The following is a 43,293-nucleotide window of genomic DNA, read 5'->3' on the forward strand; positions in this document are numbered from 1 at the left end:
GCCTTAATCAATCCCTAATAGAACGCAATCAAAAAATTGATAGCCTTAATCAAATAGTTGAAGAGCGTGATCAACAGGTTGCTAGCCTTAATCAAGTAGTTGAAGAGCGTGATCAACAGATTGTCTACAAACATCAAAAACTGCTCGAAATGTCTGATTGGATACAGAAAGTTAATGACCATTCCATTAATTACACCATACGTCGCAATGGCTATTTATTAAAGCAAAAAATACTCACGCAACTTCCGCTAAGCTTAAAGCAAAAAATTTATATAAAAAACAAATTTTCTTTGATTAAGAATCATATAACATCCTTCGCTTTTTCTAATAAAAACAAAAATGCAATCACCACTAAAGATGAATATATAATAACTAATAACTATAGTCATGTATCACCAACTAAATTATTTTTACGTGAAAAACGTGATATATTTATTTTTGCTGTTATTGACTGGCATTTTCGTATACAGCGTCCCCAACACTTAGCTAAAAACTTAGCTAAAGAAGGATATAGAGTTTTCTACTTTTCAAATCACTTTATTGATACTGACTTAGCAGCCTATCAAATTGAGCGACTACATGCTACGGATGAACTCTATCAAGTAAAACTTCATATAAAAACAGCTCCTAGTATTTATTATGAAGCGGCCTCGAAAGAGGCTATACACATGTTACAACAGAGTATGGCTTGTTTTATCGCAGATTTTAGTGCTATCTCTAGTATTTCTATCGCACAACATGCTTTTTGGTATCCTCTCATTGAATCATTGCCTAATAGTTATCACATTTATGATTGTATGGATCATCATGAAGGATTTGGTAATGTTTCACCTTCATTACTAGCTATCGAACATACCATGCTAAAGAGTGTTGATCTAGTGATAACTTCCTCTGCATGGCTTACAAATTTTGCTCACAGATATAATAATAATGTAGTTACTATTCGTAATGCTGGAGACTATGATCACTTTAAATCATGTCCTGATAGCATGTATATAGATGCTAAGAATAGGAAAATTATCGGTTACTATGGTGCTATTGCAGAATGGTTTGATCTTGATCTAATAAAAACGGTTGCTCAGAAATACTCTGATTGTCTTATTTTGCTAATTGGCAATGACACCATAAATGCTCAGAAAAAACTTAAAGATATTACGAATATTGTATTTACTGGTGAAGTAGAATATCAAAAGCTTCCATACTATCTCTATACTTTTGATATATGCCTATTACCATTTAAAATTATTCCTCTAACATTAGCCACAAACCCAGTGAAAATATATGAATATTTATCAGCAGGCAAACCTGTAGTATCTGTAGACCTACCTGAAATAGCACAATTTGATGGTCATGTATTAAGAGCTAGTACATCAAATGAATTTTTACAAATGATAGGTCAGATTCTCTTAAATAAAGACGATACTCTAACTATAAAACGACGAGATTTTGCAGAAAAACAAACTTGGACTCATCGATCTAAAGATTTAATTCAACAGACCGAAAGGATTAAATTCCCACTTATTAGCATTATTGTTTTAACTTTTAACAATCTTGAGCTAACTAAGGCTTGCCTCGATAGTTTAATAGAGCGTACTAACTATCCTAACTTTGAGATTATTGTTGTTGATAACCTATCTACTGATGGTACAGTCAACTATTTGAAAGAATTTGCCTCTAATCATCCTGAAATGAAAGTTATTTTCAATGGTGAGAACTACGGCTTTGCTAAAGGTAATAATATAGGATTAGCACAAGCAAAAGGTGACTATTTAGTTATACTTAATAATGATACTATAGTTACTTATGGTTGGCTTTTAACCTTCTTAAGGCATTTTCAGCGTAATCCAAATCTAGGATTACTAGGACCTATTACTAATAACATTGGTAATGAAGCTAAAATCAATACGGCCTATAGTACTCCAAGTGAGATGCCGAACGAAGTACACTCATTAACTCTCAATAAAATGGGACAACTATACCCCTTAAAAACTGCAGCTTTTTTCTGTGTTATGATGTCCCGTTATACTTATGAGAAATGTGGCTCACTTAGCGAGGACTATGGGTTAGGTTTTTTTGAAGATGATGACTATTGCCGTAGAGTAGAGTTATTAGGGCTATCTATTGCTTGCGCAGAAGATGTTTTTATTCACCATCATTTATCAGCTTCTTTTAGTAAATTAAATGATAAACAGCGCCAAAAGCTTTTTGAAAAAAACAAAGAAATATATGAAAAAAAATGGGGAAAATGGATCGCACACCATTATAGAAAAACATAATTATTTGATAATAAGCAATGAATAATTAATTTCAGTCAATCATAATTCCTTAGGTTATAGTCTGTTAGAATGCTTTATGTTAGTCATTGGTTATATATCTGATATTGAGCAATATAGCTGGTCTTTGGATTCTACAAATTATGGATTCTATATAAAAACCACCAATATTAACTTCAATACTAGACTCATTAAAAAATCAATAAAATGACAATGTCGTTAGGTTTAAAATTGACTTTAATAAAGATATTTGGCTTATTTTGATTTATTTTATTAAGATGAATATGGTATACTTTTAATAAAGAAGAAAATATGAAAATTCTCTGTGTAATTGGTACGCGCCCCGAAGCCATCAAAATGGCTCCAATCATTATGGCGCTAAAAAAAGAACCGTGGGCAAACGTCCGTGTTCTTGCAACAGCCCAACATCGGCACATGCTAGATCAAGTCAATCAATTTTTTGATATTCATCCTGATATAGACTTGAATATTATGCGCCCGAACCAAACACTCACAGCTTTAACAGCTCGCTTGTTGTTTGAACTAGATAATGTTTTGCATACAGAAAAGCCGGATGTTGTCTTGATTCAAGGTGACACAACGACTGTCATGACCGTGGCTTTAGCTTGCTTTTATCATCATATTCCTATTGGGCATGTTGAGGCTGGGTTACGTACTTGGGATATACAAAGCCCCTTTCCTGAAGAGGCTAATCGCGTTATAGCAGGAAAACTAACTCGCTGGCATTTCGCCCCTACTGAAAGCTCTCGGCAAAACCTCCTAAAAGAGGGTATAGCTAACTCTCAAATCTTCGTAACAGGTAATACTGTTATTGATGCACTGCTAATAACAGCCTCTCAGGATTTAGAGCATAATATTAGCGTTGATCCTACTAAAAAATTAGTTTTGGTTACTTCACATCGTAGAGAAAATTTTGGTGAACCCTTCCGCAATATTTGCCGTGCATTACGTACCTTAGCAGAACGTAATCCTCATATTCAATTTCTCTACCCTGTTCACCCTAATCCGAATATTAAAGAAATTGCTTATCAATTTTTAGATAAATTGCCCAATTTTACTCTATGTGAACCATTAGACTATGCACCTTTTATCGCTGCTATGAAGCAAGCTTATCTAATCCTCACAGACTCAGGAGGAGTACAGGAAGAAGCACCTGCATTAGGTAAGCCTGTTCTCGTTCTAAGGGAGGAGACGGAGCGCCCTGAAGCTGTAGAAATGGGTGTTGTCAAATTAGTAGGTTCTAGCTATGAACAGATTGTCAAAGAAACACAACATCTATTAGATGATGAAATAGCTTATCAAGCTATGGCAAAAGGTGTTTCTCCTTATGGTGATGGCAAAAGCGCTGAGCGTATCGTAGCAGTACTTAAACAATCTTTCAGTTAATGCAACTTTTGTATTTTTCACCAGTCCCTTGGAGTAGCTTTGCTCAAAGACCTCACAAGCTTATTGATTGGTTTCAGGCCAAAACTAAAGGCGAGGTTCTTTGGGTTGACCCCTACCCTACAAGACTGCCTAAGCTGACTGACTGGTACCACTATAAGCAAGTAAATGATGCTCCCACTAATATTAATTTTACTAAAATCCAAATATTAAAACCTGCTTCCCTCCCTATTGAACCCATACCCTTTTCTGGAATTATTAATAATTTACTCTGGATTGAACTAAACAAAAAGATAGCTAGCTTCATCAAACAAGACCTATCTATAATAGGCGTAGGAAAACCCTCTTTACTTGCTTTACAAACCCTGAAAAAGTTTAATTACTGTCACTCCTTCTATGATGCAATGGATGACTTTCCAGCTTTTTACAGTGGTATATCTAAATGGTCTATGACAAAGAAAGAGGTAGCGATTGTAAAAAAAACATCTTATGTACTTACCTCCTCAACAGCGTTATATAATAGTTGGTATACAATACGTAATGATATTCAGCTTGTTCCTAATGCATTAGACGCTAACACTTTGCCAGCCACAGATACACGATCTATTAAACCTCATAAATCAACAAAAGTTTTGGGCTATATAGGTACTGTTGCTGATTGGTTCGATTGGGATTGGCTCATACATTTAGCCAATCTACGACCTTTTGATACTATTGAAATAATAGGACCAATCTATACTAGTCCACCCTTTGAGCTTCCTAGTAACGTACACATAAAACCACCCTTAGAGCATAAAGAAGCTGTTCAAACGATGTTAAGATTTGACATAGGTCTAATACCTTTTAAAAAAAATAAACTTACTCACTCAGTAGATCCTATCAAGTATTATGAATATTGCGCATTAGGATTACCGATTTTATCTACTAGCTTTGGCGAAATGTTTAATAGAAGAAACAATGAGGAAGTATTTATAGTTGATGATTTAGCTGATATGTCTTTTCAGATTAATCAAGCACTCTCATATCAAGCCAACCATCCAAAATTAGAGCAATTTATTTACCATAATACTTGGCAACACCGCTTTGATAATTGTAGGCTATTATTTTGAACACTCTCCCTCTATCCATCATCATCGTCAACTACAACGCAGGCCACTATCTACGTGATTGTGTTCAAACACTGCCTTCCGATACCGACATTATCATTGTAGACAATGCCTCACACGATAATAGCCTATCCCTCGTTAAGACACTTCAGCATCCTAATATTCGCATTATCCGTAATCCCACTAATCTAGGCTTTGCCACGGCTTGCAATATTGGTGCTAAAGCTAGTCAAAGTGACCTGCTTCTCTTTCTCAACCCTGACTGCCGCCTAGAGCCTGAAACACTTTCAGAACTTATCAAAGCGCTCAATAGTGCTCCCGATATAGGGATGGTTGGTGGGCTACTTCTCAATCCTGATGGTAGTGAGCAAGCAGGTGGGCGTCGCTCTGTCCCGACTCCGTGGCGCTCCTTCAGCCGTGCATTTGGGCTGTCTAAACTACTGCCACACTACTTCAAAGACTTTAATCTTCATCAGCAGCCACTCCCTACCGAACCCATAGCAGTAGAGGCTATCTCCGGTGCTTGTATGCTGATGAAAAAATCAACCTTTGAGCAAATCGGGGGTTGGGATCAGGCCTATTTTCTGCACTGTGAAGACCTTGATCTTTGCATGCGTTATCGTAAAGCTGACTATCGCATTCTCTTTGTCCCTAGCGCTCGCCTGACCCATCACAAGGGGGTTTGTAGTCAAGATCGTCCCCTCAGTGTTGAATGGCATAAACACCAAGGTATGCTACGTTTTTATCATAAATTCTTTCGCGACCAATATCCTGGCCCGTTGATGTGGTTGGTTAATTTGAGTGTAGCCCTACGCCTAAGTAGCATTGCGTTAGTTTACAGCCTGAAACGATTGAGAACCTTGACTCATGCATACCATACTCATCAGCGGAGCCAGCAGCCTAATCGGGCACTACCTCCTCCCGCTTTGCCCTCAACACTCGCTACTAGCCCTCAGTCGACAACCACCTCGACTATCAAACCTACCCAATCTTGAGTGGATCACTCATGACTTGAGCCAAAATGGTGGTTTAAACCACTCTAAACCGATAGATTACCTCATCCATTTAGCCCCACTTTGGTATTTACCCCCCCTACTTCAACAATTATCCCCTCCCTACCCCAAACAAATTATTGCTATTGGCTCTACTAGCGTTTTAACCAAACAAGCCTCTACCTCCCACTATGAACAACAGGTAGTACAAAAACTATTACAAGCTGAGCAAGCTCTAGCGGATTTTGCCACTCAAAAATCTATTCATTGGACACTGCTGCGCCCTACTTTAATTTACGCCCAACAACGCGATAAAAATATCAGCCAAATTGCCCGCTTTATAAAACGTTTTGGCTTTTTTCCATTAGTAGGCAATGGTCAAGGATTAAGACAGCCCATTCATGCAGAAGATATTGCATTAGCCTGCTTAGCTGTTTTAAATAATGAAGCTAGTTATAATAAAGCTTACAATATCAGTGGAGGCGAGACGTTAAACTATCAGGCGATGGTCACTAAAATATTTAGCACCTTAAATCGTAAACCCCGCTTTGTCACTATTCCTGATAAAGTGTTACAGCTAATGTTAACCAGCTTACGTATAATCCCTCGTTACCATGATTTAACCCCCAATATGGCACAACGTATGAATCAAGATTTAGTATTTGATCATAGTACTGCACAATTAGATTTTGGTTTCTCACCACGCCCCTTTCAACCTTTGACCTAATATAACAATATGTCTGCTACATTAATCATTACATTAATACTATCATGGTGGGTGACTCACCATATTACTCAAAAAGCCCAAAATATTAGTTTACTCCATGCCCCCAATCATCGCTCCATGCATGTACAAAAAACTCCACATGGTGGTGGCCTAGGTATTGTTATTGGCATGTTGCCCTTAGGGTTTTGGACGATTCTCACTCAGCCTTTATCGCAAATACTTTATCTCGCTTCATTAGCTTTAGGTTTAGTAATCGCTATTAAAGGTTTAATCGATGATATGCGCCCATTCTCGGCTAAAATTCGTTTTAGTATTCAAGTGATGGTTTGTATTTTATTATTATGGGCTTTAGAAAACCTGCCAATTCCACCTTATAGTACGATTACTGATTTAACCCCTACCCTACTTTTTCCTCTTTTAGTATTAGCGGGTGTCTGGTGGATTAATTTATTTAACTTTATGGATGGCATTGATGGTTTAGCGGGAAGCCAAGCTATTTTTATGCTTCTAACGGCTGCTGGTTTAATTGTTTGGCATAATGAGAGTTTAAAAGATACCACTACTATTCGCTGGATGGTGGTATTGTCCGTCGCTATTTTTGGGTTTTTACTGCATAACTGGGCACCGGCGCGTATTTTCATGGGTGATGTTGGCAGTACCTTTACAGCTTTTATGATCTTGTTTTTGGCTTTGCTAACCATTCGTTTGGGGTGGCTGAGTTATTATACGTGGCTGATTTTAGGTGCTTACTTCATTACGGATACCACTTATACCTTACTGTATCGCTTAGTTACGGGGCAAAGATGGTGGGAAGCCCATCGCAGCCACGCCTATCAACGTTTAACCTGGCAATTAAACTCTCATGCTAAAACGACCTTAGGCATACTCGCACTGAACCTTATCTGGCTGACTCCTTTAGCGGTTTTGAGTGTTATTTACCCTACTTATGGCTGGGGCTGGGTGTTAATAGCCTATGCACCCCTGCTGCTCTTAGTCCATCGGCTAGGAGCCGGAAAACCAGAGGTCACTTCCCTATAACCGTTTATCCTAAAGCTACATAAATAGTAAATATATCACCGCATTAGGGCGCTAAGTGATTTACGTTTAGCCTATAAACTGTCATGGCACGGATGTCTTAAGGGGAACGTAATCATGTTAAGAATCATTATATTACTTATGAGTTTAATCATAGCGCACACGATATCTGTAGCACAGGCTGATACTTGTAAAAATCTACAGGCTAAAATTAGCAATAAAACCAAAGAAACGGTTGATGTCATTAGCATCGACTATCTAACCACCGATGGTCAATGGCGTAATGGTCTGACACTACAAAAACCACTGCCACCGAGTATTGTGTGGACACAAACCTTAGATTTAGCCGACACAAGTGAGGCTAAAACTCAGCTTAAGGTCTCGTTTCAAACCAGTAAAGGTGCGAGTGACTCTAATAAAAGCGCGGCTTTTGCCTGCAAAAATAATCAGTCAGTCACAGTGGAGCTGAAATAAGCGAACTATCATTTAATCTCACCTTCCTAATACTTGGTTGTGGCTCCGTGCTTAAGGCATAATCGCCCCACAAGCCACAATCAAGGATTCCTCTCAATGGCACAATATATTTATACTATGAACGGTGTGGGCAAGGTTGTCCCGCCGAGTCGTTTTGTTTTAAAGGATATTTATCTCAACTTTTTTCCGGGCGCGAAAATTGGTGTTTTAGGCTATAACGGTGCGGGTAAATCGACTTTACTGCGCATTATGGCAGGGATTGATAAGGATATCGTCGGTGAGGCACGCCCTCAGCCCGGTATTAATATTGGTTACCTCTCTCAAGAGCCTCAGCTCGATGAAAGCAAAGATGTACGCGGTAATGTTGAGGAAGGCTTAAGCGTTATTAAAAACGCCCAGCAACGCCTCGATGAAGTCTATGCCGCCTATGCAGAACCGGATGCTGATTTCGATGCCCTCGCCGCAGAACAAGCGCGTTTAGAAAATATTCTGCAAGCCTCCGATGCGCATAATTTAGAGCATACCTTAGAAGTTGCCGCCGATGCTCTGCGCCTCCCCCCTTGGGATGCGGATGTGAGTAAACTATCGGGGGGTGAAAAACGCCGCGTCGCTTTGTGTCGTTTACTACTCTCAGCACCTGATATGCTGATTCTCGACGAACCGACCAACCATTTAGATGCGGAATCGGTGGCTTGGTTAGAGCGGTTTTTGCAAGAATTCCCCGGTACTGTGGTCGCAGTTACCCATGATCGCTACTTCCTCGACAATGTCGCCGGTTGGATTCTAGAGCTAGATCGTGGACAAGGTATCCCCTGGGAAGGTAATTACTCCTCTTGGTTGGAGCAAAAAGAGAAGCGTCTATCCCAAGAGCAAAAGTCTGAGCAAACCCGTCAAAAAGCGATGAAATTAGAATTAGAATGGGTACGTTCTAATCCTAAAGCCCGTCAAGCTAAAAGCAAAGCGCGTATGCAACGCTTTGAAGAACTCTCTTCTACCGACTACCAAAAACGCGCTGAGACCAATGAAATTTATATTGCCCCCGGCCCTCGCTTAGGTGATTTAGTCATTGAAGCGCAGCATATTGCTAAAGCCTTTGGTGATCGTGTGCTGTATGAAGACTTAAGCTTTAATCTACCTAAAGGTGGAATCGTCGGTATCATCGGCCCGAATGGTGCGGGTAAAACGACCTTATTCCGTATGATTACGGGGCAAGAAAAACCCGATAGTGGTGAGTTTCGTGTAGGCGATACGGTCAAAATTGCGTATGTGGATCAATCGCGTGATGCACTAGACCCTAATAAAACCGTATTCCAAGAAATAGCTGATGGACATGACCTCATGACTGTCAATGGCTATCAACTGCAATCACGGGCTTATATTGGACGCTTCAATTTTAAAGGTGAATCACAACAAAAACGTATTGGCGATTTATCCGGTGGAGAGCGCAATCGGGTACATTTAGCTAAATTATTGAAATCAGGCGGTAATTTATTATTACTCGATGAGCCAACCAATGATTTAGACGTTGAAACCCTACGTGCTTTAGAAGAAGCCCTACTCAACTTCCCCGGCTGTGCGGTCGTTATTTCGCATGATCGCTGGTTCTTAGACCGGATTGCGACGCATATTTTAGCGTTTGAGGGTGACTCTCAAGTGACGTGGTTTGAAGGTAATTATAGTGATTATGAAGAAGACTATAAGCGCCGTCATGGTAATGAACTGCATCCACAACGCATTAAATACAAGCGCTTAAAAGCTTAATTGCTTATGTAGGAGCAGACCTCAGTGCCTGCTCCTCTATTCTATCTCGCCTAAAATTGGCATTGAGCCACTTTTATCCGCATTCCTTCCCGTAAGGGAGCATTGCCTAAGCGATTAAACGCTCTAATCTGGGCGGCATCAGTGCCGGTTTGCCAAGCGACATTATAAATCGTTTCGCCTTGAGCAGCGGTGTAATAAAACGCCCGCAGGTGTTGGCTATTCACCACATCCGTAGTTTGATATAAGCGACGTGAAGCCATACGACAGCTTAAGGTTTGGTTGGCACCATTATAGACTTGTCCTTGAGCGGACTGTGGTGTACGCCATGCGCGTTGTTGGTTGACCGCTTGTTGTTGCTTAGCATAATAGGCTTGAGGATTAGCTAGCTTTTTATAGGCATTTAAGACCTGACGGGTATAGTTTTGAGTTTCACGATAGGGTACATGCACCCCATAACGATCCACCGTACCCTCACCAGAGTTATAAGCGGCGACCGCATGCGGGACACTGCCACGATAACGATTTAATAACCAGCGTAGGTATAAAGTACCACCATGCACGTTTTGCCATGCATCACCGCGCTGAGTCACCCCAAAACGCCGTGCGGTAGCCGGCATTAACTGCATCAGTCCCTTAGCGCCTTTAGGCGATACCGCACGCGGTCTAAAGCAAGTTTCTGCCGTAATCACGGCTTTGACTAAATTAGGATTCACCCCATAGGTTCTTGAGGCGGATTGAATAATAGGATCATAGATACTAGCTTTTTCTTGCAAAATGCTAGGGCTATATTGGTCACATGTATGACGCCGCCGTACTGCGGTAGTAACCGGTGCTGGAAAAACAACCCTAGCGCGAGGTGTCGGTGTGACATAGGTTGTTTGCGGGGTAATATAGTTAGAACGTTTTTCGGCTTTTGCAGCACGGGGCGGGTAATAGGCATTAATAATAAAAGTCCCTAACGGCATGGACTCAGCTAAAGCACGATCACTTTGCTTGGCCTCATATTTTTTAGTGACTTGATTATTCATAAAAAAGCGTACTGTATCAGCACTTGCCGCCTTTTGCGATGCTTGAGTTGTCGTCTCAGCCAACGTCGCCGTGGTCGTTATTAACCCTCCCACCGCTAACACTACTTTTGCCCATCTAGCACTCATCTGTCTCATTCATAGACCTCACAGCTAAAGAAAACGCGCTCCTCAATGGAGTTCATTTTCTTGAAAATTAAACACACCTAGCTTTGCTTGAAAGCACTCGCGGATTTATTGCGCATCAGCCAACATCAACAAATAGCTCCCCTATATATAGGGGTAATGCAAAAAGTTCTAATCAGTTTTAAAATTATAGATATTAATAATACTAATAGAACTGGTGTGTGCTCTAATCATACCGTATTTTACTGAAGCTTCCGCGCAAACCAGCATTAAAACGACGAACTGTCTCGAATTAATTTTAACGTTGGCGGATTTCTGCCAGCCATTGTTGCTCTAACTCCAGCATCATGGCTAATTCTTCTGATGAAAACCCCGCTTCTAAGCGCCCTGCGGTATAAAAGGGGCTACGAGGTGGGGTGGGTAAAGTCCCTAATAACTGCTTAAAGGTAGACTCTGGCTCTAGACCGCGCTGCTCACAGCAATAGTGATACCAGCGCGAGCCTATACGCACATGCCCGACCTCTTCCCGCAAAATCACCTCTAATACTTCAACACTCGCAAAGTCTTTAGCTTCCCGCAAACGCTGCATCATGGGTGGTGTAACATCTAATCCCCGTGCCTCTAATACACGTGGCACTAACGCCATCCGAATCATCACATCCTGATCAGTACGGCAGGCTTGATCCCATAAACCATTATGAGCCGCTAAATCACCATACTGCATGCCTAACGTCGCCATACGCTCCCGAAGCAAGGCAAAATGATGTGCCTCTTCTGCTGCCACTTGTAACCAATCCCCATAATAGGCATCCGGCATCTCACGAAAGCGATAGACTGCATCTAGAGCTAAATTAATCGCATTAAACTCAATATGTGCCACCGCATGCAAGAGGGCTAAACGTCCCTCTAGCGTGCTCAATTTGCGTTGCTGCACAGCGGTAGGGGAAATGAGGTCGGGTTTTAGAGGGCGTCCGGGGATAGGCACACGCTCTACCAATGTACTCGCACCATCACGGGTTAAATGTCCCTGTTGCCAGTTTTGATAGAGCGCTATGGCCTCGGCTACTTTAGCCGCAGCGTCTGTTTGCAGGAGTACCTGATAGGCACCATCATATACATTCATCATACTAACCTAAGCATTACATTAACCTAGGCCTCGTGCTAAATCGTTTTGAATATCACGAATCGACTCCAACCCCACAGATACCCGTATTAACCCCTCCTCAATTCCACTGAGTTCACGCTGCTCTGGGGTGAGACGCCCGTGTGTGGTGGTGGCTGGATGGGTAATAGTGGTCTTGGTATCTCCAAGATTAGCCGTGATCGAACAAAACTCGGTAGCATCAATCACTTTCCATGCCGCCTCGCGCCCACCCTGCACCACAAACGACACTATGCCCCCAAAACCGGACTGTTGACGTTTAGCTAGCTCATGCTGGGGATGCGTACTCAAGCCCGGATAATACACTTTAGCGACCTTATTTTGAGTAGTGAGCCACTCAGCTAACGCTTGTGCATTTTCACCATGTGCCTTCATACGGATAGCGAGCGTTTCTAAGCCTTTGAGGAAAATCCACGCATTAAAGGGACTCATCGCAACACCCCCCGAACGCAATACCCCAAACACATCCTTACCCACCCGCTCTTTATCACCCACAACCGCACCACCTAAAGCGCGACCTTGCCCATCTAAATATTTGGTGGCTGCATGTACCACAATATCGGCACCGAGTTCGAGTGGACGCTGCAAGGCTGGAGTACAAAAGCAATTATCAATCACTAAGAGCGCATTATGACGATGGGCTATATCGGCAAGCGCTCGAATATCAACTATTTCGGTTAAAGGATTCGCCGGTGTTTCGGCAAATAATAAACGCGTATTGGGCTGAATCGCTTGTTCCCATGCCTCTAAATTTGTGAGATTGACAAAGGTCACACTCACATTAAAACGAGTCATATAGTTTTGTAGTAATACCGTGGTCGTACCGAATACCGAACGCGAGCAGACAACATGATCCCCTGCTTTCAATACCCCTAACATGACCGCCAAAATCGCCGCCATGCCTGAACTGGTCGCCACACAACTCTCTCCCCCTTCTAGTGCGGCTAAACGCTCTTGGAAATAGCGCACGGTAGGATTCGTCATGCGTGAATAAATATTACCCGGCACTTCATTAGCAAAGCGGGCAGCCGCTTCAGCGGCGGATTTAAATACAAAACTAGAGGTCGGAAAGATAGCCTCTGAATGCTCTCCTTCTTCAGTACGCTCATGCCCAGCGCGAATGGCTAGGGTGGCAAAATCCCATTCATTTATCATAGTCAGTTAAGCCTCCACATAGGGGTAAAACTCACAGGCATAAAAAAACCTGCATGGGCAGGCTAAAGAAAGCATATTAACCCTTTAGCTGCACTTATTAAGCGCCCGCAAGCAGAATGCAAATCGGCGCGTCTATCAAGGCGCTTATACTACACCTTGATAGTGACTCAGTTAAGTATTATTTCCTTTGTGCGATGACCACCAAGGTATCTTTATCGACTTGATTAAATAGATCGACCACCTCTTGATTCCGCATCCGAATACAACCATGAGAAGCGGGAGCACCTAAGCGTCCTTCTTCATCCGTACCATGGATATAAATAAAGCGCTCTTTAGAGTCAACATTACCACCTTTATTTAATCCCGGCTCTAAACCATCCAACCACAAAATACGGGTTGTCACATTATCCTCGCCACTACGTGCGCCGGGTGCGGTGAGAATACGGGCAATGCGACCACTATTCGCCCGTGCTTTAAAGACAGTACCTAAAGGAGCATTGGCTCCAATTTTAGTTGCAATACGATGCACCCCTAAAGGTGTTTGATTACTACCCTTTTTACTGCCTAATCCGGCCTCAGCCGTTGAAATCGTCCAGCGCCCCGCTTCTTGTCCGTGACGAATCAAAATCAACTCCTGACTGGTCGCATCAATCAATACCACCGTATCACGTGGATATTGAGGAAAACGACGGGCTAGATCCTGTAACACTGAACCAAAGCCCCCCTGTGCTCCGGGTGCCGACTCCGCTAAAGGTGGTATAGTCAAGGGAATACTCTCCGCCATTGCCACGCTCCCTATACTCAGACTAGCGGCTATCCATAATATCGATAGCCGTGGTAGCTTGTTCACGTTTACGTTTTTGTGCATCATTACGATTAGCCTCAGCCTCGGCAAAATACTCGCTCTCATCACCTGTCACATACTCCCCAGTAAACACGGAGCAGTCGAAGTGCTTTAAACGGTTATTGCCCTTTTGAATAGATTGTATGAGATCCTCTAATTTCAGATAAAATAGACGATCCACCCCGATAGCTCTTGCCACCTCTTCTTCCGTGCGTTCATGAGCAATCAATTCCTTTGCAGCAGGCATATCGATGCCATAGATATTAGGATAACGTACCGGAGGCGAAGCTGAAGCAAAGTAAACTCGTTTCGCGCCTGCATCTCTAGCCATTTGAACGATTTCTTCGGACGTGGTTCCCCGCACGATGGAATCATCCACGAGTAGTACGTTTTTACCTTTAAACTCAATATCTAAAGCATTCAATTTCTGACGTACCGAGCGACGACGTAATTGTTGTCCGGGCATAATGAAAGTACGTCCAATATAACGATTCTTCATAAAGCCTTCACGGTAGGGCACATTTAAGGTATAAGCCATTTCTTGCGCGGCGGTACGGCTAGTATCGGGAATGGGTATGACCACATCAATATCATGATCAGGCCACACTTCTAATAAGCGTTGTGCCATGAAAATCCCCATCCGCATGCGGGCTTTATGCACAAACACATTATCAATAATCGAATCGGGGCGGGCAAAATAGACATATTCAAAGATACAGGTGCGGTATTGAGGGTTTTTAGCACATTGACGGGTAAAGACTTTGCCATCAGCCGTAATAAAAATCGCCTCACCCGGCTCAATATCACGAATCAGTCTAAAGCCTAAGACATCCAGCGCCACACTCTCAGAGGCCAGCATATACTCTTTACCGTGCTCGGTATCACGCACCCCATACACTAGCGGGCGAATACCATTCGGATCACGAAAACCCACCAAGCCATCACGGGTGAGCATTGCTACTACCGCATAGGCACCGCGACAACGCTCATGCACCCGTGCAATAGCCGAAAAAATATTATCGGGCATGACGTGCATAGCATTTTCACGCTGTAGCTCTTGAGCAAAGATATTTAATAGAATCTCGGAGTCGGATTCGGTGTTAATTTGCCGCTGATCTTGTAGATAAAGCCCGCGTCTTAGCTCAGCGGCATTGGTTAAATTACCATTATGTCCTAGGGCAATACCATAGGGGCTATTGACATAAAAGGGCTGTGCTTCTGCTGAAGAAGAGGATCCTGCAGTAGGATAACGCACATGCCCAATCCCCATATGCCCTATCATTGCCCGCATGTGTTGCTCTTGGAACACATCCTTGACCATGCCATTATCGCGACGTGAATATAGCCGCCGCCCATCACTAGTTACGATGCCTGCTGCATCTTGTCCTCGGTGTTGTAATACGGTTAAACCATCATAGAGCGCCTGATTGACCAGATCCTGCCCCACTATCCCAATAATTCCGCACATGTGCTTGCCTTTGCCGAGAAACGAAATGAAGCGAGTATTTTAAACCCACCAAAACAAAACAGCCATGCAGAATGCATGGCTGTGATAAGATAACTTGCTACTGGCCTAAATTTACTCTCCTACAGGGTTGTCAGGTGAAATTGAAAGCTTTTCCATATAAGGGGAAATCTTTTCAACCACAAACAGCTTTGCCTGCGCGGCGGTTTCTTGAAATTTAGGTACTAAGGCCGACTCCTTCCACCAAGGTTTATCTGTCACAGCTGCCACATCGGCTAATACCACGAGCAGAATAATGATGATTAAACCTCGAATTAAGCCTACTGCCATTCCTAAAAAGTGATCTATCCAGCCTAAACCAATCGCTGCAAAGCCTACTTTAAAGGTATAGCTTATAATCGCGCCTACCAGTAACACACAGAAAAAAATAATGGCAGCAGCAACGCCAATCCGAGCGACATTACTTAAACCTTTAAACGGCAACAAATCAGCGACTTGTTGAAAATAAAGTGCTGTAAATGCCATCGCTGCCAACCAGCTTATTAGAGAAAAGGCTTCTCTAATAAACCCCCTTGCTAAACCAATGATGGTGGACACTAGAATGAGGGCAATAATGCCCGCATCTAGTAAACCCGCTGTTATTTCCATTAAATAGTATTTTCTAGTTGTTGTTATTCGTTACAAAGCTGTTTTGTACCAGTTGGTTTTGCCCATAACGTGCTTTCATACGTGACTGTACGGTGACAGCATCGGATTTAGCTTTATAGGTACCAATACGCACCCGATACACACGCTTACCATTTGCTACACCTTGAGCAATAAAGGCAGGATAGCCATCGGTCGCAATCGTTTGGCGAATGGTATCCGCCTTAGTGCGATCGGCTGTTGCCAATACTTGAATCACATAACCATTACGTTTAGCCGCATCGACACTGCCTGCTGATGCTTTTTGAGCGCTAGCTGTTGAGGTTGAAGTGCTTGATTTAGCGTTACTTGCCACGCTAACTGTTTGTGTTCTAGAGCTAACCTCAGGTACTGGGCGCTCATTCACCAAACGAGGTTGAGCGGCTTTAGTAGTCGTGGTAGAAGTTAGCACAACCGTTTTTGTGCTAGGACTAGTCGCTGTGCTACTAGGTTTAGCAACGACGACTTCCTTAGTAGAAGTAGACTTGCTGGCTTGCGTTGTTTCTGCACTACCTTTGCTAGCTGTCGCTGTTGCAGCCGCTACACCTGCAGCGACACCACTTGCAACCGCAGCCGTGCTCTCTGTTTGAGCTTCTGGCTGGGTTTCTGTGCTAGCTGTTTGGCTTTGCGCTGCTTCATTGACATTAGTGACTGCATCACTAGGAGCTGCTTGAGTTTCATCACTCCCCATGCTACCCGTTGCTGCCACAACATTACCATTTTGATCAATCGCATTACGAGTTTCTGGGCGAATTTCAAAGGTAGTGACATTATCAGGGGTAGGTGCTTGCGCCGTTTGTAGATCTGCATTAGGTGCTGCCGTAGTCGATTGCTCTGCTGTCGCTGTAGCCGTTGCTTGTTGAGCATCAGCCACTAAAGCCGGAGGTGAGCTAGGACCATCTGGTGCAGGAGGTAATGCATTAGGGTCAGATACACCGGGGAAACCACTAATAGGTTGCACTTGTTGCGTTTGTTGTGCGGTAGCAACTTGGTCTTGTTCCTGTTTAGGGTTTTTACCCTTTAAAAGCCAAGCTAACAATAATGCTGCAATTAACACTAGCACTACTGCGCCAATCATACGTTTGGTTGTAGACTTATTATCCATTTGTCCCAATACTCCTTTACCTACGACATTCTAAATGTGATTAATTTAACACCCAACCCATACTTATAGAGTATTGGGAGAGAAATGTTTTAGTACGCCCGATACTACCAGAAAAGAGCCGAATGCCACTACTCTATCTCGCGTGTTGCACTGATTTATAGCACCTTTTAACGCAGATGCTAAATCAGAATAAGCATAAATCACTGCATTCGGATTCACTTTTTCTAAAGTATCCACTAACTCATTCAGCGGTAAAGCCCGCTTATCTACTAATGCAAATACATGCCACGTATTAATTACCTGAGCTAAGGTATTTGCCACCTCTACTAAATCTTTATCCGCTAGTATAGAAAAAACGGCATGTGTCTGGCCTGCAAATGTTGGTGTTTTAAGCCAACTCGCTAAAGACTGAGCAGCATGACCATTATGCGCTACATCAATCCAGATGGGAGGTTGCACGGATACTGGTTGCAAACGCCCCATTAACTGTACTTGTCGCAATCCCTGACGTATAGGTTCTAAACCCACCTTAACTTCAGTCGTCACGCCTAATCGTTGTAAAGCCATAATGACTAGCGCCGCATTAAGCTGTTGCACCTCGCCTAATAAGGCAGGCAGGGGATAATACTCTATTCCTTGCGGTGTGCTAAGCCTAAAGTCCTGCGCTGTGGTTTGTAAAACCTTAAAATCAGCTCCATATTGTAGTACTAAAGCACCCTTAGCGTTGGCTGTCTTTTGAATAGAGGCAGGAGGATTAGGATCGCCACTGATTAAATACTTACCTTGACGTGCAATAGCAGCCTTTTCTGCACCAATACTCTCGCGGTCAGAGCCTAACCATTCCACATGATCAATGCCTATGCTCGTCACAATAGCGATTTCAGCATCCCAGATATTGACTGCATCTAAGCGCCCCCCTAGCCCCACCTCTAATACCGCAATATCCACCGACTGCTGTACAAAACAATACACCGCCGCAAGGGTTCCAAACTCAAAATAGGTTAAATGGATCTCACCGCGTGCTGCCTCGATGGCCTCAAATGCCTCAACAATCAAGGCATCAGAAGCTGGATGACCATTCAAGGCAATACGCTCATTATAGGCTTGAATATGAGGCGAGGTATAAGTCCCCACTTGATAGCCCGCAGCGACTAAGCAAGCAGTCAACATGGCACAAGTCGAGCCTTTGCCATTCGTACCCGCGACCGTAATCACTGGAAACGGTAAATCACTTAGCCCTAACCGAGTAGCCACCTCTGCCACGCGCTCTAAGCCCAATTGAATCGCTGCCCTAGGTTGCGACTCCTGCCAAGCCAACCAGTCTGCTAATGTTTTCAAGCAGCCGCCTCAGTAGCTAGCAGCGGTTTTTGCTGATGTTGCAGTAAAGTCAGCAAATCAGCAATGGTTTCGCGCATCTGATTGCGCTCTACAATCATATCAATTGCACCCTTCTCCAATAAAAACTCACTGCGCTGAAAACCATCTGGTAATTTCTCACGCACGGTCTGCTCAATCACGCGAGGGCCTGCAAACCCCACCAATGCCTTTGGCTCAGCAATATGAATATCACCTAACATAGCAAAACTAGCCGATACCCCACCTAAGGTAGGATCGGTGAGTACTGAAATAAAAGGTAAGCCTTTTTCGGCTAAACGAGTCAAGGCGGCACTGGTTTTAGCCATTTGCATCAGAGAAAACAAGGCCTCTTGCATCCGTGCGCCCCCACTAGCGGCAAAGCATATAAACGGTACATTAGCCTCTATAGCAGCATTCACCCCGCGCACAAAACGCTCGCCTACCACCGACCCCATAGACCCGCCCATAAAGCGGAAATCAAAAGCAGCGGCGACTAAGGGCACACCTAATACTGCACCTTTCATAACGATTAAAGCGTCTTTTTCGCCTGTTTCCTTTTGTGCTCCGGCTAAGCGGTCTTTATAACGTTTAGTATCCTTAAAGCCTAAAATATCAACAGGTGTAACGGTCGCGCCAATCTCTTCTCGTCCATTAGTGTCTAAAAACACCTCTAACCGATGCCGCGCATTAATACGCATATGGTGACCACACTTAGGGCACACCTCATTATTCCGCTCTAACTCACTCCCGTATAAAATCGAGTGACAGGCTGAACACTGTTGCCATAAGCCTTCGGGAATCGATTTTTTGGTATTCGATTTTTCAGTACGAATACGCGATGGTAATAATTTTTCAAACCAGCTCATGCTTTATTTCCTTGCTCGCATTCAACACGCTTTACCTCATTGAGTAACGCTGTTACTTTGATGGGATCTTTAACGCCTGGTGCTGATTCTACTCCACTACTCACATCGATGGCATAAACCCGCGTGGTTTTAAGCGCTTGATAGACATTATTTGCGGTTAACCCACCGGCTAAAATGAGCGCTTGTGGATAATCATGAGGTAACTGTGTCCAATCAAAGGTTTTACCCGTGCCGCCTGCTGCCCCTGGAGCATGACTATCTACCAGTAAACCCTGTGCATCTGGATAGTCACGCGCTAAATCATAGAAATTCTGCTCCAGCATTCCCAAGGCTTTAATATAAGGCCGCCCAAAAGCACGGCAAAACTCGGCACTTTCCTTGCCATGAAACTGCACCACATCCAGTGTCACTTGATCTAATACCGTAGTAATAAATTCTGGTTCTGCATCCAGAAATAAGCCTACTCGTGTCACAAAAGGAGGTAGCGCGTGGCTAATGGCTCTTGCTTGTTCAAGGCTTAGATTGCGTGGACTTTTAGCATAAAACATTAATCCTATGGCATCTGCACCCGCATGGCTTACCATCAGCGCATCAGCAATCGAGGTAATACCACAGACCTTCACTCGACAACGCACAAACCGCTTCCTTACTTAAAAAGAAAGAGTTATAGGCTATCATAAGAAGAAATAAGAGGCGATGGTGGATTAAAGTAAAAGGCCACCTACTTTGCAGCAGGTGGCCTTTGCCTTTTATATTAGCCGCATATTAGCGAGTGACTGAACGCATCCCTCCTTGAATCACATAGTTAGCGGAGAAGGTGGAATTCACTGGATGCAATAAGACATTGCCCACAATAATATTCACATCATTATTAGGCCCTGCGAATAAGGTCACACCATTCATATCCACATCGCTAGTGAAATAGCCCTGTAGACTAAAGTTGGTATTAAAGAGCTGATTGGCTGTAGCACTTAAGACATTCCCTAAAATATTATTCAGGTCATTACCGGGGCCATTAGCGATCACTTGCTCGTCCTTATTCACATCACCCGCCCACAGTACCGCAACACTGCCCACAGCTAAGCGGCTTTGTGTGCCATATATGGCGGTTGCAGGTAAGGTGAAGTCTATAACAGCGGGCGCTGTGGTCGTTAACGCAATCGGAGCGGCTGTCATTACCCCTAAGTGATTACGATGCCGCACTGAGACAAAGTAATTACCCGCCGTCACCCCACTGAAGCTTAGGCTGGTGGAGCCGGCTGTGTTCATCACATCACCATCACGCTGGATCAAAGCCGCCTGCCGTGCAACCAAGGTTCCCGGCGCTCCGCTTTGGCGTAACTCCACTAAGACCCAATCCACCACAGCATTGCTACCTGTGACCGTCAATACACTCGGCGCTATAGTCTCTGTGCCAGTGTAATTAAACGGTGCAACAGTATAGGGTTGAGCACTCGGTATTAAGCTTAAGGTACGCAGCGTATCATTCATTAGCTGAGTGCTAGTACTGTAAGGCCCCTGTAATAAGGCTTTAAGCTGTAAGCTCAGCGCACCTGCTGTAACAGTGATACTCAGTTGTTGCGTATCCACTCCGCCTCGACCATCACTTACCTGTACAATCACCTCATAGACATTATTAGCATCACTATCAAGAGGATTACTAAAGCTCGGTGCTGCTTTAAAGGTTAATTCTCCGGTGCTGGCATTAATCACTAATTGCGCGGCATCCGCTCCCCCAACGATACTATAGGTCAGGGCATCATTATCCGCATCTACTGCCGTCACTGTCGTTACGGCGGTAGTATTTTCCGTGATACTAATAGCCGCTGTATCGCCCCCGCCATCACTGCTAATCACAGGTGCATCATTATTACGACAATCCACTGGAGCACCGTAATTACCTAAGTAATTATTCTCTAATCCACCCCAACCAAAGTTGGTAAAGAGATTTAAGGAGGAGCTATTCACAGAGTTAGGGTCTTGGGCAAAAAGATCGGTATTCTCCATAATAGTGACATTACCACTACACACCGCTGGATTAGCAAAGCTAAAGATTTCCAACTCTTGCCCGGCTTGCCAATTGAAGTCCATGGAGCAGCAAGACGTGAAGGAGAAGGTCAAATAATCAACGGCGGTATTTTCCACCGGCGCATTGGCACGGTTGAGTGACCAGTTAATATTAGGTATCGCACTTTGGAAATCGCTTATCGCAAACTGCCCACCCGTAGGCACCATTAGCGTAATTTGACCAATGAGATTGATATTCATATCAGGATTACGGGTAGGACGCATATAGACATGGTAACGTCCATCGGCCTCTCTACGCACGGTATACTCCAAGACTTTAATAGCAATAATATGAATGCTTAGGTCTTGAATATCACTACCACCATTACCATCGTCCACTTTCACCTGTAGCTCGTAAATGCTATCGCCATTGCTATCCGTCGGTTGGGCATAGAAGGGCGCGGTATTAAAGCTCAAAACGCCGGTACTAGCATTAATATTAAAGAGCGCACTGTCTGCCCCGCCACTAATACTATAGGTGAGGGTATCATTATCAACATCACTCGCTGCTACAGTCGTGACCGCTAAGGCACCCTCCTCTAGAGTAAGTGCCGCAGTATTCCCACCGCCATCACTCATAATAATAGGTGCTGCATTAGGCATTGCCACCACCTCTGTAGTACGCCAAGCTACTTCAGTCGCTGTATGTGGGTAGGCATTGAGTACATCCGTAATACTCGCATTCACAGGCCCAAACACCGTGTCATCGGTATCCGGTGTACTATCCAAACCATCGCGATCAGGATCAGTATTGGCAAGATAAAAACCATTTTCATTGGCATCCATCCGACCGTCATTATCACTGTCCGTATCTAAATAGTCTGGATTATCGGCTACCTCCGTATTGACGGGTGTCAGACCGATACTAGAAGCTGTGGTGATGTTATTTGTTGCTGCATCATAAACATCCAATAAACCATCACGATCCACATCGGCAGTCGTAGGCGCAATATAACCTGTTGTGGTCTGTGCCTCGATATTGTCAGGTATTCCATCCCCATCACTATCTAAGTCAATATCATTGGTCAGGCCATCTAGATCCACATCCTGCCCCGAACACGCCTCAATAAAGTAGGCCTCTTGTAACCAACTGACTTGCGTACTACCACTCACACCATATAAACGATATTGGATATACGCAATCGTATTGGTTAAGGGGAATTGATACGCCAATTGAGTACTTTGCGTTCCTGTCGTCGGTGTTACCACGGTTTGAGGATCACCTAGATTCACCCAACTAGTACCCGTCCAGCCTTGAGGCTGAATGACTGAACCTACGACTATAGGGGTTTGAGTAGTGAAAGCCGTTAACTCAATGCGAGTCAGCACTTTAGGCGTCGGTAAGGTAAAGGCTAATACCGATTTATTCACAATCGACTCATTCGTCGAATAGATTTGATTATTGGTATCTTTATTATCTACTAATAGTGATAAAGCACCCGTCCAATTCAGATCTGAGCTTACGGTGATCCCGGTTTTACTTGTCGGTTTAGAGGTGCATACTTCATTAATATCGAGAATCCCATCATTGTCATCATCAATATCTAGTAGATTATATACACCATCCTGATCGCTATCAGGGAAGGCTGCCGCACAGGTGTATTGCGGACGAGATAAACCATAATAACCTAATTTACCACTACTAAGCGCTTGTCCCCCTTTAGTAAAGGTCGGAATAGCCGCTTCAGGATTAGCTACGGTTGATACGGTTGCTGTATTGTATTGCGCGGCATACATCACATCATTAGGCCCGCGTAGGATGACACCTCCCTGACCATTCCCAGTAGCACCGGTAATATCCTGTTGGCTCGCGAATACGGCGGCTGCGGTATTATTCCCCGCTAAGGTATAACGGAAAATCCGTGCTACCCCACCTTGTCCACTGACATAGAGATGACTTCCGGTCGGACTGAAATCTGCACTAGCGACATAAGTTCCAATAGAAGGGGTTCCATTGAGACTCATTGCCCAGTTTTCAGATAGTTCACCACTTTGAGCATTAAAGGTGAATAAGCGAATAACATTATTGGCCGTCGTGGTACGGCCATTAGCTACTACCGAGACGATTTGGCTGCGATTGGGTGATAAAGCTAAGGAACTGCCATTGCCACCGGCAGGGTTATTACTACTTGCCAGTGAGGTACGTACCACACCCGTAGGCCCATTGGCTCCAAACTCATAAGCAGTGTATTGATTGGTGCCTAATTTAAAGGTAATGACCCACACTTTACTGCCATCATGATTAGGGACAGCAAGTACCGCCCCCGCTGAGCTAGTGGTGGCTCCTAAGAGGGTATTTTTGCTAGTTACTGCACCATAGCCCCCTTGTTGAGTCATATCCACCTGATGCCAATATAACTGACCGTTGGTAGTCGTCCCACTGCTGGTCACTACAAAATATTGGGTATTACTGCCGGGGGCTGCAAAGGCCGCCACCCCTTGAGGGGAGTTGGTATTGCCTGTCACTGTACCATTAGTCATGGCAACGTTTGTCGCGGTGTAAATAGTCGTGCCACTGACATAGAACATCAGTTGCCCACCGGCATTACTCACACTCACATTCCCCCCCGTCCCCATATTATTACCGTGACTGAGGGCAGTGACTGTGCTACCACTCACACCAAAATCTAAGCCTGCACCCACACCAAAGTGCCAATAACGTTGCTCGGCACGAGTATCAGCCACACTACAGCTTTGCGCGGGTAACATGGTACGCCAGTTCGGACTGATCCCATTATTAGGATAGGCCGCCATGACCCCACCACTCACCACTAAGGCTTTGGTAGGCCCTGGATTGGGAGCACCATAGAGGCTGGTATTATTATCAATCGCATCATTCAGACCGTCTTGATCCACATCACTACTGCCTAAAGTAATCCCAGTCTCTTGAGTATCACTTAGACCATCATTATCCGCATCCGTATCTAAATAATCAGGACTACCATCGCCATCAAAATCATAGGGCGTTAGACCACTACTAGGACTATAAGCGGTATCGAGACCATCCATACCGATGGTGCCACTCGGTGCGATATAATCAAAGCTCGTTTGTGCCTCGATATTGTCGGGAATCCCATCGCCATCACTATCTAGGTCTTGATCATTGCTGAGGCCATCACGATCATAATCACAATCCACAATCGCTATTAAACCATTCCCACCATCAGCGCTGACATTCGCCGTACCAATGCCGGTCATATAGCCGACTTGACCTTGTCCACCGGATAGAGTCCCTGCACCTGCGATCAGAACACCATTCAGACCCGTAGACAAATAACCTGAACCCCCAGCCCCTGAAGTGTCTTGTTCATCCGTAGTATTGAGCTGACTATAACCTGCGCCACCACCAAAATAGCCACCGCCACCACCACCGCCGCCACCTGTATTGGCTGTGAGCGAAGGGACAGCACTTCCGCCTAAAAATTGTGATCCATTTCCACCACCTTGCTGAGGATTGTTAGGGTTCACCGCACCTAAACCACCGGCTAGTTGTGTTCCACCTGTGGCAAAGTAGCTAACTCCGCTATTACTAGCATCCATCCCCAGAATTCCACCGCCAGCACCTGCTATAGCCACCGTAGGTGTTGCACCACCCGCGGCACCACCACCACCGCCTGCTGTTATTAACTCGAACGTTCCTCGTCTAATGGCAGAACGTCCACCACCCGACCCGCCAACATAGGCATCTATTGCCGAGCCGCCCGCACCCCCACCACCATAAGTAGTAGTCAATGAATTAGGTGAACGTCTACCGCCTTGACCTACAATAAAGGTTAAGCTTTCTCCCGGTGTAACGGGCAAAATAGCTGAGGCGAAACCGCCCCCTCCACTAACACCATTAAGTGCAGCTCGCCCCCCACCGGCAGCCCCCCACACATTTACTTTGATTGAGCTTCGATTTGCAGGCACAACATAGGTTTGATCTGAGCCTGTATAGTTAAAATAAACAGGTTTACATTCTTCAGTATCTTGAACGCCATCATTGTCATCATCCAGATCGATCAGGTTATGAATACCGTCACCATCGGTATCTGGATAGGCATTAGTACAGGTATATTGCGGTTGAGACAGACCATAATAGCCTAATTTACCACTAGCTAATGCTTGCCCACCTTTAGTAAAGGTAGGAGTGGCGGCTTCAGGATTAGCAATCGTGGATACGGTTGTGGTAGTGGTTTGGGCAGCATACATCATCCCATTAGGGCCACGTTGAATCACGCCCCCCGTACCATTACCCCCTGCTCCGGTAATATCGAGCTGGCTCGCTAATACGGCAGCACCCGTGCTATTACCTGTCAAGGTATAGCGGAAAATTCGCGCGGTTCCACCCCGTCCACTGACATATAAATGGCTTCCCGTAGGGCTAAAGTCTGCACTAGCAACATGAATTCCAATGGATGGAGTCCCATTCAGGCTCATCGTCCAGTTTTCGGATAATTCACCGCTTTGTGCATTAAAGGTGAATAGGCGTATGGCATTATTAGCCGCTGTAGTACTGCCACTAGAAACCACGGATACAATCTGGCTCCGATCAGGAGAAAGTGCTAAGGAACTACCTGTACCAGAAACAGAATTAATACTACTAGCCGTAGACGTACGCACAACACCCGTAGGGCCTGCGGCACTAAATTCATAGGCTAGGTATTGATTGGTACCTAATTTGAAAGTAATCACCCAGACCTTACTGCCATCATGATTAGGTACCGCTAATACCGCACCAGAAGCACTAGCAGCCGCCCCTAAGGTGGTATTTTTACTAATAACAGCGCCATAGCCCCCTTGTTGGGTCATATCGACTTGATGCCAGTAGAGTTGCCCATTGGAGTTTACCCCACTACTGGTCACCACAAAATAGCGATCATTACTGCCCGGAGCGGCAAAGGCTGCTATCCCTTGTGGAGCAGTGGTGTTACCGGTGAGGCCGGTTCCATTACTCATAGCCGCACCAGAAGCATTATAGATCGTAGTACCACTGGCATAGAACATGAGCTGCCCACCCATATTACTCACTGTGACGGTAGTACCATTGCCTAGATTATTGCTATGGCTTAGGGCGGTCACCGTGCTACCACTTGCGCCAAAATCTAAGCCTGTGCCATAACCTAAATACCAGTAACGCTGTTGTGCGCGTGCTCCAGCAACACTACAACTGTTTGCCGCGAACATCGTGCGCCAGTTGGGACTAACGCCATTATTAGGATAGGCCGCCATCACGCCCCCACTCGGAACTAAGGCCTTAGTAGGGTCTGGGTTGGCTGCACCAAATTGACTGGTATTATTATCCACTGCATCGTTTAGACCGTCCTGATCAATGTCGGTACTACCTAAGGTAATGCCAGCCTCTTGAGTATCACTGAGACCATCATTATCGGCATCGGCATCAAGGAAATCTGGAATACCATCCCCATCAAAATCATAGGGAGTCAGACCTGTACCATAGGCAGTATCAATACCACTGGTACTTAAAGTGCCACTCGGTGCGATATAGCTAAAGCTATTTTGTGCTTCGATATTATCGGGAATACCATCCCCATCACTATCCACATCTTTATCATTCGATAGACCATCACCATCAACATCTTGCCCACCCTCAACCGTGTCCGCGATGCCATCGTTATCATCATCTGAATCACGATAATCTAAGATACCGTCTTGATCCGTATCTGGCATATTTTTGGTACAATTGCCTACGGTTTGCGGTAAACCATAATTGATTACCTTACCGGTTGCTAAGGCTTGTGCGCCATCATTAAAAACGGGAGCGGCCCCATCGGGATCACTAATGGTAGATAGCGTGTTGGTATTATATTTTGCCACATACATCTTACCATCCGCCCCACGCTGAATCGCGCCCCCAGCACCATTGGTCGCAGCACCTGTGACATCTAAGCGAGAGGCTAAAATAGTTGCCGGTGTATTACTGCTCAGATCATAACGAAACACCTTAGCATTCACATCCTTACCACTTAAGTAGAGATAGCGTCCGCTCGGTGAAAAATCCATACCATAAAGGGTTGAACCAATCGCAGGACTCGAAGGAATATTCATTCTCCAAGCCTCACTGAGCACCCCCGTATCGGCATTAAAATTAAATAAGCGAATGGGAGCAGCCGAACCACCTGCACCACTAGGGCTAACCGATAGAATTTGTTGTCCATTAGGTGATAAACGTAGCGCACCAAAATTACTATTCGGATTATTACTACTTGCCGTTGAGGTCACTACATTACCAGTAGGCCCCCCACTATCAAACTCATAAGCGAGATAAGTCGCCGCCCCATAGGTATAGGTGATGACCCACGCTTTAGTGCCATCGCTATTAGGGGCGATGAGCACAGGACCTGCGGTAGTAGCCGTACCTAAGACTTGGTTTTTAGTCGTTACCGTCCACACACCACTAGTATTTAACTCTACTAAGTGATAGTACAACTGACCAGCAGTGCCCGCGGCACTACTAGTAATCAGTACATAACGATCAGGACGGTTCGGTGCCATAAACGCGCCCACATTCTGTGCCGCTGTGCTACCTGTTAGGCCAGTACCATTGGTTAGTACGGCATTATTGGAGCCATAGATACTTGTCCCTTGGCTATAAAAGAGTAACTCTCCCCCTGTCTTCGTAACACTGACCGCGCCTCCCCAGCTAAGGTCATTGCTATGTGTCAAGGTGTTTACAGTTGAGCCAGTCGTGCCAAAATCTAAACCTGCGCCCACACTAAAGTGCCAATACTGTTGTTGCGCACGTGCATCAGTGGCATTACATACCTGAGCACCTGCTGCATAAACAGTAGGACTAAACGTGATGAGGGAAAGCAAGAGCCACAGGAATAGCAATCGATAGTTTGCTAGGTGCTGATGAATTATTCGCATTATGATTACCCGAAATATAGGTCAAAACCCCTAATAGAGTTTTTATAACCTTCATTAATTTTATTCATTATCGCTCTATAGGTTACTCTATAAAATCTAGCCGTTAAAGTAGCGCAAAGTATCTAAACCAAAAAATAATCAACAATTATTGTATATTTTTTATTCACTTAATTTTAATAAGCCTATTTACCAGTCAACTTATCAGGGGATATGACTAATAGAGAGCGTGCCAAGCTCAGTTCATCATGAAATCTAGAGTTCATTACCTCTATTTCACATGACTGTTAAATTTGATTGCCATTAGAAAACTTGTTAAAATTCATTAGCATTAGTTATTTAATATAATTTATAACAATAGACTGGTACGGGAGTATATCCACCATGTATCACCACACGCCTTATAGTCAGTTACGTGCGCTGGCTAGAATGCTTAGCCTATGCTGTGTGCTTTTGGTCTGTAATTTGCTGTATGCCACGAATACCTTAGCGGCGACAGACATTGATAATGATAACGATGGTATTACTAATACAACAGAGGGGATGACTTGCACTACACCAAGTGCCACCTTCAGTGATCTGATTGGCTCCACCTATTACGCCTCTGCTACCACCACATCAACCCGAAGCGCTGGAGCTTCCTTTGGCCCAGATAAGCTCATCAATGGCGTTTTAACTGATCAAAATGCCTACGATGGGGCAACAGAACCCTTTAACCCACCGCTAGACATTACCATCACTAATGTCAAACCGATGGATGCTAGTGGTTTGTATCTGGCTAATGATATTGGTGTTCCTGGGGATGGTATTAAAGACTTTACGATAGAATTTTTTAACACACAAGGAGCCTCCCTTGGGATCGAAACCTTGGTCGGCTCTGGGGTAACTAATATTGCCACGATAAATTTTTCTAAGACCTATAGCTCGATCAAGTCCTTTAAGCTCCTGATTACTACGACAGGCCCCAGCGGTGGCGGTGCAGCTGGTGCAGTACAAATTCGAGAAATGGCCTTGCATGGGCGTATTTCTGCGGTGTGTAGCGGCCCAGATACGGATGCGGATGGCATCCCCAACTATCTAGATTTAGACTCCGACAATGACAGTATTCCTGATAACGTAGAAGCCCAAACCACGGTCGGTTACATTGCCCCGAGTGGTATAGACAGTGATAGTAATGGTCTGGATGATGCCTATGAAACATCCCCCGGTGCCGGCCAAGGCTTAACACCAGTGAATACCGATGGCGCGGATAATGCGGACTATCTCGACCTTGATAGTGATAACGATGGCCTCACCGATCTGGCGGAGTCGGGACTTAATCGCCCCGATGCTAATAGCGATGGCAAGACGGATAACGCGGTCGGTAATAATGGCTATGACAATACCCTTGAGGCAGCCGATAACTACAGTGACCCGAATGGTCCCATTAATACCCCACAGACGGCGTGCTGCAGGGGGTATACCGCTCACTCAAGATGTAAATTATCGTGATACCACACTGAATGTTGACTACAGTGATGCACCTGCAAATGGCTCTACCGCCCCTAATGGTACTAATACGACTGCCTATGGTATCGCCAGTCATATATTCTCTAACCTCCGTCTAGGGGCTAGTATCACCACTGAAACTAGTGCCGTTACAGGTGCTGATAATGGATCGGATGATGGTGTAGCGACCCCCGTTCTCATTGCGGGTCAAAGTACAAATATCACCGTTCACATTACAGAACCCGCTATAGATATGGCTTATCTACAGGCATGGATTGACTGGAATGGAGATGGTGACTTTGCCGATACGGTAGATGGTATCCCTGAACAGATTAGTGTTAATGCACAGGATAATATTTCCCTAGTTTCAGGACGCACTAATGATAACGATACTGTCAGTGGTCAAATTACCTTAGCTATCACCGTACCTATATCGGCCATTCATAGTACACCTACCGTGGCTCGTTTCCGCTGGTCTAGCGTAATGGGACTCAATAGTACCACTCAAGCACCCGATGGCGAGGTGGAAGATTATCAGTGGACGATACAAGCGCCGCTCACGCCCCCTACTTTAACCACTAATGGTGGTAATCCCATTACTACCTCCAGCAGTGAATCCATTTTAAGCACCGACGTCCCCGCTGCTCTCGTGGATATTAATGCTACTGATGTCGAGGATGGTTCAGAGCTAGCCTTAACCTATAGTCTATCCGGTGCCGATGCAGCCCTTTTTACTATCCAAAGTGATGGTACGATTCGTTTTATCAACAATCCTGATTATGAAACCCCGCTCGATGCTAATGGTGATAATCAATATGACATCACGGTCACGGTCAGTGATAGTGATGGCATGACCGCCACCCAAACCGTTACGATTCAAGTCACGAATGTGGATGAAGATCGGGATAATGATGGGCTATTAGATTCGGTGGAGGCTCTACTCGGTACTGATCCCTTAGATGCCGATACGGATAACGACGGTTTACCAGATGGAATCGAAGATGCTAATCATGATGGTGTAATAGATAGCGGTGAAACTAATCCCTTAGATGCCGACTCCGACGATGATGGCCTGAGTGATGGAGCGGAAGATGCTAATCACAATGGTGTCGTCGATAGTGGTGAAACCAATCCCCTCGATGCCGACTCGGACAATGACGGCTTACAAGATGGTACGGAATTAGGTGTAAGTACACCGATTGCGGGGGGTACTAGTTCGGGTACTACCCCAGTAAGCTTTGCGGGAACCAATAGCGCTAACTTTATTCCCGACAGTGATCCCGCTACTACAACTGACCCACTCAACCCCGACAGTGATGGCGGTGGCGTGTGTGATGGTAGCCTTGAAGTGGTGGGAGTTTGCCGAGCTGGAGAGGATACTAATAACAATGGTCTGTTAGATAGCGGTGAGACTAATCCCGCTCAGGCCGCCGATGACTCACCCTTAACCCTAAAACTACAGCTACGGGCGCTATTACAGGGTGCCTATAATAATGCTACGGGTCTGATGCGTGATGATCTACGCTCAAGAGGTTTTCTACCCCTGCAACAACCATATGCTTCTGCTCCCTATGCGTATGCCGGTAGTGAAACCACCACAAGCACCCTATTAGCCGTTACGGGGAACGATGCGGCAGTGGACTGGATGCTGGTTGAGCTATGGGATGCGAATGGCACTACCCTAATGGCACGTCAAGCCACCCTAGTTCAGAGCGATGGCGACCTGATGGATAGCACGAGCGGTAGTGTAGCATTGCAATTCCCCAATCTTGCTGCTGGCGATTATCAGATTGCCTTGCGCCACCGCAACCATCTCGATATTCGCACCTTAAATGCGGTGAGTCTCAATACCAGCACGGTAACACTAGTGGACTTTACGCTGCCCACTACCCTCACGCTCGGTAACTATTCACGGCAAGAAACGGGGAATATAGCCCTGATGTGGACGGGCGATACCAATATTAATCAAAACATTATTGGAGCCGGCCCCGATCTAGATACTAATGTCATTCTAGGGCAAGTGTTTACCGCCCCTCTAAATACCAGTATCAACACTAACTATATCCTACAGGGGTATTATAGTGGTGATCTGAATCTCGATGGTGACACTATCTTTTCAGGCCCCAATAATGATGTGAATCAAATCCTTGCCAATGTCCTATTGCATCCGCTGAATAGCACGCTTTCAGCCAATTATGTCATTCACGGAGGCTTGCAATAATACGGGACTAATGGCTATCACTAGTGCAAGGCTAGTGTGTTAACTCCGATCAGCAGGGCAATGGATTGCCCTGCTACTCATCCCAGCACACTTATACATTAAAAAGTTATACATTCACCTCATCACCCGCCCTATCTCAAAACTCCTATTGCCGCAGAAAAATCGGCTCTCTCATCAATACCTGTGGCCCTTTATCGGTATAGTCAATGATACGCCGCTCCTCAGTTGCTACCAGAATCTCAATATGGTAACCCTCCTCAGACGGAAAGCGGTTTTTCATATCTTCAAGAACCTCATCCAACCAAGGTACATTCACATTAATTTCACACCATGCTTTAGCTTTGTGCGAAATAATCAAGCGATATTGTTTTGGCATAAACCTACTCCTTCTTGCTTACAAACGCCGACCCATTGATGCGGGAATTCCAATCTTCAATCTCACCCCGCTTCAGGCGGTTTTCAATCATGCGCCGCCATGACTCTACTAGCGGCAGTTCCAGCATTTGCTCTAACATTGGATAATCCAGTGAGCGGTGATAGAGAATCTCCAGCATGCGAGCTAGCGTCCATACCGGATAAGGACGTTGTACCAACTCAATCGCATCACCTGCCTGCAATACACCAGCCTCCAGCACACGGCAATACCAGCCAGTTCGTAAACTGTGCTGTACTCGCCTAGCCATATCTGGCTGACCAAACCGGTCATTGAGTTTCCAGCAGGGTTGACGCGCCTGTGATACTTCTAACAGCACATTACCGATTCGTAATTGATCAGCCAGGCAGATGGATGTCTCCGTTACTCCTGTTGTACACAGGTTTTCGCCAAATGCCCCCGCCTTTTCGAGTACTGGAGGCCTACCCAACGCTTCAATCCAGAATGGATAATGTTCCAATGCATAAAAGTGTACGGCTTTATCCACACCACCATGAACTCGCAAGTCCCCCTGCTCATCCCCCTCAAGTCCTACAACACTCACATGAACAGGCGCTTTAAGCACTTGTTTGTCAATCGCACTATATGTACCTGCCCGTGTATAAGGTCGGGATTTTCCTGTCAGCACCGATTCAACCCTACCTAATAAATACCCTGTCATGGTAACTCCAGCGCATCTAGCCAGCGTTTGAGTACGGTTTCTGCTGCCTGCTGTAACTTCGCCTGTGCATGAGTAGCCTGACTGCGAATAAGGTTAGGATCAATACCCGCCTGACTCAATTCAACTGCATGACCTATCAGCCACTGCTCAATACGATTACAATCTACTTCAAGATGAAATTGCAGCCCAAGGGCATAACTCCCTAGCGCAAAAGCCTGATGTGGGCAAAGTGTAGTGGTTGCCAGACTCTCTGCTCCTGTTGGGATCGCAAATTGATCACCATGCCAATGCAAAACAGGTATATCGGATGTCAGCCCACTCAACACGGAGGTTTTGCCTACATCGGTAAGTTGCAGGGGGGTAAAACCAATCTCTTTGTGTCCCATGCTGTCTACTGTCGCCCCTAAAGCCTGTGCCATAAGCTGCGCCCCCAGACAGATACCGAGTATTGGTCGCTGAGCCTGCAGACGCTCACGGATAAATTGCAGCTCTGCGTTCAAAAACGGATAACTCATCTGCTCATACACACCAATCGGTCCACCCAATACCACCAGCACATCAATCTGCTCAGGGCTAAGCATCTCTAACTCATCCACTCCCATATCGTAATAACAAACTTTATAACCTCTTTGAATCAAGAGAGGCTCCCATACGCCCAGATCCTCAAAAGGTACATGACGCAATACAATTAGACTTTTCATTTTTGTACCAATACAATATAGTTAATGAATGAATACAATATATATCAAAGCCTCGAATACTGTCGAGATTATCAGTGCTCTGGAAGAGCAGATTCGCGCTGGACGATTGAAGTCAGGTGAGTCACTGCCCACCATTCGCGAACTTGCCAGCCAGTTGGGTATTAGTCCCAATACCGTTGCCAATGCTTACGCCAAATTAAGGGATGCGGGTCTGATCGTATCGGATGGGCGCAAGGGAACCTCTGTCGCTTTGCCGCCGTCTCATAGTGAACTTCTGACCGTATTGCCTGCCGGTTTGATGGATCTGGCTAGTGGTAATGTAGATACCAAACTATTACCCCCACTAGATACAGCTTATCTAAGCCTACAAGCGCCACTCACCGGTTATGACGCATTAGGTGATGCGGATGAATTGCTGGATATTGCCAAGCAGTGGCTTATCAAAGAGCAAATTCCTGCGAATGATATAGGTGTCTTTTCTGGTACGTTGGAGGCCATTGCTATAGCGTTGCGCCTGCGGCTACCTCCGGGTGCTCGTGTCTGGGTGGAAGATCCCTGTTGGCCTCCGCTGATAGCTCTGCTGACCAGCCTACGCCTCAAACCAATCCCACTATCCGTCGATGTAGATGGTTGCCTTGTACCTACTCTAGACAAACAGGTCATGGCTATGATTCTGACCCCTCGTGCACACAATCCAACTGGAGCCAATATAAGTAAGGAGCGTTTAAATGCCATTTTGGCCCTATTACAACAGCAACCTCAGACCCTACTGATTCTAGATGATTATTGGGGGCCACTGGCGCAACAGGCATTACCACAGTGCAAAAATCTGCCACCCCACTGGCTTTATATTCTCTCCATGAGCAAATTTTTAGGGCCTGACCTAAGGGTAACACTAGTCAGTGGCTCTGCTGCGCTAGTGGAAGATATGCGTCGCCAGCAATCATTGGGATCGCGCTGGGTCAGCCTATTATTGCAAAAGCTAACCGCCCAATTGTGGATACAAAGCCATCATCATCAAACCCTCACGCATGCAAGCAAAAGCTATGCCCGCCGCCGCACTATGCTGATTGAGAGTATGGTAAAACAGGGAGTGAATACTCCGATGGCTGAAGGTGAAGGCTTACATATCTGGTTGCCAGTCGATGATGAAGCCGCAACTTTACAAGCATTAGCCGTCAAAGGCTGGGGAGTACAGGCAGGCAGCCCCTTCCGTCTTCGGGCAGAGCCTGCCATTCGCATCAGTCTAGGTAATCTACCAGAAGATGCGATTCGACCATTGGCACAGGATATTGCTGACAGCCTACGTCGACCTAAGCGGGCATGGATATAATGAGACACAAATAATAGCTTTTACCATCCTAGCAATCTGTCCGAAATCGTGGGACTCCTGACCTTTCCGTGCAGTAGCAAATGCTTACAATGAGCCTTTCTATTTACATACTGGCTCATTGCCCATGTCAGAGACTATTCACATTCAGAAAACCCTAGATATTGCCCTATTAGCCTACGATCAGGCTAATGCTGTGGATGTCTTTGGTCCCTTACAAGTATTTGCTAGTGCTAGCACTATCCTGCTGGAGCGGCTCAAGCTTCGCACGGAGCCGGCCTACCGTACCCGTGTGCTTAGTATTGATAGTACTGAAGTACGACTAGCAACGGGTACTCGTATTCACTGCGATGGCCTACTCACTGACCTAGGCACAGAACTGCCTGATACCCTATTAATAGTAGGGGGTGATCCCGCACCACAGTTAGCGCAGAATATTGAACTTATCACCCATCTAGGGCAACTGCTACCAGACCTACCCCGTGTAGGTTCGGTGTGTAGTGGTGCCTTTTTACTCGCGGCAACGGGTTGCCTGAATGGGCGACGGGCGACGACTCACTGGCGACGCTATGAGCTGTTTCGCGAGCGTTTCCCGCAGGTGGAGTTGATGATTGATGCCATTCATACCGAAGACGATCATTATCATTGCTCTGCTGGCGTGACGGCTGGCATGGATTTAGCTTTGCGGCTGGTAGAGGATGATTTTGGGCGCAAGGTAGCACTAGAAACCGCACGAGAAATGGTCATGTTCTATCACCGTCCGGGTGGGCAGAGCCAATACAGTAATCTCACGGGTCTGAAACCCGCCGCCACTCCAGCGCTACAGAAAGTGCAGGACTGGATCAGTACCCACCTAAGCCAGAATTTAGAGGTCGGAATACTAGCCGAACAAGCAGCGATGAGCACACGCCACTTTTCGCGTAAATTTCAGCAAGAAATTGGCCTGTCCCCAGCGCGTTATGTCACACTTGCACGTCTGCATCAGGCACGGTTACAACTAGAATCCAGTCCGCAGACCCTGAAAAGCATTGCCCGTCAGTGTGGCTATCCCGATGCAGAAATCATGCGTCGTGCGTTTATCCGTGAACTGAATGTCTCGCCCACAGAATACCGCCAGCGATTCTGTCTGTACTCATAATATTCTGACTCACATAACCTTAAGGTATTGCTTATGAATCGAAGTCTTGCCCTACTCACACTCGCACAGGCTAGTTATTGGTCTGCCGTCCTCATCGGGGTTAGCCTATCACCCCTCATTGGTGCTCAACTGACGCCCATAGAGGGGCTTGCTACCCTGCCCTATACTTTGGTTAGTCTTAGCGCTTTGATCTGTACTTATTCTTTCTCTCAATTAGTACAACACACGGGCTGGCGTGCTGGATTTCGGCTCGGAGCTGCCGCCGGATTACTAGCCGCATTGGTGAGTGTGTGGGCTATCGCTTTAGGTAATTTTTACCTATTTTGTGCTGCTAGTATCCTAATGGGACTGTATCAAGCCAGCGCTGCGTTTTATCGGCTTGCGGCTTTGGATAGTGTGCCGGCTACTCGCAAGGGTAGCGCGGTCGGTTGGGTATTGAGCGGCAGCCTGATTGCAGCCCTACTCGGCCCCACATTAGCGATCTATGCAGGGCAGTGGTTACCGAATATCCTATATGCAGGCCCCTATCTATTAGCTGCGGGGTTTGGGTTGCTAGCACTGCTACTCATTAGCGCCTTGCCAGTCATACCAAGAGCCGCACCCCAACCAGCGAGCAGCAACGAGCAGAAGGGATTTCTGCGTCGCACCTCTTACTGGCAAGGCACCATCAATACCGCCTTTGGACAATTTGCCATGCTCTTGATGATGATTGTCGCCCCCCTGAGCATGCACCAGCATCAGCACTATCCCACTAGTATAGGTTTATCGGTGATCGGCTGGCATCTGATTGGCATGTTTCTACCCTCCTTTGTGAGCGGTAAGCTGCTGGATAAGTTTTCCGCCCCCACTATGATTTATACAGGCTTTGGGGTACTGGCAGGCAGTGCATTGATAGCTCTGGCTGGAACCACTACTCTGCACTACTATTTGTCACTGTTCCTGCTTGGTATAGGTTGGAATTTTCTCTATGTAGCGGGGACTTGGCAATACAATAGCCAGCTAGAGGCGGCTGAAAAAGGACGTGCCCAAGGGCTAACGGAACTGCTGATTGCACTAGCGACTGCACTCGGTGCGGCACTAGGAGGCGTGCTATTGAGTTTGGCTGATTGGCAAAATTTAAATGGGGGATTGTTGGTCACACTGATAGTGATGGTGGTATTGAATTTGAGATTTCCGGCTGCTGCACTGCGACTATCCCGCTCCTGACTAAATTTTCCGGCACTACAGGGATAGGGTGCCGGAATTTCTGCAATACTCACCCATCACATCTCTTTTACAACATCATCCCAATTTGTGTATAAAGAGCTGACTTAAACCATTAGGTACATGCCATGCTTTCGTTAGATATGTCCCAGTTGCTTTGGGGTATACTTTTCAGCGCTATTGGATTTGTATATTTCTTCTACGGCAAACGGATGCGAGCTATTGTACCTTTATTGTGTGGCCTAGTGCTGATGGTCTACCCCTACTTTGTCTCGAACACCTTAGTGCTGGTTCTGATCGGTACAGTACTATCCGTACTTCCCTACTTTGTCAGTATATGAGTAGCAAAAGCGCCAACACTATAGCGATTCAGACAACGAATGATCTTGGTGCTTACAGTTATGGAAGAAAACGCCACAACTGACAAGATCCACCATCAAAATCAGAACCAGGATGCATAGTCAATTCATCCTTGCAATACTTCGCATCTAAATACTTATTATTATATTTGAGTTGCAGACGACTCCAGCCGCCCCCGACAGGCACTAAGCGCCACAACTGACAAGATCCACCATCAAAATCAGAACCAGGATGCATCACCAATTTATCTGTACAATAACTTGCATCTAGATACTTATTATTATATTTGAGTTGTAAACGCCCCCATCCTCCTCCAACAGGTACTAAGCGCCACTTTTGGCAAGCACCATCTGCATAATCAGAACCAGGATGCATCACCAACTCTTCCCCACAATATTTTGCATCCAGAAACTTATTATTATACTTGAGCTGTAGACGTGCAAACCCATCTCTATCTGCCTGTACTTGTGAAACACCTATGCTCAAGCCCAAACTGGAAGCAACAAGTAAAATCAATACTTTACGGCTAAACATGTCAAAGCACTCCTATTTCAGAAAATAGCACTCGATGGCTATCTATTGGCAGAGAAATTATTCTCAATAACCAATATAGTACCAAAATAGATTTTTAGCAAAAAATGATCAATACACCCCCCTCATGAAGGGGTATAGGTGATAACTAGTTATTAACTAATAAAAAATAGTAATGTTTGAGGGCAGGAACGAAAAGATGAGAGCTGGATACTGACTTACCTTGCCCTATTCCAAGCAGCTAGAATCACCCCACCTGCAATCAGGGCAATACCCAATATTCGGACTACATTGACGCTGCCCCCTTGAATAATATCAAACAACACCGATGAGACAATCTGACCTGAGATAATCAACATGGAGGCATTCACTGCCCCCAGTCGAGGGAACACATAGCTACTACTGAATACAAACAGAGCACCCCATAAGCCGCCCAGCCAGGCATAAAACGGTACTTGCTGAAATTCAAACTGTCCGAGCGCAAAGCCATACACCACAGCCACTATACAGCAGAGAAATAGGAACCCTACTGCATGATTCCAAAACGAGGCTTGCAAGGAGCCTACATAGTGTCCGAGCTGACCATTAATGGTGCGGCTCAGAGCAATCAATACCCCATTGAATAGGGCAAGAAAAATTAGAAAACTCATTAGCTCAATGCCCTGTTAGGTCAAATACAATTAGCAAGCTGCCCGTCGTCACCAGCAAAATCACTAGACTATCAACCCACGTAATACGCCGCTGTATTGAGCCTAGAATCCCGAAGGAATCCGAAAAAATACTAAACACCACCTGCCCAACCAACCCTAGGGCAATCACGCTAGACAGTGGTACGCCTCCATTTAAGGTAAACGTTGATAGAATCACCGTCATAGCCCCCGAAAACCCGCCCAGATAATAAAACCAAGCAGGCCGCCCCCGCTGCGGTTGCTGTGTTTTACCCCAACGGCTTATCAGCATGATCAGTAATAATGCACCCAGCGCTCCAACGCCATGAGCCACCCATGAAGCCATGAGGGGAGAGGTATTTTTAGCCAATACCCCATTGGTCTGGATCACGAGGGTTAAGAGCATGCCACTGAAAATGCCCAGCAACATAGGTTTTACATCCCGCATCAATAGCCCCCGATATGGCTATGCCGCTGATTTCTCATCATGACAATCTCCTTGTATGGGTAATTTGAACCATACCCCCTGCCCGCTGCGCTGCAGGTAATTCACGAAGCGCACCGGCTGTAAAAAGTTAGGGGCTTTATGAGTAGGCTCAAAACAGAACTTTTTTGGTAGCTCAGTATACAGTGAACGGGGCGGCAGGTCGGTTTCACGTTCTAGCCCCTTGAGCTTATTGCCAGTTTCAAAGCTGTTATAAAACACCTTGCCAATACCCAGCTCATGACGGATAAAACGCACGGCTGCTGCCAGTATCGCCTCGGACCACACCCGCGCATAAGGCCGCAATGCCTCACGATAGGCCTGCATTGCCTCTGAACCATAGATTCGGTCGTGATACGGTTCACAGGATTTACGCACCCAGTCAGACTGGATTTCCTCAATCAGTGCTTCATCACTGGCAAAATCAAGATCAATCCGCGCCCAAGCCAGTGTTTCATAATCACCATCCCGCCGTACCGGATGATTGCGATAGGAAAAAGGCGCAACCTCTGGAGTATTCAGTAGGCTACGTAAATAACGGACATGATCGCTGGCAAAATTTAGCTGTAGTACCAGATGGTAGCCGGTACGGGTTAGCTGATGCCAAGCACGCCGCTGATGTTTATCCGTCCCCCACTCACCCAGTGTCAACATGAAATGCAGCGGTTTGCAATGTGTGTATTCTCCCCGTGCCAGCTCTAGATGCCAAGGCTCTAGCACCCCCTTACCGGCTCGTGCCAGCGCATCGCGCACAATGGGCTTACTCAACAGCCGTGCATAAGGTGACTGACGCAGTCTAGCAATCGCCATGCCGTCACCAATATAGTCCTGTAATAACTGAATAGCGTAGCTGTCTGGTACATAACGAAATACTCTACGCTGCTCGCTCAGGCAAGCGTGAATCATTTCAAGCTGTGTTTTTTCCATAATAGGCTCCCCGGAATTTTCCGGCTATCCTGTCCTGCCAGTCTCTACAAAAAAGACGGCAGGAACAGAAAGACCGGAAAATTATTAACCCTTTATACAAATCACCTGTTTCAAGGTATGTACGACTTCAACCAGATCGATCTGGTTTTGCATCACTACATCGATATCCTTGTAGGCACCGGGGATTTCATCTACTAAGTTCTTATCCTTGCGGCACTCCACCCCATTGGTTTGAGCTATCAGATCACGGGTATTAAAACGTCGTCTCGCTTCGGTACGACTCATGCGCCGCCCCGCACCATGCGAGCAGGAACAGAAGGATTGTTCATTACCTAAACCGCGCACAATATAGGATTTCGCCCCCATACTGCCCGGAATAATGCCTAACTCTCCTTCCTGAGCACTGATCGCTCCCTTGCGGGTGACATAGACCTCGGCTCCGAAATGGGTTTCCTTTTCTACATAGTTGTGGTGGCAATTGATGGCCTCGCGCGTCGTGGTGAAAGCAGGCAACTCGGTTTGCAAAGCATCCAACACTAGGCGCAACATTTCGCGGCGGTTAGTCATAGCATAATCCTGTGCCCAACCCACCGCTTCGATATAATCATCAAAATGCTGTGTACCTTCGGTGAAATAGGCCAGACTCTGATCCGGTAACTGCCCTAATTCTCGTCCGACATCCTTTTTCGCTTTTTCAATGAAATAGCGCCCGATGGCATTACCAATACCACGGCTACCAGAGTGCAGCATGACCCACACATCCTCACTTTCATCAATACAAAGCTCAATGAAGTGATTGCCGCCTCCAAGTGTGCCAAGCTGTTTACCCCAAGAGTGGTCAAAGTTCTTCAGCATCTTTACGAGGCCCGCATGTTTGTCGGCAATGACATTCAGGTGCTTTGCCATATTTTTCAGAGTCGCCCCCTGTATAGTGGCCTTGCGGTGTTCATTAAAACCAACGGGCACGCGCTTTTCGATTTCGTTACGCACGCTATAGAGATTATCGGGTAATTGTCCGGCCTTGAGCGATAGGCGTACTGCGTTCATGCCGCAACCAATATCTACCCCGACTGCTGCCGGAATAATCGCGCCACGCGTTGGAATCACAGAGCCAACGGTAGCACCTGTTCCGACATGCACATCCGGCATAGCGGCAATATGACTATGAATAAAGGGGAGTTGCGCCATATTTCCCAATTGGGTTAGGGAGGCATTGTCCACATCGCTGGTATAGACTTTAACGGGAACCTTGCCCGTATTGAGCATAAATTGAATAGGCATAAAAACCTTATCTTATTCAGTTTTGCTCCGAGCATAAAAAAACCCGGAGACTGATGCCATCCGGGTTTTCGACATGCAACACACTCGTGCGTCTTGCCGGATGACTGTACATTTCATGTTCAGTCTCCCGGCTATAGCGGGAGACTTTAGGTATTCATGAATCCTAGATTTGAGTTATGTTGTACAAGCATGTCGTCCGTCTCCCTAATCATAAAAGTTAATAGTGTTATACAGGCTAATACTAGCAGTAGAAATATGTCAAGCTTTTTTCCATGCTAAAGTATCACGCCCTATTGAATGCAGATAAGTGGTCGAATCTCTCGCTTAATCATTATTCTGGCTAGAATACAGTCCCACTAAACGCGACAGTAAAATTACGGTATAGAGCACGCCGGTCAAAGCCTCAAAGGAAGCAAAGGCTTGAGCATAAAAATAAGCGGGGGTAATGTCGCCATAGCCTAAAGTGGTCAGCGTCACATAGCTATAATACAAGAGCTGCTGCCATTGGATTTTAGCGCCCGAACTAGCTACAAAAGAGCCTGGCTCAATCCATTCAATCGTAGCAAAAATAGCGGCAAAACCTGAGCCAATCACTAGATAAAGCGTGGTAGCAGAAATAACAATATCCGTCATGACCTTACGCGCTCGAAAGGTATATTGTGCTAGTATGAAACACATAACCCCGTGATAGAGGATAGAGGTAATCGCCACCATCAGGCTAGCCCAACCAGAGGGAGCATAGGCCGGTACATAGGTATTCAACATACCAGCTATCAATGCCACCATTCCGCAGAAAGTAACCAGATAACGTAACCGATAGTCTGGAGTTAACGCCCACGTACCTAGTACAAAAATGCTGCTGTAATACAAATAAAAAATACCCGGCCAAATACCACTAGCATTGGACAATGGATAAATCAGGTTATGGATGATCATGGCGATTAAAAGAGCCATATTAGCTTTAACTCCACCACGCCCTGAATAGCGAGCCATTAGGATCTTCAATATACGCATGTCAACATCCCCCAAACCAGCCCGCTCTGAGAGCTGGATAATCATGCTATGTAATAAACGTTACTATTTAACCTGAGTTCGATATAAGGAAAAAAGCCACACAACCTGAGATACTCATAGGATCACAACACCCTATATCCAATCTCCTGAAGGTGGCTTACTATGATGCTAACACGATTATTCTGCGACCTAGATGATTTTTGCCAAACCTTTCTACCGGTCTGGAAACCCACCTTGCTAACGGCAGATGGAAAAGCGACCCGCCGCCGTGAAAGTAGCTTGTGTGCTAGCGAAGTCATGACGTTACTAGTGCATTACCATCAGTCGGGTTACCGTAATTTTAAGGGGTTCTATCAGCG

33 protein-coding genes and 1 pseudogene are annotated in these 43,293 nt (G+C 45.6%); 14 read left to right on the plus strand and 20 right to left on the minus strand.

The features are described 5' to 3' along the window. The 8 genes from A3IK_RS18980 to ettA all read left to right on the plus strand — a co-directional run. Positions 1–2,276, plus strand: a 2,276-nt coding sequence (locus tag A3IK_RS18980) for a glycosyltransferase (RefSeq protein WP_020559655.1), incomplete at its 5' end; no start/stop codon positions are given. Between the two features lie 309 nt (positions 2,277–2,585). Beyond that, positions 2,586–3,680, plus strand: a complete 1,095-nt coding sequence (gene wecB / locus A3IK_RS0109000; protein WP_020559656.1) for a non-hydrolyzing UDP-N-acetylglucosamine 2-epimerase — start codon at positions 2,586–2,588, stop codon at positions 3,678–3,680. Then, the gene (locus A3IK_RS0109005) at positions 3,680–4,786 is read left to right on the plus strand and encodes a glycosyltransferase family protein (protein WP_020559657.1); all 1,107 of its coding nucleotides are present in this window, start codon (positions 3,680–3,682) and stop codon (positions 4,784–4,786) included. The genes wecB and A3IK_RS0109005 overlap by 1 nt, the downstream gene beginning before the upstream one ends. Then, positions 4,783–5,778, plus strand: a complete 996-nt coding sequence (locus tag A3IK_RS18985; protein WP_020559658.1) for a glycosyltransferase family 2 protein — start codon at positions 4,783–4,785, stop codon at positions 5,776–5,778. The genes A3IK_RS0109005 and A3IK_RS18985 overlap by 4 nt, the downstream gene beginning before the upstream one ends. A gap of 16 nt (positions 5,779–5,794) precedes the next feature. Further along, entirely contained in the window at positions 5,795–6,502 is a 708-nt protein-coding gene (locus A3IK_RS0109015; RefSeq protein WP_020559659.1) for an NAD-dependent epimerase/dehydratase family protein, read from the plus strand. A 9-nt stretch (positions 6,503–6,511) separates the two neighbouring features. Next, the gene (locus A3IK_RS0109020) at positions 6,512–7,540 is read left to right on the plus strand and encodes an MraY family glycosyltransferase (protein WP_026220893.1); all 1,029 of its coding nucleotides are present in this window, start codon (positions 6,512–6,514) and stop codon (positions 7,538–7,540) included. A 114-nt stretch (positions 7,541–7,654) separates the two neighbouring features. Beyond that, positions 7,655–8,011, plus strand: a complete 357-nt coding sequence (locus A3IK_RS0109025; protein WP_020559661.1) for a hypothetical protein — start codon at positions 7,655–7,657, stop codon at positions 8,009–8,011. A gap of 96 nt (positions 8,012–8,107) precedes the next feature. Further along, the gene (ettA, locus tag A3IK_RS0109030) at positions 8,108–9,772 is read left to right on the plus strand and encodes an energy-dependent translational throttle protein EttA (protein WP_020559662.1); all 1,665 of its coding nucleotides are present in this window, start codon (positions 8,108–8,110) and stop codon (positions 9,770–9,772) included. A 50-nt stretch (positions 9,773–9,822) separates the two neighbouring features. Here ettA and A3IK_RS20285 read toward each other — a convergent pair whose 3' ends face one another. From A3IK_RS20285 to A3IK_RS19000, 11 genes are all read right to left on the minus strand, one after another. Further along, the gene (locus A3IK_RS20285) at positions 9,823–10,926 is read right to left on the minus strand and encodes a lytic transglycosylase (RefSeq protein WP_020559663.1); all 1,104 of its coding nucleotides are present in this window, start codon (positions 10,924–10,926) and stop codon (positions 9,823–9,825) included. 295 nt (positions 10,927–11,221) lie between these two features. Further along, positions 11,222–12,049 carry a ferritin-like domain-containing protein gene (locus A3IK_RS0109040; RefSeq protein ID WP_040848965.1) on the minus strand — a complete coding sequence of 276 codons (828 nt, stop codon included), beginning with the start codon at positions 12,047–12,049 and terminating at the stop codon, positions 11,222–11,224. An 18-nt stretch (positions 12,050–12,067) separates the two neighbouring features. Beyond that, positions 12,068–13,240, minus strand: coding sequence for an O-succinylhomoserine sulfhydrylase (locus A3IK_RS0109045; RefSeq protein WP_020559665.1), 1,173 nt, complete (start codon positions 13,238–13,240; stop codon positions 12,068–12,070). A 178-nt stretch (positions 13,241–13,418) separates the two neighbouring features. Beyond that, positions 13,419–14,024 (minus strand): L,D-transpeptidase, encoded by a 606-nt coding sequence (locus A3IK_RS0109050; protein ID WP_020559666.1) that lies wholly within the window; start codon positions 14,022–14,024, stop codon positions 13,419–13,421. Between the two features lie 22 nt (positions 14,025–14,046). Then, on the minus strand, positions 14,047–15,552 hold the full coding sequence (gene purF / locus A3IK_RS0109055; protein WP_020559667.1) for an amidophosphoribosyltransferase: 1,506 nt from the start codon (positions 15,550–15,552) through the stop codon (positions 14,047–14,049). Between the two features lie 111 nt (positions 15,553–15,663). Beyond that, on the minus strand, positions 15,664–16,197 hold the full coding sequence (locus A3IK_RS18995) for a CvpA family protein (RefSeq protein ID WP_020559668.1): 534 nt from the start codon (positions 16,195–16,197) through the stop codon (positions 15,664–15,666). A gap of 13 nt (positions 16,198–16,210) precedes the next feature. Continuing rightward, complete coding sequence (locus A3IK_RS0109065) at positions 16,211–17,338, minus strand: SPOR domain-containing protein (RefSeq protein ID WP_020559669.1); 1,128 nt, start codon at positions 17,336–17,338, stop codon at positions 16,211–16,213. A 63-nt stretch (positions 17,339–17,401) separates the two neighbouring features. Then, positions 17,402–18,676 carry a bifunctional tetrahydrofolate synthase/dihydrofolate synthase gene (gene folC / locus A3IK_RS0109070; RefSeq protein WP_020559670.1) on the minus strand — a complete coding sequence of 425 codons (1,275 nt, stop codon included), beginning with the start codon at positions 18,674–18,676 and terminating at the stop codon, positions 17,402–17,404. Beyond that, complete coding sequence (accD, locus tag A3IK_RS0109075) at positions 18,673–19,560, minus strand: acetyl-CoA carboxylase, carboxyltransferase subunit beta (protein ID WP_020559671.1); 888 nt, start codon at positions 19,558–19,560, stop codon at positions 18,673–18,675. The genes folC and accD overlap by 4 nt, the downstream gene beginning before the upstream one ends. After that, entirely contained in the window at positions 19,557–20,195 is a 639-nt protein-coding gene (locus tag A3IK_RS0109080) for a phosphoribosylanthranilate isomerase (RefSeq protein WP_020559672.1), read from the minus strand. The genes accD and A3IK_RS0109080 overlap by 4 nt, the downstream gene beginning before the upstream one ends. Before the next feature lie 130 nt (positions 20,196–20,325). Further along, on the minus strand, positions 20,326–28,497 hold the full coding sequence (locus A3IK_RS19000) for a cadherin repeat domain-containing protein (protein WP_020559673.1): 8,172 nt from the start codon (positions 28,495–28,497) through the stop codon (positions 20,326–20,328). A 381-nt stretch (positions 28,498–28,878) separates the two neighbouring features. On the opposite strand from A3IK_RS19000, the gene A3IK_RS0109090 reads away from it, so the two are divergent. Together A3IK_RS0109090 and A3IK_RS0109095 are read left to right on the plus strand one after the other, a co-directional pair. After that, positions 28,879–29,985 (plus strand): hypothetical protein, encoded by a 1,107-nt coding sequence (locus A3IK_RS0109090; protein ID WP_026220895.1) that lies wholly within the window; start codon positions 28,879–28,881, stop codon positions 29,983–29,985. Next, complete coding sequence (locus A3IK_RS0109095) at positions 29,912–32,203, plus strand: cadherin repeat domain-containing protein (RefSeq protein WP_020559674.1); 2,292 nt, start codon at positions 29,912–29,914, stop codon at positions 32,201–32,203. The genes A3IK_RS0109090 and A3IK_RS0109095 overlap by 74 nt, the downstream gene beginning before the upstream one ends. 145 nt (positions 32,204–32,348) lie before the next feature. Here A3IK_RS0109095 and A3IK_RS0109100 read toward each other — a convergent pair whose 3' ends face one another. Genes A3IK_RS0109100 through A3IK_RS0109110 form a run of 3 tightly spaced genes read right to left on the minus strand, consistent with a single transcriptional unit; the run spans position 32,349 to position 33,998 of the window. Next, positions 32,349–32,579 (minus strand): hypothetical protein, encoded by a 231-nt coding sequence (locus A3IK_RS0109100; RefSeq protein WP_020559675.1) that lies wholly within the window; start codon positions 32,577–32,579, stop codon positions 32,349–32,351. A gap of 4 nt (positions 32,580–32,583) precedes the next feature. Continuing rightward, positions 32,584–33,297, minus strand: a complete 714-nt coding sequence (locus A3IK_RS0109105) for an MOSC domain-containing protein (protein ID WP_020559676.1) — start codon at positions 33,295–33,297, stop codon at positions 32,584–32,586. Beyond that, complete coding sequence (locus tag A3IK_RS0109110; RefSeq protein WP_020559677.1) at positions 33,294–33,998, minus strand: glutamine amidotransferase; 705 nt, start codon at positions 33,996–33,998, stop codon at positions 33,294–33,296. The genes A3IK_RS0109105 and A3IK_RS0109110 overlap by 4 nt, the downstream gene beginning before the upstream one ends. Before the next feature lie 28 nt (positions 33,999–34,026). Here A3IK_RS0109110 and A3IK_RS0109115 point away from each other — a divergent pair, with 28 nt between their 5' ends. From A3IK_RS0109115 to A3IK_RS0109125, 3 genes are all read left to right on the plus strand, one after another. Then, the gene (locus A3IK_RS0109115; protein ID WP_020559678.1) at positions 34,027–35,331 is read left to right on the plus strand and encodes an aminotransferase class I/II-fold pyridoxal phosphate-dependent enzyme; all 1,305 of its coding nucleotides are present in this window, start codon (positions 34,027–34,029) and stop codon (positions 35,329–35,331) included. Positions 35,332–35,455: 124 nt separating this feature from the next. Further along, positions 35,456–36,466, plus strand: a complete 1,011-nt coding sequence (locus A3IK_RS0109120) for a GlxA family transcriptional regulator (protein ID WP_020559679.1) — start codon at positions 35,456–35,458, stop codon at positions 36,464–36,466. Positions 36,467–36,499: 33 nt separating this feature from the next. Further along, a complete protein-coding gene (locus tag A3IK_RS0109125) occupies positions 36,500–37,672 on the plus strand; it encodes an MFS transporter (protein ID WP_020559680.1) in 1,173 nt (390 codons plus the stop codon). A 396-nt stretch (positions 37,673–38,068) separates the two neighbouring features. On the opposite strand, the gene A3IK_RS0109130 is transcribed toward A3IK_RS0109125, so the two are convergent. The 6 genes from A3IK_RS0109130 to A3IK_RS0109155 form a co-directional block, all read right to left on the minus strand. After that, positions 38,069–38,563: an RICIN domain-containing protein gene (locus A3IK_RS0109130; protein ID WP_020559681.1), complete on the minus strand. Its 495-nt coding sequence runs from the start codon at positions 38,561–38,563 to the stop codon at positions 38,069–38,071. Between the two features lie 215 nt (positions 38,564–38,778). After that, positions 38,779–39,210, minus strand: coding sequence for a DMT family transporter (locus A3IK_RS0109135; RefSeq protein WP_020559682.1), 432 nt, complete (start codon positions 39,208–39,210; stop codon positions 38,779–38,781). 4 nt (positions 39,211–39,214) lie between these two features. Next, positions 39,215–39,658 (minus strand): DMT family transporter, encoded by a 444-nt coding sequence (locus A3IK_RS0109140; protein WP_211209428.1) that lies wholly within the window; start codon positions 39,656–39,658, stop codon positions 39,215–39,217. A gap of 36 nt (positions 39,659–39,694) precedes the next feature. Beyond that, positions 39,695–40,639 carry a hypothetical protein gene (locus A3IK_RS0109145; protein WP_020559684.1) on the minus strand — a complete coding sequence of 315 codons (945 nt, stop codon included), beginning with the start codon at positions 40,637–40,639 and terminating at the stop codon, positions 39,695–39,697. An 84-nt stretch (positions 40,640–40,723) separates the two neighbouring features. Further along, complete coding sequence (locus tag A3IK_RS0109150; RefSeq protein WP_020559685.1) at positions 40,724–41,920, minus strand: RtcB family protein; 1,197 nt, start codon at positions 41,918–41,920, stop codon at positions 40,724–40,726. A 324-nt stretch (positions 41,921–42,244) separates the two neighbouring features. Further along, the gene (locus A3IK_RS0109155; protein WP_211209429.1) at positions 42,245–42,934 is read right to left on the minus strand and encodes a potassium channel family protein; all 690 of its coding nucleotides are present in this window, start codon (positions 42,932–42,934) and stop codon (positions 42,245–42,247) included. Positions 42,935–43,096: 162 nt separating this feature from the next. On the opposite strand from A3IK_RS0109155, the pseudogene A3IK_RS21295 reads away from it, so the two are divergent. After that, positions 43,097–43,293 (plus strand): annotated as a pseudogene (locus A3IK_RS21295) (IS982 family transposase); the annotation flags it as partial.

Source organism: Thiofilum flexile DSM 14609, assembly GCF_000380185.1.
GTDB lineage: Bacteria > Pseudomonadota > Gammaproteobacteria > Thiotrichales > Thiotrichaceae > Thiofilum > Thiofilum flexile.

Excerpts from the sequence above, each read along its gene's own strand:
- wecB (WP_020559656.1), top strand. The coding sequence starts at position 2,586 with ATGAAAATTCTCTGTGTAATTGGTACGCGCCCCGAAGCCATCAAAATG.
- A3IK_RS0109005 (WP_020559657.1), top strand. The coding sequence starts at position 3,680 with ATGCAACTTTTGTATTTTTCACCAGTCCCTTGGAGTAGCTTTGCTCAA.
- A3IK_RS0109020 (WP_026220893.1), top strand. The coding sequence starts at position 6,512 with ATGTCTGCTACATTAATCATTACATTAATACTATCATGGTGGGTGACT.
- A3IK_RS0109025 (WP_020559661.1), top strand. The coding sequence starts at position 7,655 with ATGTTAAGAATCATTATATTACTTATGAGTTTAATCATAGCGCACACG.
- ettA (WP_020559662.1), top strand. The coding sequence starts at position 8,108 with ATGGCACAATATATTTATACTATGAACGGTGTGGGCAAGGTTGTCCCG.
- A3IK_RS20285 (WP_020559663.1), bottom strand. The coding sequence starts at position 10,926 with ATGAGTGCTAGATGGGCAAAAGTAGTGTTAGCGGTGGGAGGGTTAATA.
- A3IK_RS0109040 (WP_040848965.1), bottom strand. The coding sequence starts at position 12,049 with ATGATGAATGTATATGATGGTGCCTATCAGGTACTCCTGCAAACAGAC.
- A3IK_RS0109045 (WP_020559665.1), bottom strand. The coding sequence starts at position 13,240 with ATGATAAATGAATGGGATTTTGCCACCCTAGCCATTCGCGCTGGGCAT.
- A3IK_RS0109050 (WP_020559666.1), bottom strand. The coding sequence starts at position 14,024 with ATGGCGGAGAGTATTCCCTTGACTATACCACCTTTAGCGGAGTCGGCA.
- purF (WP_020559667.1), bottom strand. The coding sequence starts at position 15,552 with ATGTGCGGAATTATTGGGATAGTGGGGCAGGATCTGGTCAATCAGGCG.
- A3IK_RS18995 (WP_020559668.1), bottom strand. The coding sequence starts at position 16,197 with ATGGAAATAACAGCGGGTTTACTAGATGCGGGCATTATTGCCCTCATT.
- A3IK_RS0109065 (WP_020559669.1), bottom strand. The coding sequence starts at position 17,338 with ATGGATAATAAGTCTACAACCAAACGTATGATTGGCGCAGTAGTGCTA.
- accD (WP_020559671.1), bottom strand. The coding sequence starts at position 19,560 with ATGAGCTGGTTTGAAAAATTATTACCATCGCGTATTCGTACTGAAAAA.
- A3IK_RS19000 (WP_020559673.1), bottom strand. The coding sequence starts at position 28,497 with ATGCGAATAATTCATCAGCACCTAGCAAACTATCGATTGCTATTCCTG.
- A3IK_RS0109090 (WP_026220895.1), top strand. The coding sequence starts at position 28,879 with ATGTATCACCACACGCCTTATAGTCAGTTACGTGCGCTGGCTAGAATG.
- A3IK_RS0109095 (WP_020559674.1), top strand. The coding sequence starts at position 29,912 with ATGGTCCCATTAATACCCCACAGACGGCGTGCTGCAGGGGGTATACCG.
- A3IK_RS0109100 (WP_020559675.1), bottom strand. The coding sequence starts at position 32,579 with ATGCCAAAACAATATCGCTTGATTATTTCGCACAAAGCTAAAGCATGG.
- A3IK_RS0109105 (WP_020559676.1), bottom strand. The coding sequence starts at position 33,297 with ATGACAGGGTATTTATTAGGTAGGGTTGAATCGGTGCTGACAGGAAAA.
- A3IK_RS0109110 (WP_020559677.1), bottom strand. The coding sequence starts at position 33,998 with ATGAAAAGTCTAATTGTATTGCGTCATGTACCTTTTGAGGATCTGGGC.
- A3IK_RS0109115 (WP_020559678.1), top strand. The coding sequence starts at position 34,027 with ATGAATACAATATATATCAAAGCCTCGAATACTGTCGAGATTATCAGT.
- A3IK_RS0109120 (WP_020559679.1), top strand. The coding sequence starts at position 35,456 with ATGTCAGAGACTATTCACATTCAGAAAACCCTAGATATTGCCCTATTA.
- A3IK_RS0109125 (WP_020559680.1), top strand. The coding sequence starts at position 36,500 with ATGAATCGAAGTCTTGCCCTACTCACACTCGCACAGGCTAGTTATTGG.
- A3IK_RS0109130 (WP_020559681.1), bottom strand. The coding sequence starts at position 38,563 with ATGTTTAGCCGTAAAGTATTGATTTTACTTGTTGCTTCCAGTTTGGGC.
- A3IK_RS0109135 (WP_020559682.1), bottom strand. The coding sequence starts at position 39,210 with ATGAGTTTTCTAATTTTTCTTGCCCTATTCAATGGGGTATTGATTGCT.
- A3IK_RS0109140 (WP_211209428.1), bottom strand. The coding sequence starts at position 39,658 with ATGTTGCTGGGCATTTTCAGTGGCATGCTCTTAACCCTCGTGATCCAG.
- A3IK_RS0109145 (WP_020559684.1), bottom strand. The coding sequence starts at position 40,639 with ATGGAAAAAACACAGCTTGAAATGATTCACGCTTGCCTGAGCGAGCAG.
- A3IK_RS0109150 (WP_020559685.1), bottom strand. The coding sequence starts at position 41,920 with ATGCCTATTCAATTTATGCTCAATACGGGCAAGGTTCCCGTTAAAGTC.
- A3IK_RS0109155 (WP_211209429.1), bottom strand. The coding sequence starts at position 42,934 with ATGCGTATATTGAAGATCCTAATGGCTCGCTATTCAGGGCGTGGTGGA.